39 protein-coding genes and 2 pseudogenes are annotated in these 41,160 nt (G+C 71.0%); 20 read left to right on the plus strand and 21 right to left on the minus strand.

The features are described from left to right. Positions 1-1,855 precede the first annotated feature (1,855 nt). Positions 1,856-2,224: a hypothetical protein gene (locus MKK84_RS34615; RefSeq protein WP_243927477.1), complete on the plus strand. Its 369-nt coding sequence runs from the start codon at positions 1,856-1,858 to the stop codon at positions 2,222-2,224. Between the two features lie 22 nt (positions 2,225-2,246). On the opposite strand, the gene MKK84_RS34620 is transcribed toward MKK84_RS34615, so the two are convergent. From MKK84_RS34620 to MKK84_RS34630, 3 genes are all read right to left on the minus strand, one after another. Next, positions 2,247-2,459, minus strand: a complete 213-nt coding sequence (locus MKK84_RS34620; protein WP_243927549.1) for a hypothetical protein — start codon at positions 2,457-2,459, stop codon at positions 2,247-2,249. 237 nt (positions 2,460-2,696) lie between these two features. Continuing rightward, positions 2,697-3,377 (minus strand): winged helix-turn-helix domain-containing protein, encoded by a 681-nt coding sequence (locus MKK84_RS34625; protein ID WP_243927479.1) that lies wholly within the window; start codon positions 3,375-3,377, stop codon positions 2,697-2,699. A gap of 115 nt (positions 3,378-3,492) precedes the next feature. Beyond that, complete coding sequence (locus tag MKK84_RS34630; protein ID WP_243927481.1) at positions 3,493-4,587, minus strand: replication protein RepA; 1,095 nt, start codon at positions 4,585-4,587, stop codon at positions 3,493-3,495. 742 nt (positions 4,588-5,329) lie between these two features. Between MKK84_RS34630 and MKK84_RS34635 the strand changes: the two genes are divergently transcribed. Beyond that, entirely contained in the window at positions 5,330-6,190 is an 861-nt protein-coding gene (locus MKK84_RS34635; protein WP_267356757.1) for a TrmH family RNA methyltransferase, read from the plus strand. 123 nt (positions 6,191-6,313) lie between these two features. Continuing rightward, positions 6,314-6,568, plus strand: a complete 255-nt coding sequence (locus tag MKK84_RS34640) for a hypothetical protein (protein WP_243927485.1) — start codon at positions 6,314-6,316, stop codon at positions 6,566-6,568. Positions 6,569-6,643: 75 nt separating this feature from the next. On the opposite strand, the gene MKK84_RS34645 is transcribed toward MKK84_RS34640, so the two are convergent. Both MKK84_RS34645 and argE read right to left on the minus strand, forming a co-directional pair. Then, a complete protein-coding gene (locus tag MKK84_RS34645; protein WP_243927487.1) occupies positions 6,644-7,522 on the minus strand; it encodes a polysaccharide deacetylase family protein in 879 nt (292 codons plus the stop codon). A gap of 209 nt (positions 7,523-7,731) precedes the next feature. Next, a complete protein-coding gene (gene argE / locus MKK84_RS34650; protein WP_243927489.1) occupies positions 7,732-8,931 on the minus strand; it encodes an acetylornithine deacetylase in 1,200 nt (399 codons plus the stop codon). Between the two features lie 125 nt (positions 8,932-9,056). On the opposite strand from argE, the gene MKK84_RS34655 reads away from it, so the two are divergent. The 3 genes from MKK84_RS34655 to MKK84_RS34665 all read left to right on the plus strand — a co-directional run bounded on the left by MKK84_RS34655 (position 9,057) and on the right by MKK84_RS34665 (position 11,832). After that, positions 9,057-9,356 carry a hypothetical protein gene (locus MKK84_RS34655; RefSeq protein ID WP_243927490.1) on the plus strand — a complete coding sequence of 100 codons (300 nt, stop codon included), beginning with the start codon at positions 9,057-9,059 and terminating at the stop codon, positions 9,354-9,356. 68 nt (positions 9,357-9,424) lie between these two features. After that, a complete protein-coding gene (locus MKK84_RS34660) occupies positions 9,425-10,306 on the plus strand; it encodes an alpha/beta hydrolase (protein ID WP_243927492.1) in 882 nt (293 codons plus the stop codon). Between the two features lie 848 nt (positions 10,307-11,154). Then, positions 11,155-11,832 carry a carbonic anhydrase gene (locus tag MKK84_RS34665; protein WP_243927551.1) on the plus strand — a complete coding sequence of 226 codons (678 nt, stop codon included), beginning with the start codon at positions 11,155-11,157 and terminating at the stop codon, positions 11,830-11,832. 383 nt (positions 11,833-12,215) lie between these two features. On the opposite strand, the gene katG is transcribed toward MKK84_RS34665, so the two are convergent. The 4 genes from katG to MKK84_RS34685 all read right to left on the minus strand — a co-directional run bounded on the left by katG (position 12,216) and on the right by MKK84_RS34685 (position 18,033). Beyond that, positions 12,216-14,537 (minus strand): catalase/peroxidase HPI, encoded by a 2,322-nt coding sequence (katG, locus tag MKK84_RS34670; protein WP_243927494.1) that lies wholly within the window; start codon positions 14,535-14,537, stop codon positions 12,216-12,218. Positions 14,538-14,781: 244 nt separating this feature from the next. Next, on the minus strand, positions 14,782-15,945 hold the full coding sequence (locus tag MKK84_RS34675) for a hypothetical protein (protein WP_243927496.1): 1,164 nt from the start codon (positions 15,943-15,945) through the stop codon (positions 14,782-14,784). 121 nt (positions 15,946-16,066) lie between these two features. Further along, entirely contained in the window at positions 16,067-16,432 is a 366-nt protein-coding gene (locus tag MKK84_RS34680; RefSeq protein WP_243927498.1) for a CCDC90 family protein, read from the minus strand. 362 nt (positions 16,433-16,794) lie between these two features. Then, the gene (locus MKK84_RS34685) at positions 16,795-18,033 is read right to left on the minus strand and encodes a sensor histidine kinase (protein ID WP_243927500.1); all 1,239 of its coding nucleotides are present in this window, start codon (positions 18,031-18,033) and stop codon (positions 16,795-16,797) included. Between the two features lie 170 nt (positions 18,034-18,203). On the opposite strand from MKK84_RS34685, the gene MKK84_RS34690 reads away from it, so the two are divergent. Then, complete coding sequence (locus tag MKK84_RS34690) at positions 18,204-18,467, plus strand: hypothetical protein (protein ID WP_243927503.1); 264 nt, start codon at positions 18,204-18,206, stop codon at positions 18,465-18,467. Between the two features lie 9 nt (positions 18,468-18,476). Here MKK84_RS34690 and MKK84_RS34695 read toward each other — a convergent pair whose 3' ends face one another. After that, positions 18,477-19,061 carry a DNA-3-methyladenine glycosylase 2 family protein gene (locus MKK84_RS34695; RefSeq protein ID WP_313899393.1) on the minus strand — a complete coding sequence of 195 codons (585 nt, stop codon included), beginning with the start codon at positions 19,059-19,061 and terminating at the stop codon, positions 18,477-18,479. A 251-nt stretch (positions 19,062-19,312) separates the two neighbouring features. Here MKK84_RS34695 and MKK84_RS34700 point away from each other — a divergent pair, with 251 nt between their 5' ends. From MKK84_RS34700 to MKK84_RS34710, 3 genes are all read left to right on the plus strand, one after another. Next, positions 19,313-19,870, plus strand: a complete 558-nt coding sequence (locus MKK84_RS34700) for a metallophosphoesterase (protein WP_243927507.1) — start codon at positions 19,313-19,315, stop codon at positions 19,868-19,870. 36 nt (positions 19,871-19,906) lie between these two features. Further along, positions 19,907-20,230, plus strand: a complete 324-nt coding sequence (locus MKK84_RS34705) for a hypothetical protein (RefSeq protein WP_243927509.1) — start codon at positions 19,907-19,909, stop codon at positions 20,228-20,230. An 86-nt stretch (positions 20,231-20,316) separates the two neighbouring features. Continuing rightward, positions 20,317-20,580, plus strand: coding sequence for a hypothetical protein (locus tag MKK84_RS34710; protein WP_243927510.1), 264 nt, complete (start codon positions 20,317-20,319; stop codon positions 20,578-20,580). Positions 20,581-20,911: 331 nt separating this feature from the next. On the opposite strand, the gene MKK84_RS34715 is transcribed toward MKK84_RS34710, so the two are convergent. After that, positions 20,912-21,745, minus strand: a complete 834-nt coding sequence (locus MKK84_RS34715; protein ID WP_243927512.1) for a sigma-70 family RNA polymerase sigma factor — start codon at positions 21,743-21,745, stop codon at positions 20,912-20,914. Positions 21,746-22,127: 382 nt separating this feature from the next. On the opposite strand from MKK84_RS34715, the gene MKK84_RS34720 reads away from it, so the two are divergent. From MKK84_RS34720 to MKK84_RS34745, 6 genes are all read left to right on the plus strand, one after another. Beyond that, a complete protein-coding gene (locus MKK84_RS34720) occupies positions 22,128-23,288 on the plus strand; it encodes a YihY/virulence factor BrkB family protein (RefSeq protein WP_243927514.1) in 1,161 nt (386 codons plus the stop codon). A 374-nt stretch (positions 23,289-23,662) separates the two neighbouring features. Continuing rightward, positions 23,663-24,373: a Crp/Fnr family transcriptional regulator gene (locus tag MKK84_RS34725; RefSeq protein WP_243927516.1), complete on the plus strand. Its 711-nt coding sequence runs from the start codon at positions 23,663-23,665 to the stop codon at positions 24,371-24,373. Positions 24,374-24,495: 122 nt separating this feature from the next. Beyond that, positions 24,496-25,755 carry a LarC family nickel insertion protein gene (locus MKK84_RS34730; RefSeq protein WP_243927553.1) on the plus strand — a complete coding sequence of 420 codons (1,260 nt, stop codon included), beginning with the start codon at positions 24,496-24,498 and terminating at the stop codon, positions 25,753-25,755. Continuing rightward, positions 25,752-26,576 (plus strand): adenine nucleotide alpha hydrolase, encoded by an 825-nt coding sequence (locus MKK84_RS34735; RefSeq protein ID WP_243927518.1) that lies wholly within the window; start codon positions 25,752-25,754, stop codon positions 26,574-26,576. The genes MKK84_RS34730 and MKK84_RS34735 overlap by 4 nt, the downstream gene beginning before the upstream one ends. Next, positions 26,573-27,313, plus strand: coding sequence for a nickel pincer cofactor biosynthesis protein LarB (larB, locus tag MKK84_RS34740; protein ID WP_243927520.1), 741 nt, complete (start codon positions 26,573-26,575; stop codon positions 27,311-27,313). Before MKK84_RS34735 ends, larB begins: the two co-directional genes overlap by 4 nt. A 55-nt stretch (positions 27,314-27,368) precedes the next feature. Further along, positions 27,369-28,493: an aldo/keto reductase gene (locus MKK84_RS34745; RefSeq protein ID WP_243927522.1), complete on the plus strand. Its 1,125-nt coding sequence runs from the start codon at positions 27,369-27,371 to the stop codon at positions 28,491-28,493. 62 nt (positions 28,494-28,555) lie between these two features. On the opposite strand, the gene MKK84_RS34750 is transcribed toward MKK84_RS34745, so the two are convergent. From MKK84_RS34750 to MKK84_RS34765, 4 genes are all read right to left on the minus strand, one after another. Beyond that, positions 28,556-30,832, minus strand: coding sequence for a xanthine dehydrogenase family protein molybdopterin-binding subunit (locus MKK84_RS34750; RefSeq protein WP_243927524.1), 2,277 nt, complete (start codon positions 30,830-30,832; stop codon positions 28,556-28,558). Between the two features lie 119 nt (positions 30,833-30,951). Continuing rightward, entirely contained in the window at positions 30,952-31,236 is a 285-nt protein-coding gene (locus tag MKK84_RS34755; RefSeq protein ID WP_243927526.1) for a BrnA antitoxin family protein, read from the minus strand. After that, positions 31,215-31,502 carry a BrnT family toxin gene (locus MKK84_RS34760; protein WP_313899392.1) on the minus strand — a complete coding sequence of 96 codons (288 nt, stop codon included), beginning with the start codon at positions 31,500-31,502 and terminating at the stop codon, positions 31,215-31,217. The genes MKK84_RS34755 and MKK84_RS34760 overlap by 22 nt, the downstream gene beginning before the upstream one ends. Before the next feature lie 128 nt (positions 31,503-31,630). Continuing rightward, the gene (locus MKK84_RS34765) at positions 31,631-32,200 is read right to left on the minus strand and encodes a PepSY domain-containing protein (protein ID WP_243927530.1); all 570 of its coding nucleotides are present in this window, start codon (positions 32,198-32,200) and stop codon (positions 31,631-31,633) included. 167 nt (positions 32,201-32,367) lie between these two features. Between MKK84_RS34765 and MKK84_RS34770 the strand changes: the two genes are divergently transcribed. Continuing rightward, positions 32,368-32,616: a hypothetical protein gene (locus tag MKK84_RS34770; protein WP_243927532.1), complete on the plus strand. Its 249-nt coding sequence runs from the start codon at positions 32,368-32,370 to the stop codon at positions 32,614-32,616. A gap of 77 nt (positions 32,617-32,693) precedes the next feature. On the opposite strand, the gene MKK84_RS34775 is transcribed toward MKK84_RS34770, so the two are convergent. Continuing rightward, positions 32,694-33,458, minus strand: a complete 765-nt coding sequence (locus MKK84_RS34775) for a 3-hydroxyacyl-CoA dehydrogenase (protein ID WP_243927534.1) — start codon at positions 33,456-33,458, stop codon at positions 32,694-32,696. A 431-nt stretch (positions 33,459-33,889) separates the two neighbouring features. Here MKK84_RS34775 and MKK84_RS34780 point away from each other — a divergent pair, with 431 nt between their 5' ends. Next, positions 33,890-34,660: an SGNH/GDSL hydrolase family protein gene (locus MKK84_RS34780; protein WP_243927536.1), complete on the plus strand. Its 771-nt coding sequence runs from the start codon at positions 33,890-33,892 to the stop codon at positions 34,658-34,660. A 136-nt stretch (positions 34,661-34,796) separates the two neighbouring features. Here MKK84_RS34780 and MKK84_RS34785 read toward each other — a convergent pair whose 3' ends face one another. Next, on the minus strand, positions 34,797-35,717 hold the full coding sequence (locus MKK84_RS34785) for a GNAT family N-acetyltransferase (RefSeq protein WP_243927538.1): 921 nt from the start codon (positions 35,715-35,717) through the stop codon (positions 34,797-34,799). A 330-nt stretch (positions 35,718-36,047) separates the two neighbouring features. On the opposite strand from MKK84_RS34785, the gene MKK84_RS34790 reads away from it, so the two are divergent. After that, positions 36,048-36,443 carry a DUF3307 domain-containing protein gene (locus MKK84_RS34790; protein ID WP_243927540.1) on the plus strand — a complete coding sequence of 132 codons (396 nt, stop codon included), beginning with the start codon at positions 36,048-36,050 and terminating at the stop codon, positions 36,441-36,443. Positions 36,444-36,575: 132 nt separating this feature from the next. Here MKK84_RS34790 and MKK84_RS34795 read toward each other — a convergent pair whose 3' ends face one another. From MKK84_RS34795 to MKK84_RS34805, 3 genes are all read right to left on the minus strand, one after another. Further along, the gene (locus MKK84_RS34795; RefSeq protein ID WP_243927542.1) at positions 36,576-37,451 is read right to left on the minus strand and encodes a flagellar motor protein MotB; all 876 of its coding nucleotides are present in this window, start codon (positions 37,449-37,451) and stop codon (positions 36,576-36,578) included. Positions 37,452-37,479: 28 nt separating this feature from the next. Next, entirely contained in the window at positions 37,480-38,451 is a 972-nt protein-coding gene (gene motA, locus MKK84_RS34800) for a flagellar motor stator protein MotA (RefSeq protein WP_243927544.1), read from the minus strand. A 154-nt stretch (positions 38,452-38,605) separates the two neighbouring features. Continuing rightward, on the minus strand, positions 38,606-39,472 hold the full coding sequence (locus MKK84_RS34805; RefSeq protein WP_243927546.1) for a cyclic nucleotide-binding domain-containing protein: 867 nt from the start codon (positions 39,470-39,472) through the stop codon (positions 38,606-38,608). Between the two features lie 176 nt (positions 39,473-39,648). Between MKK84_RS34805 and MKK84_RS34810 the strand changes: the two are divergent. Then, positions 39,649-40,802 (plus strand): annotated as a pseudogene (locus MKK84_RS34810) (tyrosine-type recombinase/integrase). Positions 40,803-41,033: 231 nt separating this feature from the next. Here the strand turns inward: MKK84_RS34810 and MKK84_RS34815 are convergent. After that, positions 41,034-41,160 (minus strand): annotated as a pseudogene (locus tag MKK84_RS34815) (IS630 family transposase); the annotation flags it as partial.

A 41,160-nucleotide genomic window follows, 5' to 3' on the forward strand; every position in this document is an offset into this window, starting at 1 on the left:
GGGGGCATTTCCTCCCCCCGCCGGGCAAACTGCCGCCCGGTCTCACGCCCGCATCCGAGGCACGCCCCGTACCGGTCCGCCGCCCGGGGCGATGGCGGCTGAGAGCCACCGACGCGGGCACCGCCCCGTCCCCGGACCCGCACGGTCAGCCACCGGGCGGGCCCCCGAAGGACGCCCCGGGATCGCTCCCAGGCCGCCGCGGACAGGTGGCGGCTAATGAGCACAAAATAGGAACATTGTCAAGTCAGGCGGGTGCGCGGATGGATTCCGCGTGGCATAGCGGACCGGCCGGAACCAGCGCCTGCATCGCTCATGCGGGCGGCCCGAAGCGATCCGATCGGCGTCGCGATCGTTGGCGTTGCCGACCCGGATCAGGTTGCTGCGCGGGATGACGAGGAGGCACCGCAACGCGAGCGGACGCTGGAACCCGAAGGGTTGGGACGGAAACCGGAGGATCCCGGCGCGGGGAGGGCGCTCAGACCGCCCTCACCCGGATCGCCCCGCCTCCGCCCGACGGGCGGCCGGTTCGGACGCGGCGGCACCGACGCGCAGGCCGCGTTGCCGCGACGCCGTTTTGGTGGCTTCGGTGTCGGCCCGGAAACGGTCCACGACGAACCCGTCCAAGATGCCCGGTCGGACGCCCGATTGGGCGTGCCGAATTGGCATGCCAAGCCCCCTCACCCCGTCGGCCCCACGGCTTACGTTCCATAATATATCTTATGCGAACGCTGGATGGTGTCTGCGGCGGGCTGGTGGGTCCCATCGTGCCGTGTCCGAGTCGGCGCTCGAACACGGCTGGCCGCCGTGCCGACGATCGTCCGGGGACACGCGGCCGGACCGTCCGCCGCAGGATCCCGCGGCAAGCCGGGACCCAATCCCCGGCGCTTGGCCGGGCGCGCTTGGCCGGGCGCGCTTGGCCGGGTGCGCTTGGGCGAGGGCGGTTCAGGCGCCCTCCCCGCGCCGCTGTCCTGCGCACGCGAGGCAGCGGAGCGCCGCCTGCAGCCGCGCTTTCGTGCGCGCCTCATGGTGGTGCGGGCGGGTTGGAGCCGTGCCCGATCGCGTTGCTCACGGCACACGACACTGCGCCGCGTTGAGGCAATCCCACCCAATCCCCTCATCCTGAGGTGACCGCGAAGCGGGCCTCGAAGGAGGGCTCCAGGGATCGCGACGCCGGCTGGAGCCCTCCCGTTCAAGACGTTCCGGCTGGTTGCAAGTATCGCAATGCGTGGCTCCAACATATTGAAAGAGAACCGCGTTTTCCCCTCCCCCTTGCGGGTAGGGGTCAGGGGTGGGGGTGGTTCAGGATCGAGCGTTCCGGTGCCTCCTGCACCACCCCCACGCGGGATCCGCGATCCCCAAACGCCTCCCCGCAAGCTCGAGCGATCCTGGGCAAGTCCAGGGTCGCCAGGGGAGGAGAGCGCGCTTGCCAGTGTCCCGGTGCTTCCGCAAACACCTTGAAAGGGCTGGCTCCAAGCCCGTGTTGTGACGCGCGCTCTTGCGCCGAACCGGTGCCCCTTCGCCGGAGAGCGCCCGCGCCTTCCGCGACACAGCCCCCGGCAGGCGACCGACCGGGGCCGGAGATCGGCCCGCCGGCACCGCGCGGATCACGCCCCCATCATCGCGCGAGCCTGTCCGCCGGATCCGGTAGCGGCGCAGCGCACGTCATTCGCGCGCTCTCGTCTCGGACGCCGATCGACATCGGCCAATGCAGTCCAGCATCCCGCAAAGAATGATAAAGACTTGTTAATCCTAAATCTTTTCCCGTCTTTAACTGGCTCCACCCTAGATTCGTCCGCCGGTCGGTCTCGTCATGGGGATTCGGGCGGCGGGATCGTTCGCACCAGGAGCTTCGTCGATGCTCAGGTTCCTCACGGCTCCGGCCGCCTGTTTGATCCTCTGCGGCGCCGCCGCCGCGCAGGATATGCCCGGACTCGCGTCGCTGGGCCCGCCCGATCTGGGGCAGCTGAGCGACCGGGTCCCCGAGCTGAAGGTCGAGACCGGCCATCCCGAGGCCGACCCGCCCGTCGCGCACGTGCTCGGGACCAGCGAGCGGCCCCCCGGTGACGGCGCCCCGCGCGGTGCCGAACCGGGCAGGAGCCAGGCCGTCGCCGATCTGAAGAGTGCACCCGGAAGCGCGCCCGGCCCGGCCCCCGGACCCGCCAAGCCCTGGTGTGCGCAGGAGCGCCGGATCGGAACCGGGGCCGGCTTCTGCATGATGAACTGACCCGGCCCGCCCGGATGCCGCCTCACGAGGCCGCGTAGACCGAGACTTCGTCGAAGGTTTCGTCGGCCCCCGGGGCGTAGGTGAGGGAGGCGGCCAGCAGCAGCAGCACGCTCGCCCCGATGAGCGCGGCGACCAGCAGCCGCGTGAGGCGTTCTGCGTGCGCCCGGGCGGCGTGGATCACCGCGCAGCCGAGCATGAAGACGCAGGCCTGCGCGGCCGGATTGGCGAGCGCCATCGTCACCGCCCCAATCCCGATGCGCGCCCAAATCCCGGCGCGCGCTCAAGGGTCCGATCCCCGTCGTGTCCGCCCATGACACCCCCTCCCCGACCCGAAGACCCCGTCCGCCGCACGGGCGCCGTGCCGCAACGCGACCAGTCCGATCAGGTTTCCCGGCGTTGCACGTCCCCGATATGAGGGACATCGGGCCCGATCGGGCTCAGCGTCGCGCATTCGTGACCGGCCGGCGGTCCGTCAGGGATGCGCGGGATCCGCAGCCCAATCCGCCGCCAGCCCGTAGGTGGCCTCGCCGACCCGCCGGAGGGGGCCGCCCGGGCCGGAGCGCTTCCACAACCGGGTGTTGAGGGCCGCCACGGGGTCGCGGCCCGGCAGGGTGAAGCCCTGCGCCGTCAGGACGTCCAGGATTTCCGCCGCGTGCAGCGGCCGACCGGCCCGCGCGAGGGCCGTGCAGGCGGCCTCGACCACGGCGCGGCCGTAGCGCCGGGCCCCCGCGACATCGTCCGTGAAGGCGACGGCCGGCGGGACGCCCTCCGGCGCTGCCCGGCCCCCGGACGGCCCCGGAGCGGGCGATCCGGGGGCCGCGGGCCCCTGGCCGGACGCGCGTGCCGCGCCCGGCCAGGGATCCGGCGCAAGATCCGGCGCAAGATCCGATGGACGAGCCCGGGGCCCGGCGGGGTGGGGGGCCAGGGTCGTGTCCCGCTCGAAGGCTTGATCGGGTACCGGGACGGGCCCGGTATCCGGGCTGGGCCCCTGCGCCCCAGCCCCCGCTCCTACCCCCGCCTCTGCCCTCACGGCCCCCAGGCGGCGACCGAGTTCCTGATAGAGGACGAGATCCGCGATCTCCCGGTCGAGCGCCTCCCGCTGGCGCCGCAGGGCCGCGAGCCGCATCTCGATCTCGGCATCCGACAAACCCATCGACCGTTCCCTCCCGACGGAAGGAACATAATGCCTATTCCGAGTGGTGGGAACTGGTTTCGGGAGGACGTCGTCGTTCCGTAGGGAATGAACGTTCATTCCATACGGAATTATTCTATTCCCTGGCGCGCAACCGCTTGCTCTTCGAGGCCGGCCGGGGCGGCACCAGCAGGGCACTGGGATCGGCCGGGTGCAGGGTCAGGCCGTTGTCGTCGAGCACGAGCGGCAGGCGCGGGAAGACCTCGCCCAGATGGGCGAGATCCGCCTTGAAGGCCTGCCGGAAGCTGCGGATCGAGGCGTTCTCGGCCCCGAACTGCGCGTGGAGGTTGGTCCAGGTCAGCCGCAGCGGGCGCTGGAGGGACCGCAGCCGGTAGCCGGTCCAGAACAGCAGATCGAGCTTGCGGGCCGAGCCCGAGAAGGCCCGGGCGGCCCGGATGTCGACCGGCAGGGCGTGCCGGATCAGGGTCTCGTAGAATTCCGGATCGAAGCGCACGGTGCGCTCCGCGGTCTCGTCCCCCTCGCCGGCCCGGGGGCGCCACAGCTCCAGGCTGCGGAAGGGCGGGACGTTGAGGGTGGTGGCGCTGTCGCGCCCGTCCCAGAGGCCGATCTGCATCGAGCAGGCGGCGAGCCGGTTCAGCTGTTCCTTGAACTGGCGGATGGTGCCGCGCTCGCCGCCGGTCACCGCAAAACCCATCTCGCGCATGAAGCCCGACAGGGTCTCGGCGACCTTCACGGTGGGGCTGCGCTGGCGCACCGCCTCGGTGCAGAGGTGGAGCAGCATCAGCCGGGCCTTCGGCCCGTAGGGCAGGCCCTGCGGCTCGAAGGCACCGGTCTCGGGATCCTTGATCCGCCCGGCGATCAGGCTCAGCGAGTTGCGCCCGTAGGTCCGGGAGAATTCGCGCACCGGCCCGGGATCGCGATAGGGCAGGCCGCACAGCGCCAGCACCGAGTGGATGTGCTGCAGGTTCGACGGGAGCGCCGGCTCGCTCTCGATCACCAGCCGCACGGCATCGCGGCGGCGCTGGTCGCGGGACAGGCCGGACCGGCGCCGCTCCTCCTCACCGAGCAGGGCGGTCTGCGCGTCGCGCTCGCGCTGGCGATGCAGGACGTGCTCGACGATCTGCGCGAACAGGAAGCCGCCCCGCGCCGCCTCGATCTCGGCCCGCAGGTCCGGATCGTGGATTGCGGCGATCTTCTCCTCGATGGTCATCGCCCCTCGGCCCGAATTGCACGGACGCCCCTCCCCTGTGGGCGGGAAGGCGGCCCGATCCTGCCATGCCACGATTCGGCCGCCGGGGCGCGGATCCGATCCGGCTTGTCCCGGCAATCCACGCTTCCCCGCGCCCTGCATCGCCTGCGATCGGGCGCGGGCTTACGCAGAGTCGCATACGGGCCGATCCGACCGTCCCGCACCACGCAGAGTTCGATACGCCCCGGTCCGGGCATTCCGTCCCCGTTATCCACCGCGCCGGCCGTGAATCCGCGCCGAATCCGATACGCGGATGCGCAGACTCCGATACGCCACCCCGCCGATACGGCGCAGATTCCGATACGGCCGCACGCAGAGTTCGATGCGGCATCGCGCAGAGTCGGATGCGCAAACTACCCTCAAGCCATTGGTCAGGATCGTGAATTTGGCACTCCATATAGTCTGCTGAACTGACTCTCTGAGAGATTCTTCTAGATACTTTTCCTACTTCGCTGGAGCGCGTTCGTTTTGGAGAACGGCCGGGTTGGGATTGGAATTTCACAGGGGCAGAAGGGAATATGCGCGACTTGTCCACATTCCGTGCCGATCCCGCATCCCGGGAGGCCCCCTGCCCCACCGAGCGGGAGCCGGCTTGACGCGAACGACGGCGACCGGTTTCTCGGTCCCTCAAGAAGGCCATGCCCAAAAAAGGCCATGTCTCAGGAAAGGCCATGCCGATGTCCCGCTCACCCGTCGCCGCCCCATGACGGACCGCCACAACGACGATCGCCCCCCCGGAAGCCGCTTTGCCAAGGGCCGGCCGCCGGGAGGTCGTCCGCCCGGCCAATGGCGGTCCGGTCCCCGGCCCGGGTCCCGCCCGCCGGCCCCCGGCCCCCGGCTCGGGCCCGATGGTGAGGAAGCCACCGTGCTCTACGGCTGGCATCCGGTGGTCCAGGCGCTGGGCAACGAGGCCCGCGGCCTGCACCGGCTGCTCGCCACCGAGAACGCCACCGCGCGGCTGGAGGCCGAGTTCGGCGAGGGCCTGCGGATCACCCCCGAACTGGTGCGGCCGAGCGAGATCGGCCGGCTGCTCGGGCCCGACGCGGTCCACCAGGGCCTGTATCTCGAAGCGGAGCCCCTGCCCGCCCCCGGGCTCGACGACCTGCCGGCCGACGCCCTGATCCTGGCGCTGGATCAGATCACCGATCCGCACAATGTCGGGGCGATCGTGCGCACCGCCGCGGCCTTCGGGGTGGCGGGGATCGTCACCACGGCGCGCCACGCGCCGGGGGCCACCGGGGTCCTGGCGAAATCCGCCTCCGGCGGGCTGGAGCACGTGCCGTTCGTGACCGTGCGCAACCTCGCCGAGGCGCTGATCGCCTTAGGGGAACGGGGTTTCACGCGCGTCGGGCTCGATTCCGACGCGCCGGAGAGCCTCGACGCGCTGACGGTGACCCGGCCGCTGGTGATCGTGCTCGGCGCCGAGGGCAAGGGCCTGCGCGAGCGGACCCGGACCTGCTGCGACGTGCTGGCCCGGATCCCGTTCTCGGGGGCGATCCGCAGCCTCAACGTCTCGAACGCCGCCGCCATCACCCTCTACGCCCTGGGCCGGAGCCCGACGTGAGCGAAGCCCGGATACATTCGGCAACACGGTATTGGCTCGGTGTGGTGCCGTTTCATCTAGGCGGTGATGGCAACCTGCCGTAGGATGCGCGGCGAGGGGGGCGTAGCCTTGAGGCGGCGCCGGATGCTGGACGATGCGTTTACCTACGGGGGCTGGGCCTGCAGCCTGGTCGCCGTCGGCGTGTGGCTGTGGCTCGCCCGGCGGGCCTTCCCGAGCTTCGACGCCTTCGTGAAGGGTTTTGACGACGAATTGCAGCTGGGCGCGAGCTGCGAGGAGCGCGCGCGGACCGCGCGCTGGCATCAGGTCCGCCAGGCGGCCGTGGCGCTGACCGCCGTAGCGGCCCTGTGCCTGTCGATCGGCTTCGCGATTCCGGATTGATCATCGGGCGAGACTTGACCGTCGGGGCGCTGCCCCGACACCCCGCCAAAGGGCTTGCCCTTTGGGATCCCCGGATCACCCTGCTTCCGTGTAGACCTGCGCGGCGATCGCCCCTGCGGTGGTGAGCCAGATCCGGTCCCGGTGGGCCGCGATATGGGCGAGCGCCGCCCGCAAGGGCCGCAGCCGGTGGGGCTGCCCGACGATGTAGGGATGGAGCGCGATCCCCATCACCAGGGGTGCCGACGCAGACTGGTCCAGCATCTCGTCGAAGGCATCGACGATCGCGTCGGCGAACTGGCGGCCCGTCTCCTTGCGGGCGACGATCGCCGGGATGTCGTTCAGCTCCTGGGGGTAGGGGACGGCGAGGATCCGCCCGCCGCCGCGTGTCGCCATCCAGGTCGGCTGGTCATCGTGGCACCAGTCGAGCAGGTAGCGGTAGCCGGCCTCGGCCAGCAGGTCGGGCGTGACTTGGGATTGCGAGATCCATGGGCCCAGCCAGCCCGCGGGTGCCCGCCCCTCCTCCCGGGTGAGGATCGCGGTGGCCTCCGCGATCAGGGCGCGCTCCTCCGCCTCCGGGAGCGTCCCCTGCCGCTCGGCATTGGTGCGGCCGTGGCCGACGATCTCGTCGCCGCGCGCCCGGAAGGCCTCGATCAGGCCGGGGCAATCCCGATAGAGCCGGCTGTTCACCAGCACGCTCGCCGGCAGGGCCAGGGCATCCAGGGTGTCGCGCAGCCGCCATGCCCCGACCCGGTTGCCCCAATCCCGCCAAGCATAGTTCAGCACGTCCGGCTGCGGCCCCCCGGGGGCGAGCTCGGCGCCGAGGCCCGTGCCGAAATCGAAGGTCTCGAGGTTGAGCCCGACATAGACCGCGAGCCGCCGCCCGCCGGGCCAGTCGTAGACCGGCCGATCGGGAAGGGCGCTGTAGGCGTAGCGGCCGTGCCGGGCATCATCCATCGCAGTGTCCAGGGTTCCAGGGAATCCCCGCGAGATAGGGCGGCGCACCGGCCAACGTCATGGGATTCCAAAGGACGAGTCCTTTGGCGGGTGCAGGGCAGAGCCCTGCTGTACGGATCCCGGACCCCGAGAGGGGGTCCGGGATCCGTATATGTCGGGGTTTCACCCCGACGCCCCACCAAAGGGCACGCCCTTTGGGATCCCCGATTTCAGTCCCGGCAGGCCGCGATCAGGCGGCGCACGAAGCCCGCGCAGGCGTCGAGCTCGGCCCGGGTCACGTACTCGTCGGCCCGGTGGGCGCGGGCGATGGAGCCGGGGCCGAGCACCACGGCGGGCACGCCGCCGAGCCGGTCGAACAGCCCGCCCTCCGTGCCGTACGAGACCTTGGCGTGGCCGTTCCGGCCGGCGAGCCGCTTGGCCAGGGTCACGACCGGCGCATCCGGGTCGGTGTCGAGGCCCGGATAGTCGATCAGCGGCTCGATCGCGACGCCGCAGGCCGGATCGACCGCCCGCATCAGCGGCACCAACGTGTCGGTGGCATACGCGATGGCCGAGGCCGCCAGCGCCCCGGCATCGTCGGCCCCGATCGCCCGGTACTCGAAGCTGACGCTGCAGCTGTCGGGCACGATGTTGAGCGCCGCGCCGCCCTGCACCACGCTCGACAGGCCGGTGGTGTGGGGCACGTCGTAGAGCGGATCGCGCGCCCCGTCCCGGGCGAGCGCCTCCGCGGACAGCCGGACATGCTCGATGAACCGGGCGGCGTATTCCACCGCGTTGACGCCCTGGGGCGCCAGGGCCGAATGGCTGGCCCGGCCCCGGAAGGTGAGGCGGGCGGCGGCCTTGCCCTTGTGGCCGACCACGACCTCCATGCCGGTGGGTTCGCCCACGAAGCAGCCGAGCGGCTTTGGGCCGCGCTCCAGCATCCGGGCGATCAGCGGGCGCACCCCGAGGCAGCCGACCTCCTCGTCGTACGAGATCGCCAGGTGGAGCGGGGTGGCCAGATCCGCCGCCGCCATCTCGGGCAGGAGCGCGAGGCAGACCGCCAAAAACCCCTTCATGTCGGAGGTGCCCCGCCCGTAGAGCCGGCCCCCCTCCTCCCGCAGGACGAACGGGTCCGACGACCAGGGCTGGCCCACCACCGGCACCACGTCGCTGTGGCCCGACAGCACGTAGCCGGGGCGGGTCTCGAACGGGCCGAGGCTCACCAGCAGCGCCGCCTTCCGGCCGGTCTCGTCCGGCACCCGCTCGACCGCGGCGCCGTGGCGGCGGCAATAGGCCTCCGCCCAGTCGATCAGCGGCAGGTTCGAGCGGTCGCTCACCGTGTCGAAGCCGACAAGGGTCGCCAGCAACGCCACCGGATCGGGCGCGTCGGCGGGCGGCGGGGCGGCGTACGGATCGGATTCTGGCATGAAGCGCGCGACTCGTTCCGGGGAAGACCCCTGTGTACGGGGTTTTCGGGCCGCCGGGGATCCCGGAACCGAAGACGCCTCCGCGGCGTAGCTGCCGCAGGCCCCTCCCCCGCCGAGCCCGATCCATGCGCTTCAAGCCGCGCGCGATTGCCGCGTCCCTGCCCCTGTTCGCCCTGCTGCCGGCGCTGCTGGCCGCCCCGGCCGAGGCCCGCCCGCACCGGCACCCTCCGGGCCACGCGACCGACACCGGCCGCACGCTCGCCCGGATGGCCGCCCGCGACCGGCTTCGGGACTGGCGCGCGTGGCAGGAGCCCCGGCCGCTCGCCCGGATCTTCGCCCCGGCCACGCGGGAGCGGGTCGCGGCCCCGCCCTTCACGGGCTGGGGCTACGGCGGAACGATCCCCGGAGCGCTCCCCGGTTTCTGAACCCACCTCGACCCGGATCCCGGACCCTGCCATGGTGCGTGAGCCGGGGCCGCCAGAGACAACCCACAATGGTTCAAGCGACCGGGGATCACGCGTTTCGCCTGGAGGATCCGACCCCAGCGGATCCGCGCCGCCGCTGGACCTCCCTCGATCCCGACGCGCGCGATGCCTGCTACGACAACACCCGCGCGGTGGCCGACAGCGCGCGGCAGGTCGCCGCCCGGGACGCCGCCTCGGCCGCCTACCGGGCCGCACATCCGGGCGGCCTCGACCGGCCCTACGGCCCGGGGGCCCGCAACGCGATCGATCTCTATCCGGCCCGGGATGCCGGTGCGCCCTGCCTGGTCTTCCTCCACGGGGGCTACTGGCAGCGGGGCGCCCGGGAGCTGTTCGCCTGCTTCGCGCAAGGCCCGAACGCCGCCGGCTGGTCGGTGGCAATGGTCGGCTACACCCTCGCCCCGGAGGCGAGCCTCACCCGGATCGCGGCCGAGATCGGCACGGCCCTCGACTGGCTGGCCGCGCAGGGTCCGGGGCACGGGATCCGCGGCGCCCTGGTCCTGGCGGGCTGGTCGGCGGGCGGGCTGCTCACCGCGCTGCATCTCGGCCATCCGGCCGTGGCTGCGGGGCTCGCCATCTCGGGCGTCTACGACCTCGCGCCGATCCGCCAGACCAGTCTTAACGACAAGCTCCATCTCACCGACGCGGAGATCGAGGCGCTCTCGCCGCTGCGCCTGCCGGTGGTGGAAAAACCCCTGTGCCTCGCCTACGGCACGCATGAGCTGCCGGCGCTGATTCACGACGCCCGCAACCTGCACGCCCTGCGGGCGGCGGCCCACGCCCCCGGCCCCCTGCTGCCGGTGCCCGGCGCCGAGCATTTCTCGGTGCTCGACGCCCTGCGCCGGCCGGACGGGATCCTGGTCCGGGCGGCCCACGCCCTGCTGGGTGGCTGACGAAGTGTTCGGGATGAAGATCCTGGTTTCAAACGGTCCGTGACCTTTTGCGGGTGCAGGGCAGGGCCCTGCAGTCGCGCTTCGCTCGTTCGTCGGGCGAAGCCCGCGCGGGCGGCGCCGCCCCGACACCCCGCCAAGGGCCTGCCCTTTGGAATCCGCGGATCGCCCTTCGCGGGCCCGGTACGCCGCGAAGGCGGCCGCCCTGGGGCAAGCGAATCGCGTTCAGATCGTAATCCCGCCGCCGGAGTCAGACGATGCGTCGGCGTGCGCCCACGCACACAGTCAATCCCGCGCAGGGGATTAAATTTTCTAGTGTTCTACTGTGTCGGGACGCACATCGATCTCGTCTGATCATGGCTATGTTCAGGACATCGGCGAAGACGCAGTGTTCTTCGCAGAACGAGAACAGACGAGGAGACACGACGATGCACGCACGCCCCCTCTCGATCCTCCGTCCGACCCTCGGCCTCGCCGTCCTGGCCGCCGCCGCCGCACCCCTGCTGATGCCCCTGGCCGCCGAGGCCGGTGAGGGCGGCGGCGGGAGCCGCCAGGTCGCCGGTGGTGGCCATATGAGCTCCTACATCAGCGATCCCCACCACGACCCGCGCTCGCTCCACGCGCAGCGCATGGGCACCGGCCAGATCCTCGGCGCGCCGATGCTTCACGAGCGGGCCGGGGCCGCGCTGGTCCGCCGCCCGGTCGAGTCCCACTGGGCATCCGGGACCGCCCAAAAACCGCCGGCCGCTGCGCTGACGATCAGGCGCCGCCATCAACCCGCCGCCGGGCTCCGGCCCGGCCGGCCCTCCCCGCTTCCGTCACCGCTTCCGCCCCGTGTCAGGGATCCGTTCATGAACAGCCTCATCCAGGGCATTGCCGCCTTCCAGGGCCACGTCTTCCCCGGCCAGCGCGCGATGTACCAGCAGCTCGTGCGTGACGGTCAGCACCCGAGCGCGCTGATCATTGCTTGCGCGGATTCCCGGGTCTCGCCGGAGCACATCACCCAGGCGGGGCCGGGCGAGCTGTTCGTCTGCCGCAACGCCGGCAACATCGTGCCCCCGGCCTCCGACGTGATCGGCGGCGTCTCCTCGGCGATCGAGTACGCCGTGGTGGCGCTCAAGGTGCGCGACATCGTCATCTGCGGCCATTCCGATTGCGGCGCGATGCACGGGCTGATGCACCGGGACGCGCTGGCGCGGATGCCCGCCGTGGCGGCCTGGCTGCGCCACGCCGAAGCCGCCGAGCGGATCGTCTGCGAGGCCTATCCGGAGGACATGGACGAGACGGCCCGCCACCACGCCCTCGCGCTGGAGAACGTGGTGGTGCAGCTCGCCAACCTGCGCACGCATCCGAGCGTCGCGGCCGCCCTCGCCAAGGGGACGCTGCGCCTGCACGGCTGGTTCTTCGAGATCGAGACCGGCGCCCTGCTGGCGTATGACGGCGCGGAGGGACACTTCCGGCCGATCGCGGAGGCCGACATGCCGGTGGCCCAGGCTTCTGCCGCCGGCGGGCGTCGGCGGGCGGCCTGAGGGACCCGCGCGGGACAAGCAGCCCCGACCTTCGGCCCGTCCGGCAACGGTGGTTCGCCTCGGCTACGCCCCCTCCCCCGCAGAGGCTTGGAGATTCGCGGATCGTCGTCGGATAGGGCGATCGATGGCCGCGCATCCCCCCTCGCCCCGCGTGCGGGAAGCGGAGGCGCAGCCGCAGCGGCGGTGAGGGGGCGGATCCGGACGAAGCTCATCCGTTCGAGCCCCCTCACCCTCGGCTGCCGCCTTGCCGCGCTCCCCAACGAGGGGGAGACGCGGCCCTCTCCGCGCACGCGGGGCGAGGGAATCCCCGCCCCCCGCGCTGCCGTGCAAATGGCGTGACCCTCGCCCCGTCCGACGACGGGGCGAGGGGCGGTCAGGTCGTATCAGGCCGCCATGGGCGCGTAGCGCTTGTGGCCCTTCACGTCGTAGCGGTCGAGCATCATGACCTTGTCCCAGACCCGGACGAAGTCCCTGACGAACCGCGCCTCCCCGTCGCGACCCGCATAGGCGTCGGCGATATTGCGCAGCTGCGCGTTCGACCCGAACACGAGGTCGCTGCGCGTGGCCGCATACTTCGGCTGCCCCGTCGCCCGGTCCTTGAGCGTGAAGGTCATGGCCTCCGCGTCGGCCTTCTCCCAGACGAGGTCGGTGTCGGTCACCGCCCGGAAGAAGTCCGTGCTCAGCACACCGACCCGGTCGGTGAAGACGCCGTGCTGCCCGCCATCGTGGTTGGCATTCAGCGCCCGCAGGCCGGCGGTCAGGACCGCCCATTCCGGGGCCGTCAGGGTCATCAGGTTGGCCTTGTCGAGGAACAGCTCCTCCGGCGAGACATTGCGGGCCACCTGGCCGAACCCGTCGGCGACGTAATTGCGAAAGCCGTCCGCCACGGGCTTGAGCCACTCGAACATCTCGATGTCGGTGAGCTCCTGCGTGGTGTCGACCCGGCCCGGGGTGAACGGCACCGGGATTGCGGCGCCGGCCTCCGAAGCGGCCTTCTCCACGGCGACGCAGCCGCCCAGCACGATCAGGTCGGCGAGCGAGACCCGCTTGCCGTCGCTCCGGCGATCGTTGAACGCCTCCATCACGCCGCGCAGGGCCTCGACCACCGGGGCGGCCCTGCGGTTGACCGCCCAGTCCTTCTGGGGCGCCAGCGCCAGCCGCCCGCCATTGGCACCGCCGCGCTTGTCGCTGTCGCGGTAGGTCGCGGCCGCCGAGAAGGCCGTGAAGGCGAGGTCCGAGACCGACAGGCCCTTGTCGAGGATCGCCTGCTTGAGCGCGGCGATCTCGGGCTCGCCGACCGGCGCGTAGGCGGCGTCGGGCAGCGGGTCCTGCCACAGCAGCCCGTCCTCGATCGTCACCTCCGGGCCGAGGTAGCGGTGCTTGGGGCCCATGTCGCGGTGGGTGAGCTTGTACCACGCCTTGGAGAAGGCCTGCGTGAAGGCGTCGAAATCGCCCAAGAACTTCTCGCAGACCTTGCGGTACTCCGGATCGACCTTGAGGGCGATGTCGGAGGTCATCATCATCAGCGGATGCATCTGGCCTTCGACATGCGCGTCGGGGGTCTTTGGCGCATCCGGGTCCTTCGGGGTCCATTGCAGGGCGCCGGCCGGGCTCTTGGTCTGCTCCCAGTCGAACCTGAAGAGATTCTCCAGGTAGGCGTTGTCCCACTGGGTCGGATCGGGGGTCCAGCTGCCCTCGATGCCGTTGGTCATCGTGTCCTTGCCGGAGCCCGCGCCCTTCGGGTTGTGCCAGCCCAGGCCCATCGCCTCCATGGGCGCCATCTCGGGGGGCGGCCCGATCTCCTTGGCGGGGGTCATGCCGTGGCTCTTGCCGAAGGCGTGGCCGCCCGCGATCAGCGCCACGGTCTCCTCGTTGTTCATCGCCATGCGGGTGAAGGTGACGCGGATGTCGTTGGCCGAGCCCTGCGGGTCGCCATTCGCGTAGGGGCCCTCCGGGTTCACGTAGATCAGCGACTGGTGGGAGGCGGCGAGCGGGTTCTCCAGGTCGTAATCCGCGTCGCCGTTCTGACCGCGCCAGCGCTTGTCGCGGTTCACCATGTCGTCGAAGCTCGACACGCTGCCCATGTCGACCACCTCGGGACCCCAATAGGTGGCGTTGTCGGCCTCCCAGGCGTCGAGCCGGCCGCCGGCGAAGCCGTAGGTCGGCAGGCCCATGATCTCCAGGGCGCAATTGCCGGTGAGCACCATCAGGTCGGCCCACGACAGGGCGTTGCCGTATTTGTGCTTGATCGGCTGCAGGAGGCGGCGCGACTTGTCGGTGTTGCCGTTGTCCCACCAGCTGGAGATCGGCGCGAAGCGCTGCATGCCGGTGCCGGCGCCGCCGCGCCCGTCCGCGATCCGGTAGGTGCCGGCCGAGTGCCAGGCCATGCGGATCATCTGCGGGCCGTAATTGCCGTAATCGGACGGCCACCACGCGACCGACGAGGTCAGGAACTGCTTGATGTCGTCCTTGAGCGCGTCGAGGTCGATCTTGGCGAACTCGGCGGCATAGTCGAAATCCGGGCCGAGGGGATCGGCGGCGAGCCCGTTCTGGTGCAGCAGCTCGACCCGCAGGCGATGGGGATACCAGTTCTCCAGGGCGGGCCGGTCGCCGAAGGCCCCGCCGATCCGATCACCGCCGAACGGACACTTGCCCTGCATCTCGAACGTCGTGGTGTCGGTCTTGTCGAGTCTCATGTCGTCCATCGGGAATCCCCCCTGTGTCGCGGAACCGACGCGGCCGGCCTCGCCCCGTCGTCCGCAGACCCCGACGGCCCGGCGCGCGGGCGGCGCCACGGCCATCGGTCACTGTGCGCTTTCAGACCGAGAGCGAAATCAGGCCGCAGCCCCCAAAATCAAGGGCTCGCGGCTTGGCTGTTGGACGCAGCGGCGTCGGCCGCCCTCACGTTCCGGCGACCGAGCCGGTGCGCAGCGGCATTTTGCCTGAGGCCTACAGGGATCGCGGCCTCAGCCGGGCGAGGAGATCCTGCCCCGGGAACCGGGCCGGCGGCATCGGCCCAGCGGGCGGCGGCGCGTCCCCCGGGATCGGACCTTCGGCAAAGCGCGCCCCGGCCGACCAGAAGCCGTCGCGGCGGGCTCCGACCATCCCGAGGCCGATCGGCTCGCGCGCGACCTCGGGGCGCAGCCGTCCCGAAGCCCAGACCCGCTGCCAGCACCCGCGCCGCGACAGGTCGGCGTCCCGCCAGCCGAGCCGGGCGTAGCCGGCCGCCGCGAAGACGCGCGTCCCGGTAAAATCCTCCGGGATCCACACCCAGCTCGAGAACACGTGGATCGCGTCCCGGTCGAACCCGGCCGGATCGACCGTCCGGGTGAAGGCGGTGAACCCCGGCTCCCGGTGCCGCCCGACATGCCGGCGCAGCCGGCCCGACAGTGCCAGCGCCTCCGGAAAGGCGTCAGCCTCCAGGCGGGTCGGGCCTGAGCCGTGAACCAGCGCATAGGCCCCGTCCACGAGGTGCATCCAGGGCTCCAGATCGACCTCCCAGGCCTGCTCCGCCGGCGCGAAGCGGCGCACCCGCCCCTCGATCAGGTGATCGGCGATGCGCCGGACGGGCTCCGGCCACCAGGCCGGCCCGGCCTCGGTGACGCGCAGCAGCGTCGCGGGCCCGTGCGCCCGGACCGCCTCGGCGAGCCGCGCGAAGCCGGAATCCGGCGCGTCGCGGCCGGCCTTGCGCACCAGGATCTTCGAGCCCTCGGCGAGCTCGTCGAGGAACTTGCGCTTGAGATGGGCGAGCCGGCCGTATTCGCGCTCCAGCAGCGCCTCCGGGGCGATCGAGCCCTCCGGGTGTCCGGTATTGGCCCAGATGTTGTACGCGAGGCTGTGGCAATAGTAGGTGCCGCCCGCGCTCACCGACAGGCGCAGGTCGCCCGGGACACCGAAATCCGAGAACCCGCAGTGCAGGCCGCGGATCAAATCCTCCAGCGGCGTGTAGGAGAAGCGCAGCAGGCCGGACGGCTCGACCCCGCCGTAGCGCTGCACGAACCCGAACTCGCAATTGTCGCCCAGGCTTCGGAAGGCGTGCAGCCGCCGCGTGAGGGTCTTGGACGCCCCCTCCCCGATCCCGGTCTCCGCCCCTGTCGTGTCTCGCCGCGCCATCACGCCAGATCGCGGCGGCACGGGGCGTTTGTCCAGCCCTGCGGCCCCATCCCGGAAGCCGGGCGCTGCCTTTCGTGACGATCCGCGCGCCGGAGCCGAGAGCCCGGCGGGCGCGTATGGCTCAGTGCAAGCCCCGCGTGAGGGCCACGACCGCGCCGACGATCACCAACGCCTGAAACCCGATCGAGCCGATCGTCCACTTGATGATCTCGGCCTTGATGGCCTCGATCCTGGCCTCCAGGCGCAGCTCCGCCTCGCGCAGGTCGGCCTTCGTGGAGAGCCGCAGCGCTTCATTGTCGGTCTTCGTTGAAAGCCGCAACGCCTCGATATCCGTCCGGACCATAGCGATATCGGTCTTGGTCGCCAGATCGCTCTGGATCGCCTCCGCGACGGCATCGGCCAGGCCCTCTGCCTGCTCCGACGACATCTTCGCCTTCTCGCGGAGCGTGCGGACGAAGCGGAGCGTATCGAAGGCGACGGCGGTCATGCGTCGATACCCGGCCCGTGACCGGGCCTCAGCTCCATCACCTGCGGCTCGGGGGCGGTCATCGTGGTCGGCCAGCGCGGAGGTTCGGATGCGATGACCGGGAGCATATCGAAGCGCGCATCGCGTGCAAGTGCATCATCCTGAACGATGAGGTCCGGATTTCGCAAAAAGAGGATGCGGACGCAAAGCCTCACTGCAAAATTTCAGTGCCTTGCCACAACTCCGATGCTTTGGGCGATGTTGACCGTGATCGGATCCGGGCGATGGATTCTCAGGAGCGATCGTGATTCCGGTCGGCGATGATCGTCCGCTGCCGCGATCGTACTCTGCCCCGATCTTGCGGCCCGGGCGCCGCGCGCGTCTCAGGGCGTCAGCGGCACCTCCAGCCGGAAGCAGGCGCCCCGCGGCGTCGTCGGTGTCGTGAGCTGGCCGCCGAGCTGGCGGGTGAGGCTGCCGACGACCCGCATGCCGAGGCTCTTCGAGGCGCGCCCGACCTCGAAGCCCGGCGGCAGCCCGACCCCGTCATCGGCCACCTCGACCACGAGCATGTCGGGCCGGGGTTCCGCCCGGACCCGGATCTCGCCGCCCTCCGGGTGCGTCCCGAGGGGGTAGGCGTATTTGAGCGCGTTGGTGACGAGTTCGTTGACCAGCAGCCCGATCGGGATCGCCCGATCGGCCGAGATCCGGAACGGCGCGGCCGCGCAGGCGAGCCTCTGGTCCGGACGCCCGCCCGCGAGGTTGGCCACCAGGGTTTCGAGGAACGGCGCGAGGTCGAGCTCGCCCGGAACCCCCTCCCCGTTCCCGTCTCCGCCCCCGTCGCCTTGCCGCCAGAGCTGGTCGTGGACCCCCGCGATCGCCTCGACCCGGCTGCGCGCATCCGTCAGGGCCGCGTGCACGGCGGGCTCGGCCTCGGCGGCGCGGGCCTGGAGGGCGAGCAGGCTCGCCACGATCGCGAGGCTGTTCTTGACCCGGTGGCTCATCTCGCGGGCGAGCAGGTCCTGGCGGGCCAGGGCCGCCCGCAGCAGGCTCTCGGTGCGCTGGCGCTCGATCGCGCCGCCGAGCAGGTTGGCGAAGCCCTGCATGAAGGCGATGTCGGCCTCCGCGAACATGCCCTCGCGGGTATCGTCCACCTCCAGCACCCCGAAGGCGCCCTCCCGGTTCTCGATCAGCACGTTGATCGCCCGGCGGACGCCGTGCTCGGCCATGAGCTGGGGCGTGCGGAACCGGGTCTCGGCGGCGAGGTGGTTCGAGATCACCGGCCGCCCGGTCTTCAGGGCGAAACCCGCCGGCGAGGCGAAGTCGGCGCCGACCCGCGCCTTGCCGATCACGTCGGGTCCCCAGCCGACGCCCGCCCGCACCAGCAGCGTGTCGGCGCCGGGCCGGTATTCCAGGGCCTTGCAGAACTCGGCCCCCATGCCCTGCGCGCACAGCTCCGTGGCCCGCTGCAGCAGGTGATCGACATCGGTGCCGCGCAGGGCCTCGACGCCGAACTCCGACAGGATCGCCTGCTGGCGCAGGCGATAGTCGAGATCGGGGCGCGAGGCGTCCTGCGGCGCGTTCGGGCTGGGTTCCACTTCGGTCAGGTCGGTCTTTATGGTCATGAAGACAGCAGAGTACGCGGACTTGCGCGGACAGGCCAACGCTTCGTCCGCGCAAGTCCGTGGCCGGATGCAGGTTTCCGCCGCACCCGTCGTCGCACCCCCGCCGATCACCGGAGCCGCCGGCCCCGTGCGGCGTTCGTCCGTCAACCCCGACGCGAGGAGCGCACAGCATGGCCGACGACGTGAACGGACTCTCCGACAAGGCGCTCTCGATCTTCGCCTTCGCGGCCTATCACCGCCTCGTCAGCGGCGAGCGGGTCACCTCGGTGATCCGCAAGGACGGCGCCGGACACGAGGCCGACCCGCAGGGCGTGAAGGAGCTGGAGGCGCGCGGCCTCGTCACCGCCGGCGAGACCGATATCGCCCTGGGCGAGGCGGCGCAGCAGGCGGTCGAGACGATGGTCGCGGCCCTGCGCCAGGCGGTCGGGCGCTGAGGCGATGCGTCATGCGGGCGCCGCGGCGGCCATGTCCTTGATGCGCCAGAGGTAGCGCGCGAGGATCGAGCGGTACGGCGCGAAGGCCGCCGCCACGGCGCGCGTGTCGGCCTGGCCGGTCAGCCGACGCAGGCACCCGACCGCCGCAACGTCGCCCTCCGGCCAGATGTCCGGGTCGTGGAAATGGAAGATGCCGACCATGTCGGCCGTCCAGGGGCCGACGCCGCGGATACCGCACAGGATCGCCGCGCGCTCCGGATGCGGCAGCCCGGCCAGCTCGGGACCGAGCAGGCCCGCCGCCTCGGCCGCGACGATCGCCTGCAGGGCCCGGACCTTGTTGCCCGAGAGGCCGCAGGCCCGCAGGAGGTCCGGGTCTCCGGCCGCGAACAGGGCGCGCGGCGTGCCGGCGGCCGCGGCGGCGGCCGCCTCGATCCGCCCCCAGATCGCCGCGGCGGCCCGGGTGGAGAGCTGCTGGTTGACCACCTCGACGAACAGGCGCTCGGCGACGCAGGAATGCGCCGCCGGCTCGATCCGGATCGGGCCGGTCCGCTCCAGGGCGTCCCGCAGGGCCGGATATGGGCCGGCCGCCGGCAGGAGATGGGTGTGCAAAAGATCCAGGGTTTCCAAAGGGCTACGCCCTTTGGCGGGGTGCCGGGGCGAAGCCCTGGCGCATCGGGCGAAGCCCGACAGCAGGGCGCTGCCCTGCAGCCGCAAAAGGTCGCGGACCTTCTGAAACCCGGACCTTCAGGACGAACGACATGATGGGAAACGCGGATGGTGCGGGCATTCGATAACAGGCTCCTGGCGATGCGGCGATCGACGGGACGACCGCTCTGGCGGGCGTCATGACCCTCTTCTTCACCGCGGACACGCATTTCGGCGATCCGCACATCCTCCGGCACCAACGGGCCCGATTCGCTACGATCGAGGCCCATGACGAGACCCTGATCGCCCGGTGGAACGCCGTCGTCGGCCCCGGGGACAGCGTCTGGCACCTCGGCGACTTCGCCGCCCATGCGAGCCGCGCGCATTGTGCGGCGGTCTTCGCCCGGCTCAACGGGACGAAGCGCCTCGTCCGGGGCAACCACGATTCGAACCGCGTGCTGGACCTGCCCTGGGCCGAGCCGCCCGTGGACAGTGTCCGCCTGTCGATTCCGGACGCCGAGGGCCGGGAACACCGGCTGTTCCTGTCGCACTACGCCCACCGGGCGTGGCCGGGCCTCTGGCGGGCGACGCGCCATCTCTACGGCCACAGCCACGGCTGGCTCGCCGACACGACCCGGTCCTGCGACGTCGGCGTCGATGCCTGGGACGCGCGCCCGGTCACCCTCGACGCGATCCTGGCGCGTCAGGCGGCGGCCGCTCTCGTGCCGGAGGAACTCGCCACCCAGGGTCTGCGCTGATTCCCATACGGGATTCCCTCAGGAGGCCGCACCGCCATGACCGACACGCCCGCACCACCGCCCGGCTGGGCCGAGGCCGCCGTCCGGGCCGCGACCGAACTCGGGCTCGGGACCGCCTTCGCGGAGATGGCCCGGACGGACAGGGACCGGGTCCTCCGCCGCGCCGGGCAGATCCTCGCCGGACAGGGGCAGGCCCTGCCGCCCGGCTGGGAGCGCGCGCTGGCGCGGCTGCTCGGGGGCGATGATCCGGGTCGCGCCGACGAGACCGGCCGCCCGGCCGACGCCGCGTTGGCGCGCGACACGGCCGACACGGTACTCGCCGAGAAGGGCGAGGTGTTCGCACCCGAAGACGACGCCTGAAACGCCGGTGTGCACCGTCGGTCTCCTGGAAAACTCTGTGGCGTCCGGCGGTTGCCGTCGCCCGGGCCGGGGCCGATGTAGGGGGCATGCCCCAATCCGAATATCAGCGCGCCGCCCCGAGACCCATCAACACGCGATCCGCCGCACGGACTGGTCCCGACGGGGCGCCGGCCGCCCTGCGGGTGGTTCCGATTGCGGGCCGTCCGGTCCTCGACGCGCAGACGCGCGTCCGCCTCGGCCACGAGCTGCGCGCGCTGTACGATCCGGTGATCGACGAGGCTCTGGATCCCCGGCTGGCGGAGCTGCTGCTGCAGCTCGACGCGGACCGGGCGGGGAAGGCTTCGCGCTGAGGATCCTGTCGGACGCGTCCGCGCGTGCAGCCGAGAAGGGGGCTCCCATCGGCGGATCGGGGGGATGTCGCACCGATGGGAGCCGAGCCGAGCCGACGGATCGACCCAACCCGCTTCATGTCGCCCAAGTCTGCACCCGGGCGCTTTCACCTAAGTCAAATTTCCTGCTGAATACACGCGGATAAGCGACGAATTTGCGTATTCAGGGTTGAAGCTCTGCCGGGCAAGCCGGTCGGGAGCCGCATCCCGACAGGCGGCCTCCAGCTCTCGAACACGGATGACGCTCGGACGGGCCCAGGCCTCGGCCCGGTTTTCTTGGCCGCGGCGATCTTCAGGCGGTGGTGCCGGTCACCGACAGCATCACGCCGTCGTTGCCGATCTCGGCCCCGCTGTAGCCGAGCATCCGGGCGAGCTGCTCCCGGGCGCGCCAGACCCGGCTCTTCACGGTGCCGATCCGGCAGTTCATCACGGCGGCGGCTTCCTCGTAGCTCAGGTTCTCGATCGCCACGAGGACCAGCGCCTCCCGCATCATCGGTGCGAGCCGGTCGAGGGCGGCGCGCACGTCCTGCAGGTCGAGGTGCCCCCCCTGCTCGGGGATGCTGGTCAGCCGTTCGGCGTGGTTGCCGTCGGAATCCGCGATCTCGCGGCCCTGCTTGCGGTGCTGGCTGTAGAAGACGTTGCGCAGGATCGTGAACAGCCACGCTTCCAGGTTGGTGCCGGGGGTGAAGCCGCCCCGGCCGCGCCAGCCGCGCAGCAGCGTGTCCTGCACGAGGTCGTCGGCCGCCGCCGGGTCGCGGGTCAGCGAGACCGCGAAGCGGTGCAGCGCCGGCACCACCTCCAGCAGGCCGGCGCGGAACGTCGCCTCCCGCGCGCCCTCGGCCCGGGTAAGGGCGGTCTCGAGGCGGGCCAGGAGTTCGGCGAAGCGGTGCGAGGTGGCCCCCGGCGCCGGGCCGATCCGGTCGTAGGCATGGCCGAGCAGGGTGCCCAGATGGGCACGCACGGCCTCCGGCAGGCCGTGGCGGATGTCGTCGCGCGTATCCTCGGCAGATTCATCGGCGACATCCGCGACGCGATCCTCCAGCGAATCGGCCAAGGGGTCGGCCAGGGGGGCGCCCAAGGGATCGACAACGCGATCGAGGAGGGATGAGCCTTCGGGTGCGGGCATTCAGGTCCGGTCGTCGGCGATCGGGCCGGTCGTGCCCGCACGCGGTTGTCGCGCGCCGAGCCCGCCCATGCCGCAACATGGGTTAGCGGTTTGCCCGAACGCCCATCGGCCACGGGATTCCCATGGCTCGGTCTGCCCCCCAGCCCCCCGGCACCGGCGCCGCGCGAGCGCGGACCCGGATCGGCCCGGTCGAGGGCGCGGCCGGCCAGCGGGTTCTCCGCGCCGGGTTTCAACGGCGATGTTGCAACCGAAAGGCGAACCGTTGCCTGCGATAGGGCGTTCCCTGGACAAGTGCGGCCCTCGATCGCGTCCCCGGGCGCCTCGGAACCTCCGCTCAGCAGCCGTCCCAGAACGCGTCCCACAACCCCGCCCGGAATCCGCGATGCCCGTTCCCGAACCCGCCCGCTCCGAGGCCGCCGGTCCGCAGGGCCACGCATCGACGGTCTGGACGCTGGCGCTGGCCACCGCGCTGATCGGCCTCGTGGCCCTCCCGCGCCGGCCGGGCCGGCCGGCCCCGGACCAGAGCTCGGATCAGGATGGCGCCCGCCGGCCCTCCCCCTCGCATGAAGGCGGCGCGGCGCATGCCGTCGCCCGGACCGAGGCCGATCGCGGGCGCGGCGCCGCCACGCCCGCCGAGATCCCCGCCAAGGGCTGGAAGGACATCGCGCTGCGCACCTATCGCGCCATCGGCGAGAACCGGCTGTCGCTGATCGCGGCCGGCGTCACCTTCTTCACCCTGCTGGCGATCTTCCCCGCGGTGGCGGCCCTGGTCTCGTGCTACGGCCTCGTGGCCGACGCCTCGACCATCAACGCGCAGCTCGCCAGCCTCCAGGGTATCCTGCCCCAGGGCGCGCTGGAGATCGTCGGCGATCAGGTCAAGCGCCTGAACGAGCAGGGCGACACCACCCTGGGGTTCAGCCTGGTCTTCGGCATCGTCCTGTCGGTCTGGAGCGCCAATGGCGGCGTGAAGCACGTCTTCGACGCGCTCAACCTCGTCTACAACGAGCGCGAGCGTCGCAATTTCGTCGTGCTCAACCTCGTCTCCCTCGGCTTCACCGCGGGGGCGCTGCTGTTCCTGATCCTGGCGCTGTCCGCGGTGGTGGTGCTGCCGCTGGTGCTCACCTATGTCGGGCTCGGGGCCGACGCGTGGTGGCTGACGCTCCTGCGCTGGCCGGCTTTGTTCGTGGCGGTCCTGCTCGGGCTCGCCCTGCTCTATCGCTACGGCCCCAGCCGGGACGCGCCGCGCTGGCGCTGGGTCACGCCGGGGAGCGCGCTGGCGGCTTTGCTGTGGATCGCCGCGTCGCTGCTGTTCTCATGGTACGTCGCCCATTTCGGCAGCTACAACAAGACCTACGGCTCGCTCGGCGCGGCCATCGGCTTCATGACCTGGATCTGGCTCTCGACCATGATCGTGCTGGCCGGCGCCCAGCTGAACGCCGAGATGGAGCACCAGACCGCCGAGGACACCACCGTCGGCACGCCGCAGCCGCTCGGCACCCGCCGGGCGCGCATGGCCGATACGGTGGGCGCCGCCGCGGAGTAGCGCGCCGGCCCGTGGGGCCGGTGATCCGCCGGCTCAACCCCGGCAGGCGCAAGCAATGGCGGGTTCCGGGGCCGGCCCGGGTGAGGATTCGCGGGGCCTTGAGCCCGGCGTGACCGTCCCGGTTGGGTAAACTAACACAGGTTGGCGCGCGGTTCTCCGGTCCGGGCACAAGCGGATCAGGAACATCCGGATTTCGCGATCCGGAAGACCTTTTGCCGTCCGCCGATCGAAATATCCGTGCCTGACAACTTGATCGATACCTTCGACGGCACCGTCGCGTGCGCCGACCCGGCCGCGACGCTCCGGATGGTCGCCGGACCGGCGGCATGAGGCCGGTCCGCACCCGCCCCGCCGCGACCTGACCGGAGGCGGGCGTGGAGAATCCGTTCGTCCGGAAATTGGAGCGGCATGTCCGCCTCGCGCCCGAGGATCGCGCGACCCTCGTGGGGCTCGCGCGCCAGAACATCCGCCACGTCGCGGGCCGCCAGGACATCGAGGGGCCGCACAGCGATCCGTACCACACGCACCTGATCCTCGACGGCTGGGCCTGCCGCTACAAGCAGTTCCCGGATGGGCGGCGGGCGATCGTCGCCCTGCTCCTGCCGGGCGACCTGTGCGATCCGTTCGCGTTCCGCCGGGCGCGCATGGACCACGCCATCGGGGCGCTGACCCCCGTCACGGTCGCGCGGATCACCCCCGAGCAGATCGCCGACGCGGTCCGCGGCCGACCCGCCATCGAGGAGGGCCTGTGGCGGGAGACGCTCGCCACCACGGCGATCCACCGCGAGTGGATCGCCAGCGTCGGGCGCCGCTCGGCGATCGAGCGGCTGGCGCACCTGTTCTGCGAGCTGCACCTGCGGCTCACCTGGGCGGGTCTGGCGGACGGGACCAGCCTGCCGATGCCGGTGACCCAGCCGGACCTCGCCGACGCCCTCGGCCAGACCAGCGTGCACATCAACCGCACCCTCAAGGAGCTGCGCAGCAGCGGCCTCGTCGTCCTGCGCAGCCGGCGCCTGACGATCCGCGACCTCGACGGCCTGCGGGAGCGGGGGCTGTTCGACCCGGCCTACCTGCTGCCGGCTTGAACGGCGCGGGCGATACGCCGCGGCACCGGTCGGCCGTGCGTCCCGCGGCAAACCTTGCCTTGGGGCCGATGCGGCCGATCTCAGCGGTTGGGCCCGATCCGTGGCAGGCCGACCGGCAGACGATGCACATTCATCTCGACGCACTCGGCGGCGTGGCCGGCGACATGTTCGCCGCCGCCCTGCTGGACGCCTTCCCCGAGCATCAGGACGGCGTGGGCGCGAGCATCCGGGCGGTCGATGCCCGCATCGCCTGCGCGCTGCACCCGCACAACGACGGCATCCTGCGCGGCGCGCGCTTTTCCGTCTCGGGACCCGGCGACGCGCCCGAACACCGGCCCGATCATGGCCACCATCATCACCCGCACCACGGCCACGATCACGGCCATGCGCACGATCACGGCCACCGGCCCTGGTCGGAGATCCGCGCCGCGCTGACGGAAGCGGATCTCGCGCCCGCGGTCCGGGCGCAGGCGCTCGGCATTTTCGGGCACCTCGCCGACGCGGAGGCCCGGGTGCACGGCATCGCGGTCGACGCGGTGGCGTTCCACGAGGTCGGGGCCTTCGATTCGATCGCCGACATCGTGGCCGCCGCCCACCTGATCGCCGCGCTGGAGGTCCGGAGCTGGAGCGTCTCGGCCCTGCCGCTCGGCTCCGGCCGGGTGAGGACCCAGCACGGCCCCCTCCCCGTCCCGGCGCCGGCTACCACGCTGCTGCTCGACGGCTTCTCCACCCTCGACGACGGCGTCCCCGGCGAGCGCGTCACGCCCACCGGCGCGGCGATCCTGCGCCATCTCTGCGGCGACGACCCTGTCCGGGGCCGGCCCCGGGGCATCCTCGGGCGCACCGGCATCGGCTTCGGCACGAAGGTGCTGCCGGGCCTGAGCAACTGCCTGCGCGCCCTGGTGCTGGAGGACGGCACCGCCGCCGCGCCGGGCCGGCGGGATCTGGCGGTGATCGCCTTCGAGATCGACGACCAGTCCGGCGAGGATCTCGCCATGGGTCTCGACTGCTTGCGCGCCGAGCCCGGGATCCTCGACGTCGTGCAGGCCCCGGTCCTCGGCAAGAAGGGCCGGATGATGGCCCATATCCAGGCCCTGGTGCGGCCGGAGAGCCTGGAGGCGGCAATCGCGGCCTGCTTCCGGGAGACCACCACGATCGGCCTGCGTTACCACCGGGTGGAGGGCGCGGTGCTGGATCGGGAATCCCATACGGTCGAACAGGCGGGCCGGCCGGTCCGGGTGAAGGTCGTGGACCGGCCGGGTGGGCGCACCGCCAAGGCCGAGGCCGACGACGCTCGCGACCACGCGGGCCACGCGGCCCGGGCGAGCCTGCGCCGCGAGGCCGAGCGCCTCGCCTTGAAGCAGGAGCAGGAGGAGCGGTGACGCGTCAGAAGAATCTCGAAGCGGTCCTCGCCGGGCTTGGGCCCGTGGCGGTGGCGGTGAGCGGCGGGGTCGACAGCCTGACGCTCGCCACCCTCGCCCACCGGGTGGCGCCGGGGGCGGCCCTGATGGTCCACGCGGTCTCGCCGGCGGTGCCCGGGGAGGCGACCGCCCGCGTGCGCGCCGAAGGCGCCCGCGAGGGCTGGGATCTGCGGGTGATCGAGGCCGGCGAGTTCGCCGACCCGGCCTATCGGGCGAACCCGGTCAACCGCTGCTTCTTCTGCAAGACCAATCTCTACGGTGCGGTCCGGGCCGTCACCGACCGGCAGATCCTGTCGGGCGCCAACCGCGACGACCTCGGCGAGTACCGCCCCGGCCTCGACGCCGCCCGGGAGCACGGCGTCCGCCATCCCTACGTGGAGGCCGGGTTCGACAAGGCCGCCGTCCGGGCGCTCGCCCGCGACCTCGGCCTCGGCGCGGTGGCGGAGCTGCCGGCGGCGCCCTGCCTGTCGAGCCGGGTCGAGACCGGCATCCCGATCGAGCCGGAGATTTTGGGATTTATCCATTCCGTCGAGCAGTTGGTCGGCGGGGTGCTGGATACGGGTACGGATGCCAAGCGCGCGGTCCGCTGCCGGGTGCGCGCCGAGGGGGTGGTGGTGGAACTCGATCCCGGGAGCCTCGCGGCCCTCGACGCCGCAGGGCGCGAAACGCTCGGGGCCGGCATCCGGGCGCTCGCGCCGCCGCGTCTCGCCGGCCTTGTCCGCTTCGCCCCCTACCGGGTTGGCAGCGCCTTCCTGGTGCAGCAGGGAGAGGCCCGGTCGTGAGCGTCACGGAAGAATTCACCCTCGATTTCGCCCGGTCCGAGCGGATCGGGCTGGAGGAGGCGATCTTCTGCGCCGGCAAGAGCCCGGAGCAGATCGACGCGATCCTGGAGGCCGCCCGGGGGCGGGGCGCCTCGCTGCTCCTCACCCGCCTCGATCCGGAGAAGCGGGACCGGCTCAAAGCGCTCTCCGCCGAAGTGGACGCCGGTTCGGCGCAAGAGCGCGCATCACAACAGAGGTCTGCGGCCGCACGGCTCGACTATTGCCCAGTCTCGCGCACGGCCGTGTTCGGCGATGCGCCGCGGGTCACCGGCCCGGCCCGGGTCGCCGTGGTGGCAGCCGGCACCTCGGATGTGCCTGTCGCCCGCGAGGCCCTGCGGGTGTTGGCCTATGCCGGGCGGGCGGCCTCGCTCTTCGCCGATGTCGGCGTCGCCGGCCTGTGGCGGCTGACCACGCGGATCGAGGAGATCCGGGCACATCCGGTGGTGATCGTCGCCGCCGGGATGGATGCGGCGCTGCCGAGCGTCGTCGGCGGCCTCGTGGCGGGGGCGGTGATCGCGGTCCCGACCTCCGTGGGCTACGGCGTCGCGGCCGGCGGGCGCGCCGCCCTCGATGCCGTGCTGGCGAGCTGCGCGCCCGGCATCACGGTGGTCAACATCGACAACGGCTACGGCGCCGCCTGCGCCGCCCTGCGCCTGCTCCACGCGGCAGGACGCCTCGCCGCGGAGACCGAACGATGACCCGGCCCGACGCATTACCTCCCCTCACCCCGACATTCGCGAACGGAGACAGCCGATGGAACGCCGCAGCTTTCTACAGGGCGCCGTGCTCGGCGCAGGTCTTTCGGGCGCAAGCCTCGCGGGCGCCGGCAGCGCAGGTGCGGCCGTGAACGCCCCCGTTCTCCCCGGTAACCGCCCGCAGGACCCGGCCGACCTGCCCTTCGTCACCGATCCCGGCGAGCGCCGGGGCGAGATGCTCTATCGGACCTTCGGGAAGACGTCGGAAAAGATCTCCGCGATCGGCATGGGTGGGTTCCACCTCGGCAAGAGCGCCGTGACGGACGACGAGGCCACGCGGCTGATCCATGCCGGGATCGACCGCGGCATCACCTTCATGGACAATTGCTGGGACTACAACGACGGGCGCTCCGAGCTGCGCATGGGCGCGGCCCTGGCCCAGGGCGGCTACCGCGACAAAGTCTTCCTGATGTCCAAGATGGACGGGCGGACCAAGGAAGAGGCGATCAAGCAGATCGACCAGTCGCTCCTGCGCCTGCGCACCGACCGGATCGACCTCGTCCAGCACCACGAGATCCTGCGCTACGACGATCCCGACCGGGTCTTCGCCGAGGGCGGCGCCATGGAGGGGTTCCTGGAGGCCAAGAAGGCCGGCAAGCTGCGCTACATCGGCTTCACCGGCCACAAGGACCCGCGCATCCATCTGCAGATGCTGGAGGTGGCGGCCGAGCGCGGCTTCCACTTCGATTCCGTGCAGATGCCCGTCAACGTGATGGACGCGCATTTCCGCTCGTTCAGCCACCTCGTGCTGCCGTATCTGGTGCAGAACGGCATCGCGCCGCTCGCCATGAAGACGTTTGGCGACGGGGTGATCCTGAAGGCGGACGCGCCGATCAAGCCGATCGAGTACCTGCACTTCTCGCTGAACCTGCCGGTCTCGGTGGTGATCACCGGCATTCAGAATCAGCGCGACCTCGACCAGGCCTTCGAGGCGGTGAAGACCTTCAAGCCGATGGACAAGGCCACGGTCGCCGAGCTGCTGTCGCGGTCGAAGCCCTACGCGTTGGAGGGCAAGTACGAGCTGTTCAAGACGAGCGCGACCTTCGACGGCACCGCCAAGAACGCGGCGTGGCTGGGCGAGGACGTGCAGGGCGTGAAGAAGCTCGCGCCGACGATGGAGTAAGATGATTTCAGAACAGCGCGCTCTCCCTCCCCCGCAGTGGGGGGAGGGAGAGGTGTTGCATCTCACACCACATCCTCCAGCCGGATCGGCAGACTGCGGATCCGGCGGCCGGTGGCGTGGTGGACGGCGTTGGCGATGGCCGCGTTCACCCCGATGATGCCGAGCTCGCCCAGGCCCTTCAGGCCCAGCGCATCGACCTGATCGTCGGGATCGGGCACCAGCAGCGCCTCCATCTCCGGCGCGTCGGCCGCGGTGGGGACGAGGTACTCGGCCAAATCCGGGTTGCGATAGGCGGCGCCGTCCACCACCGTCTCTTCGAGCAAAGCCGAGCCGAGCCCCCAGATCATCCCGCCCATGAGCTGGCTCTTGGCGGTCAGCGGGTTGAGGATGCGGCCCGCCGCGAAGGCGCCGGTCAGCCGCGCCACCCGGATCTCCCCGGTCTCGGCATGGATATGAACCTCGGCGAACTGCGCGCCGAAGCCCCAGGACACGGCCTTGCCGCCCCCGCCGAGGGTGAGCCCGATATGGCCGCCGCGCAGGCCCTGGAGCGCCTTCTCCCGGTCGCCCCCTGCGGGCACGAAGTCCGCGACGGTTTCGACGCCCGCGGGGCCGACCGCCTCGGCAAGCGCGATCCCGCGCCCGTCCGGGCTGACGAGACGACCGCCCGCGAGGCGAAGGCTGCCCGGATCCCGGCCGGCAAGGCCCCCACCCTGCCCGGTCGCGGCCTGCGCCAGGGTCTCGCGGATCTGCCCGCAGCCGAGCGCCAGGGCGTTCATCAGGCTGGTGGTCGTGCTCGACCCGCCCGAGATGCCGGCCGCCGGCAGGTCCGTGTCGCCGAGCCGGACCGTCACCCGCTCGACCGGCACGCCGAGCCCGTCCGCCGCGCCCATGGCAAGCAGCGTGGTGATGCCGTTGCCGATCTCGTGGTGCGCGCAGGCCACCTCCGCCGACCCGTCCGGGCCGAGCCGGACCCGCATGGTCGCGGCGGCGATTTTTACGGGTCGCACCGAGGTCGCGCAGCCGAGGCCGACCAGCCAGGGACCGTCGCGCATCGCGCCGGGGCGGGCTACCCGGCGCGCCCAGCCGAAGGCCTCTGCCCCGGCCTCGAAGCAGGCCATCAGCGGCCGGGTCGAGAACGGCTTTCCCGAGACCGGATCGACCGCCGTGTCGTTGCGCCGGCGCAGTTCGATCGGATCCATGTTCAACGCGACCGCCATCTCGTCGACGGCGCTCTCCAGGGCGAACAGGAACGGCACCTCCGGCGGCGCCCGCATCGGCCCCGGCGTGTTGCGGTCGACCCGCACGGCCCGCTCCTCGGTGCGGATGTTCGGGCAGGCGTAGAGGCTCGCGGTCACTTCCGCGCCCTCCATGACGAAGGGATCGAAGCGCGACGTCACGGTCTCGGCTTCGTGGACCAGGGCGGTGAACCGGCCCGACCTGTCGGCGCCGAGCCGGATCCTGTGGCGCGATTCCGGCCGGTAATTGGCGATGGTGAAGCAGTGCCGCCGGCTCGGCACCAGGGAGACCGGCCGGCCGAGGCGCCGGGCCGCCAGGGCGACCAGCGCGGTGTGCTGCGACAGCGCGAATTTCGAGCCGAAATGGCCGCCGATCAGGCCCGCCACCACCCGCACCTGCGCGGGATCGAGGCCGAGCTGCGCCGCGAGCCCGTGCTGGACGGCGCCGACATAGCGGGTCGGCTCGTGGACGGTGAGCCGGTCGCCGTCCCAGGCGGCCCGGGTGGTGAACAGCTCGATCGGGTTGTGGTGCTGGACCGGGGTCTCGTAGCGCGCCTCGACGCGGATAGCCGCCTCCGCCAAGCCGGCCTCGGCGTCGCCCCGTTCGATGTCCTCGTGCTGGGCTTTCAGGTCGGCGAGGCGCACGGTCTCGGCGCCGGGGGCGTCGAAGCCGCCGGCGGCGGGCTCCTCGGCGTAGAAGACCCGGACCGCACCGGCCGCCGCCTCGGCGGCCTCCAGGGTCTCGGCGACGACCAGCGCCACGATCTGGCCGGCATACGCCACCGTGTCGGAGTCGAGGGGCCGGTGCGAGCTGTTGGCGTAGCCGCCGGCCATCAGGTGCTTCACCGGGGCCACCGCGCCGGAAAACTCCCGGTGGGTGAAGAGGGCGAGCAGGCCCGGCACAGCGCGCGCGGCGTCGCAGTCGAACCCGGTGATCCGGCCCCGGGCGATGGTGCTGGTGACCAGGGCGGCGTGGGCGGTGTTCGTCTCCGGGCCGATGCGGTCGGAGCTGTAGAGGGCCCGGCCGGTGACCTTGTCGGGTCCCTCGACCCGGGTATGCGGCCGGCCGAGATGGCCGTCGGTGTCCAGCGCGCCCGAATGCATGCCGCCCTCCCCATCCGCGGCCGTCGGGCCACCTGCAGGGAGGGAAGCGCCCCGGGGGCGGTTCGGCTCCCCGGGTGGGCCCGGGGGCGACAGGATGCAGCGGCCGCGCGACGGCGGGTCTACCCGTCGTGCCGGCCCGCCTTCACGGCCTCGGTCAGGATCGTGTTCATCCGGGTCTGCCAGCCTCGCCCCGTCGCCTTGAACGCATCCACCGTTGTGGGATCGAGCCGGATCGTCACCGGCACCTTCGGGGTGGCGGCGGCGGGGCGTCCTGCCTTGCGGACGGAGGAGACGGCGGCGAATTCATCCGCAGTCAGAACGTCGCGCGCCGGGCGCATCTCCCGAAGCTCGGCCTCCGTCAGGACGGGGGCGTCCGAGTCGGTCAGGGGCGGCTTGCGAGCCATAGCGCGCGTTCCTTGCGGTGGGCGGGACGGAGGGAGATCACGCGGAAGCCGTCCGCAGTCGGCGTGAACACCAGCATGACGGTGCGGCGGTTGATCAGGCCGATCGCCTGGAATCGACGTTCCGGATAGGGAAACCGCGTATCCTGGCGGACCAACGCCGTGTCGAAATCGAAGCCCTCGGCCATCTCGAAGGGCATGCCGCGCTCGTCGGCGTTCCTTTGGCTCTTCGCCGGGTCGAAGGTGATCGGCACACGGCCTTGATACACGCGCGCCGTACAGCCAGCAATAACTGTACGTACGAAAATTCACCGAAGAGTGGCGTCGGACCGATCGGCCTTTGCCTGTCGCGTGGTGTCAGCCGCGCTGATGACCCACCAGCGCGGCCGGGATCAGCTCAGTTCAAGACCTTCCCGTCCGGGCCGACCTTGACCTCCTGCTCCTTGTCGGTGCCGGCGACCTTGATCTCGTACTGGACCGCGGAACCGTCCTTCTCGACCTCGGCCTCGTAGGCCTTGCCGCCGCCGGCCTTCTGCTCGGCGATGGCGAGCGCGTCCTTCAGCGAGGTCTTGGCGTTCTGGAAGTCGGCGGCCTTCAGCCGGGTGAAGTAGCGCTCGAACGGCTGGTTCTCGGTCTTGTAGAGCGCGCCCGTGTCGGCATTGATGCCGTACTCGACGAGCTTGCCGCTCGGGTAGACGACCTTGATCGAGAAGTGGGCCGGATCCTTGCTGTCGGCCTTCTCGAAATCGGCGTCGATGGCGCGGCCGCCCTTCTCGTCGCCCTGCGCCTCGGCGGTTGTCAGCGCCTGGGCGAGGCCGACCTTGGCGAGCTTTGCGACCTGCCACTCCTTCAGGTTGCTGTCGGCCTTGGAGGCCGGCTCGGCGGGGGTGGAGGTGGCAGTCTGGGCCAGCGTGAGGCTCGTGGAGAGCGCGAGCAGGCCGGCGGCGGCGGCGAGACGGGTGATCATGGCGGGTGTCCCTTTTGCGGGTTCGTTCACGGGAGCGTGAAACGCCGGGGCCGCAAGTCCGGTTGCCCGGGACGGGAAAAAAAGCCGCCCGGGGTCGGGGTGGTGCCGCCCCGCCCCCCGCCTGTATGAGGAGCGGCCCATGAGGACCTGCTTATGAGGACTTGCCTATGACCGGACACGAACCCGAGCCGCTGGACGAGTTCACGCGCCTGCACGCCAAGCTCTCCGCCCTGGAGATCGTGCTGGGCGTCCTGATCGGGCGCCTGTCGGAGGAGAATCCCGAGATCCGCGAGGACGTGAAGCGCGATGTGGCGGCGATCCTGTCCGACATGCCGATCGACGGCCCGAGCGAGGAGATGATCGCCGAGGAGGTCCGCCGGGCCGCCGGGGTGCTCACCAGCGTCTCGATCGGCTGAACCCCGGTCGGTGGATCCCAAAGGGCAAGCCCTTTGGCGGGGTGTCGGGGCAGCGCCCCGACGCTGGGTCCTCGCCTTCAGCGCGGCGGCATCCGCAGCGCCCCGTCGAGGCGGATCGTCTCGCCGTTGAGCATCGGGTTCTCGCAGATGTGCCGGACCAGGGCGGCGTATTCGGCCGGCCGGCCGAGCCGCGGCGGGAACGGCACGCTTTGCCCGAGCGTGTCCTGCACCTCCTGCGGCAGCCCGGCCATCATGGGCGTCTCGAAGATGCCGGGCGCGATCGTCACCACCCGGATGCCGTGCCGGGCGAGTTCCCGGGCGATCGGCAGGGTCATCGCGGCCACCCCGCCCTTCGAGGCCGCGTAGGCGGCCTGCCCGATCTGGCCGTCGAAGGCCGCGATCGAGGCGGTGTTGACGATCACGCCCCGGGCGCCGGTCTCGTCCGGCGCCTCCCGGGCGATCGCGTCGGCGGCCAGCCGGATCATGTTGAAGGTGCCCACGAGGTTGACCGTGACCGCCCGGGCGAAGCTGTCGAGCCGGTGCGGCCCGTCGCGGCCGACCACCCTCTCGCCCGGCGCGATCCCGGCGCAGTTCACCAGCCCGTGCAGGTGCCCGAACGCGTCGAGCGCCGTCCGGACCGCCGCCGCGCCATCGTCCTCGCGGGTGACATCGGTCTCGGCGAAGCGCGCCGCCGTGCCGAGTTCCGCCGCGACCCGAGCGCCGGATTCCCGGGCGATGTCGGCCAGCACCACCCGGGCGCCCGCCGTCACGAGGCCGCGTGCCGTCGCCTCCCCCAGGCCCGAGCCCGCCCCGGTGACGATGAAGACGCGATCCTGAATCATTCCGGCCTCCCCCAATGGTCCCGGCCGCCCCGCGCGCACCGCGCCCGGCCCTGACGGACCCGACCTAAAGCCCTGCCCGATCGCGTTGCAATCGGGCGTGGCTCTCAGCCCGTGTCGTGGCGCGCGCTGTTGCGCCGAACCGGTGTCCCCGTCGTCGGAGCAGGCTCTGACGGGGGCCGAAAGCCGCCCACGCCGACGCCGGAACATCGGCGCGACAGTTGACGTGTGAAAAATTCCCACATAAAAGTCCGACCGATCGCAGCGCTGTATTGGTTTGTATTTCCGTCTGTTTCCAGCGCGTCGATACAGACTCGAAAAATACTCCGGCCCGTGTTTTCGGTCGAAGATCGTCGACCCGCCGCACCGAAAGCCCAGCCCTCCGCCCCGACCTGCCGGGCGGCCGATGCCTCACGCCTTGCACAGGACAGCCCATGCGCGCCCCCTGGTTCGAGACCGTCGCCCGCCGCTGGTGTCATCGCCGGCTCGTCGGGCGGCACCGGGCGGCGCGGTCTGCGGGGATCCGCGCCGCCCTGCGCGCCGCCACGCCGGACAGCGTGCTTCTGGTGGGCAATTCCCACGCGGAATCCATCGGGACCCCGGATCTCGGCGGCCGGCCCAGCCTCAACATCGCGGTCGGCGGCAGCACCGCGGCCGATTGCGCCCGGCAGCTCACGGATCTGCACCGGACGGTCTTGCACCGGGCGGACCTGCGCGTGCCGGTTCGCTGCGCAGCCTCCGTGCTAATCATCGGCACCAACGACATCCTGCGCTGGCGCCATCCGGAGCGGGCCCGGAGCGCCGATCGGTTCGCCGCGGAGGTCCGGCGCATCCTGGGCTTCCTGGAGGCGTGGTCGGGGCAGGTCTTCGTCGCCGCCGTCCCGCCGGTCGGCGCCTGGGCGACCGGTCGGGATCCGGCGGCCGTCGCGATCGTCTCGGACCGGCTCGCGGCGCTCTGTGCCGAGCGGGGCCACGCCTTCTTCGACCCGTTCGCCGCCCTGCGCGACGGCCCCGGGGGACGCGCCGGATCGGGCCTCTACCGGGACGGCGTGCACATGGCCGATTACACCCGCCTGGCCGCCGAAATCGCCCGGCTGGCGGTGATCGATCCGCTGCCGGCCGCTCCGCCCGCCCGCCGCCCGGCCGGGCCCAGCCCGGTGGCCAATCTCCGGGTCCTCCGCGCGGCCTGGACCGGCCGTCCGTGAGGGGCCTTGCGGGGATTGTCGCCTGCCTGCGCTCCTCCGGACCGTCCGCGGCGGGGTAGGGCCGGGCCGGCTCCTGCGGCGCTGGAGGCGGGCTTCACGGCGGGCAGCACTATCCCCACCGTGTGAGACGCCCGCCTCACGGCGGGCTCGTGCCCAGCAGGATCGGCGCGCAGACCGCCCGGAAGCCCGCCCGGGTCGCGAGCGCCGCGAGGGCGCCACCGGCCGGGCCATGCGGGAAGACGTGCAGGAACACCCGGGTTGCCCCGCGCGCCCGCGCCGCGTGTAAAGCCGCGCGGGTCACGGCGGTGCCCAGGCCCCGGCCTTGCCGATCGACCCGGGTGCCGAGGTTGTACAGCCCGGCCATGTCGCCGCGCAGGTAGAGGCTCGCGCAAGCCGCCGGGCCGGCGGCGTCGCGCAGGACGAGGTGGAGCGGCGCGAGGCCGGGCCGCGCCTTGGCCGCCCGCAGGGCCGGCAGGTAGGTGCGGCGCAGATGCGTCCGCACGGCCGGGTCGTCCGACAGGTTGGCGAAGACGCCCTCGAAATCCGGTCCCGGCGCGGGGGTGGCCTGGAGGGTGACCGCGCCGTCCGCCGGGGATGGCGCTGGCGGCGGCCGCGCCACCATCCAGCGCGCCGGGCGGAGGATCGCGGGCTCGAACAGAGCGCGCAGCAGGGCGACCTCCTCGGCATCCCGGGCCAGGAAGGCCGGCGCCCGGTCGCGTCCCAGGGCCGCCGCCCCCGCCCAGGCGAACTGGTCGGGCCGGCGCACCCCGTAGGCGAAGTTCAGGGTCGGGTCCGGAATGCTCCGCGACCAGACGTAGCCGGCGCCCCCGGGTCCGTGCGCGACGCCGTCGATCAGGGATCCCGTGAGGGCCGCCACATGGGCGTCGCGCAGGGCCTCGAAGGCCGGATCGCCATCCCGCATGGTCAGGCGGCCGGTCCGCCACGGGCCTGCGCCGGGCGATCGAGCCGGCCCCGGGAGCGCTGCGGCGGCATCCCCGCCCGCGGCCCGATGGCCGAACCCGGTGCCCGCGCCGCCCGCGTCTTGCTCAGGTTGCAATCCCGGATCGTCAATCCCGCCCTCGTGGTGCTCGTGATGAAGCCGGGGCTATCATGCACAGCGCTGGCGCAACAACGTTTATCTTCCAGAATTGGAATGGTTAAAATGTGAGATCTTTTGTAATACACGATCAGACATCAGCACAGATACTGATTTTATGGCCTGCAGGTGTGAGCGAGATCTGATGTCGAACCGCCGGCCGGCGCCGCGCAGGTCGGTCCACGGCGCGCCAGGAGGCGGGCGGCCGTGTATGCTGAAGCTCCGCGATTCGGGGCGGGCTGCGCGTGCGGACCGTCAGCCTGCGCGCGTGACAGGAGAACCCGTGCGGCGATGCCGTCCTTCGACACGCCCGTTTCGGTCGGAGCCTTCGCGCTGCTGGTCTTCGCCTTCGCGGTGAAGCAACTCGGGGCGGATTTCCTGCTCCAGAACACCTGGATGGCGCACGGCAAGGACCGGGCCTCGGCCTGGCTCCTCCCGCTCTGTGCCCATACCGGCCTTCACGGCCTGGGCACGCTGCTGATCACGCTGCCGGTCAAGCCGGCCCTGTGGTGGCTGGCGCTGGTGGATTTCGCCGTGCACACGGCCATCGACCGCGGCAAGGGCCTGATCGGCCAGCGCACGCACTTCCCGCCCGGCGACACCTGGTTCTGGTGGCTGATCGGCATCGACCAGTTCCTGCATCAGGTGACCCATATCGGGCTGGCGGCGATCCTGGCCGTGGCCTGAGCCGCGGGGCGGCCTCGACCGCGCTGTGCCCGTCGTCGTCGCGCGCGCTCCCAGTCGGAGCGGATACCGGTTCGGCGCGAGAGCGCGCGTCACGACCTGGGCACGACTCCAGGGCGGCGCAGCGCCGTGTCGTCAGCGGAAGAGGTTCGCGGGCACCGGCGGGCTCGCATTGAGCAGCGTGATCGTCACCCGTCGGTTCGGCGCGATGTAGGGATTGTCGGGGAAGACCGGCTCGGTGTCGGCGCGGCCCACCACGGAGACGAAGTTGTCGTTGGGCACCCCGGCGCCCGCCAGGATCTCGCGCACGGCGAGCGCACGCCCGGCCGTGAGGGTCCAGGGTTCGCCGGCCCGCGCCGAGCCCGGACGCGCGGCGGCCGTGTGGCCGGTGACCGTCAGGCGGTTGGGCAGCCGGCGCAGGGTGGGCGCGAGCGCCTCCAGCACGCGACGGGTGCGCTCGTAGGGGTCGACGGCGCCCTCGCGGAACATGGAGCGGCCGTCCTGGTCCACGAGGGACACGTCCACGCCGTCCTTGGTCGGCTCGATCACGATGTTCTTCGACAGCTCGGCGATGTCGGGCATGTCCTGAAGGGCCTGCCGGAGGCTGGCGATGGCGCTGTAATTGGCCTGCGCGTCGGCGGCCGCACGGCTGGCCTCGCGATCGCTGGCGCGGCCCGGACTGTTCGGGCGCGCCTTGTCCTCCTGCTCGGCGGAGCCCCGCTCCGCGTCGCGGGGCGTGGACGCCTTGTTGCCCGACGTGTCCAGGGCTCTGCCATACATGATTCCGCCCGCGCCGCTGGTGGCCGGGCTCAAAGCCGCCGGTGCGAAGTATTCCGCCAGACCGACCTTCTGCTCCTGCGTCGTCATGCTGATCAGCCACATCAGCAGAAAGAACGCCATCATGGCGGTCACGAAGTCCGCATAGGCGATCTTCCAGGCCCCGCCGTGATGGGCATGGGCGGCCTTCTTGACCTTCTTGATGATGATGATCGGCGGGGTGGGCGTGGCCATCAAGTCCCTGCTGGAGACGGAGTCAGGTCTAGGCGGGCAGAGCGGCGGTGGCCGCTTCCACTTCGTTGAAGGTCGGGCGGACGTCGCTCATCAGGGACTTGCGGGCGAATTCGACCGCCATCACCGGCGGCTGGCCGCCGATATGGGCGAGAAGACCCGCCTTGAGTGAAATGTAGTATTTGGATTCGGCCTCGAAGAGGCCCTTGAGCGACTGCGCCATGGGCCCGAAGAAGCCATAGGCGACGAAGACGCCGAAGAAGGTGCCGACCAGCGCGCCGCCGATCAGATGCCCCAGCACCTCCGGCGGCTCCTTGATCGCCCCCATCGTCTTGATCACGCCGAGCACGGCGGCCACGATGCCGAGCGCCGGTGTTCCGTCGGCGAGCGCCTGCATGGCCGAAACGACACGCTCCTGCTCCTGGTGGTGGGTCTCCAGTTCCTCATCCATGAGGGCGTCGATCTCGTGGACGTTGTTGGCGCCCAGCGTCACCATGCGCATGTAGTCGCAGACGAACTCGACCGCGTGATGGTTCGCCGCGAAGGTCGGGAAGGCGTTGAACAGCGTCGACTCGCCCGGATCCTCGATGTGCGGCTCGAGCGCCATCGCACCCTTCGACTTCGCAAGCTTGAACAACGAATACTGCATTCCCAGCAGTTCGACATAGGATTGCTGCGTGTATTTGGGGCCCTTGACCAGCGTGCCCAGCATGGCGGGCACGGCCTTGAGCACCGGCCCGGTGTTGCCGATGATGAAGGCACCGATCGCTGCACCGAGGATGATGACGAACTCGAACGGCTGCCACAGGACGGCCAGGTGGCCGCCCATCGCCGCGTAGCTGCCGAAGACGCAGGCGAAGACGATCAATGTGCCGACGATCAGCCGCATGAAGTGCCATCCTTGCGCAGCGGCCGTTATAGCCGGCGCGAAGTTACCAAGATCTGGCAAATCACTGATTTTGGTTAACGGCGCGTTTAGAGCCTGTTCGGCCCGGGTTTCCAAAGGACCTCGCCCTTTGCAGGATGCTCAGGGCAGACCCCTGAGAGCTTGGCCTTGAGACGTCGACCCGGGCTCTGCCCTGGACCCGCGAAAGGTCTCGACTGTTCGGAACCAGAACTGGAGCGCGGCGGCCCGGACACCGAAACCGGGACGCGGCTCAGTGCAGCTCGACCTCGAGCAGCCGGTTCGTGTCGGTGAGCTTGCCGGCCAGTTCGAGGATCAGGAAGCGCTGGACGCGCAGCGCGAGGTCGGGGCGCTCCCGCTCCATGCGGGCGAGGCCGTCCCGGTCGATGCCGACGACCCGGCAGGGGGTCTCGGCCACCGCCGTGGCGGTCCGCTGGCCGCCCCGCACCAGCGCGACCTCGCCGATCACCGTGCCGGCCGCCGTGGTGCGCAGGCGCATATGCGGGCGCCCCGGCACCGCGATCTCGATCGAGATGAGGCCCTGTTCGAGGAAGTACAGGGCGTCGGCCGCCTCGCCCTGGCGCATCAGCGTCGCGCCGGTCTCGAGGTCGCGGACGGTCAGGTAGGGCGCCAGCTCCCCGGGCTCGATCGTGCAGCCCAGCTGATCCGACAGGTGCCGGGCGAAAGGCGCGCCCGCGCCGGCCTCGGGGATCCCCGCCTCCGCCAGCAGGATCGCCTCCGCGTCCCGCAGGGCCTCGTCGAGGGTCGGCAGAGTGCGGATCCGCGGCCCGGCCGTGAGGCCGTTGCGCGCGAACTGCCGGAGCATCGTCGGCCCGAGATGGGCCAGGAGCACGTCGAAGCCGCGCGCCTCGGCGCGCTGCCCGATCTTGCGGAACGCCACGAGGGCCGAGCTGTCCAGCCCGACGCAGTCCCGGAAGTCCAGGATCAGCACCCGCAGGGTCGGGGCCTCCGCGGCGACCCGCCGGTGGATCGCCTGGCCGTTGAGGAAGAACAGGAAGCCCTGCAGCGTGTAGATCCGCGTGCGGCTTCCGGCCTCGCGCAGCCGGGCGGCGGTCTCCGGCGCGCGGATGATGCTTCCGCGGAAAGAGTATCCAAACAAGTCCACGTTTGTCAATTAAGTCACTGATAAACTGAAATCTTCCCGAATCGTTTGTCCAAAGGCGTCCGCCAGCGTTTGGACAAATCCGCGCTTCTGATGTGGGTAGAAGAGTGGGTTGGAATGCTGTGCTGGGTAAGCTGACGGCCCTTGGTGGTACCAAGCTCAAGACCCTTGGCATGTACGGGGATGGAGGTTGCCTGTGGCTTCAAATTAACGGCAACGGTGCCGAGAGTTGGATCTTCCGGTTCATGCCAACCGGTAAATCGCGTGAGGTGGGCCTGGCTCGACTGGCACGTTCTCGTTGGCCGAAGCATGTGACAAAGCTCTGACGTGCCGCAAGCTCTGCCACGAGGGAATCGACCCGATCGAAACTCGCCGTCAGCAGCGCCAAGCGGCGGCCCTCGAATCAGCGCGTGCCATGACCTTTCGGCAATGCGCCTCAGCCTACATCGAATCACACAAGGCGGGTTGGCGAAACAAGAAACACGGCGCTCAATGGCTCGCCACCCTCGAAGCTTACGTGCATCCCATCTTCGGTGATTTGTCGGTTCAGGCGATCGACACCGGTCTCGTGATTAAGGCGATCGAGCCGATCTGGGCCACGAAGCCAGAAACCGCCGTCCGCGTGCGTGGTCGAATTGAGTCGATCCTCGATTGAGCAAAGGCCCGGGGTTTCCGAGCTGGTGAAAACCCGGCGCGTTGGCGAGGGCATCTTCAGAACCTCCTGCCCCGCAAAACCAAAATTCAGCGCGTCACCCGCCACCCTGCCCTCCCCTTCGCTGAGGTGCCGGACTTCCTGCGACGCGTTGCCGAGCAACCGGGCATCGCAGCACGACTCCTGATGTTCACGGTCCTAACCGCTGCGCGCACCGGCGAGGCACTCGGCGCCCGATGGTGCGAGTTCGACCTAGCGGCCGGAACCTGGACTGTGCCGGCCGAACGGATGAAGGGCGGTGTTGAGCATCGAGTGCCTCTCTCTGCCGCCACGCAAGCGATCCTCGCTGAAATGGCCGTGGTGCGTACCAGCGAATTCGTCTTTCCTGGCGGCCGGTATGATCGTCCACTAAGCAATATGGCGATGTTGGTGCTGTTGCGGCGCATGGACCGTGGTGACTTGACCGTTCACGGCTTTCGATCCTCATTTCGAGATTGGGCTAGCGAAACCACGCACTACCCATCCGAAGTCGTAGAGATGGCGCTGGCGCATGTCGTTGAATCGAAGGTTGAACGGGCTTATAGACGGGGTGACTTGTTCAAGAAGCGACGTAAATTGATGGGCGATTGGGCTAGTTTTTGTGAATTTTTATCAAAAAATAGTTTGAGTTTTTAAAAGCAGAATTTTGTCAATTCGGTGCTTGCCTTAGTTTTTGTTCGGCAGCACGCCAATTCATACCGACGAAGCGCCGCACCTAACCCAAGGCGCGGCCATTCGCACGATATGGATCCAGGCTATGTTCAACGACACGGTCCCGACCTTTCGGTTAAACCGACCTCGGCCCCCCTCCCCTTCAGCACTGCCGCTGCGACGCACCGAGCCGGCGAAGGCGCCTAGTGCACTGACTCAGACGGATGGTTCAGGGGATCGGCTGACGGCGGCTAGGATGTCGGTGGCGGGTTTGGTCCAGACGAAAGGTCTGGCGCGCCGGTTGTGCTCGGCGATGTAGCGTTTGATCGCCGCCTGAAGGTCG

Source organism: Methylobacterium sp. E-065, from assembly GCF_022829605.1.
In the GTDB taxonomy this organism is placed as follows: Bacteria; Pseudomonadota; Alphaproteobacteria; order Rhizobiales; family Beijerinckiaceae; genus Methylobacterium.

Coding starts and splice junctions, on each gene's coding strand:
- MKK84_RS34775 (WP_243927534.1), bottom strand. CDS start 33,458: ATGATTCAGGATCGCGTCTTCATCGTCACCGGGGCGGGCTCGGGCCTG.
- MKK84_RS34615 (WP_243927477.1), top strand. CDS start 1,856: ATGCTCAGGTTCCTCACGGCTCCGGCCGCCTGTTTGATCCTCTGCGGC.
- MKK84_RS34635 (WP_267356757.1), top strand. CDS start 5,330: ATGACGGACCGCCACAACGACGATCGCCCCCCCGGAAGCCGCTTTGCC.
- MKK84_RS34685 (WP_243927500.1), bottom strand. CDS start 18,033: ATGACCATAAAGACCGACCTGACCGAAGTGGAACCCAGCCCGAACGCG.
- MKK84_RS34780 (WP_243927536.1), top strand. CDS start 33,890: ATGCGCGCCCCCTGGTTCGAGACCGTCGCCCGCCGCTGGTGTCATCGC.
- MKK84_RS34700 (WP_243927507.1), top strand. CDS start 19,313: ATGACCCTCTTCTTCACCGCGGACACGCATTTCGGCGATCCGCACATC.
- MKK84_RS34640 (WP_243927485.1), top strand. CDS start 6,314: ATGCTGGACGATGCGTTTACCTACGGGGGCTGGGCCTGCAGCCTGGTC.
- MKK84_RS34765 (WP_243927530.1), bottom strand. CDS start 32,200: ATGATCACCCGTCTCGCCGCCGCCGCCGGCCTGCTCGCGCTCTCCACG.
- MKK84_RS34715 (WP_243927512.1), bottom strand. CDS start 21,745: ATGCCCGCACCCGAAGGCTCATCCCTCCTCGATCGCGTTGTCGATCCC.
- MKK84_RS34755 (WP_243927526.1), bottom strand. CDS start 31,236: ATGGCTCGCAAGCCGCCCCTGACCGACTCGGACGCCCCCGTCCTGACG.
- MKK84_RS34620 (WP_243927549.1), bottom strand. CDS start 2,459: ATGGCGCTCGCCAATCCGGCCGCGCAGGCCTGCGTCTTCATGCTCGGC.
- MKK84_RS34710 (WP_243927510.1), top strand. CDS start 20,317: ATGCCCCAATCCGAATATCAGCGCGCCGCCCCGAGACCCATCAACACG.
- MKK84_RS34705 (WP_243927509.1), top strand. CDS start 19,907: ATGACCGACACGCCCGCACCACCGCCCGGCTGGGCCGAGGCCGCCGTC.
- MKK84_RS34730 (WP_243927553.1), top strand. CDS start 24,496: ATGCACATTCATCTCGACGCACTCGGCGGCGTGGCCGGCGACATGTTC.
- MKK84_RS34745 (WP_243927522.1), top strand. CDS start 27,369: ATGGAACGCCGCAGCTTTCTACAGGGCGCCGTGCTCGGCGCAGGTCTT.
- MKK84_RS34770 (WP_243927532.1), top strand. CDS start 32,368: ATGACCGGACACGAACCCGAGCCGCTGGACGAGTTCACGCGCCTGCAC.
- MKK84_RS34655 (WP_243927490.1), top strand. CDS start 9,057: ATGCGCTTCAAGCCGCGCGCGATTGCCGCGTCCCTGCCCCTGTTCGCC.
- MKK84_RS34790 (WP_243927540.1), top strand. CDS start 36,048: ATGCCGTCCTTCGACACGCCCGTTTCGGTCGGAGCCTTCGCGCTGCTG.
- MKK84_RS34720 (WP_243927514.1), top strand. CDS start 22,128: ATGCCCGTTCCCGAACCCGCCCGCTCCGAGGCCGCCGGTCCGCAGGGC.
- katG (WP_243927494.1), bottom strand. CDS start 14,537: ATGGACGACATGAGACTCGACAAGACCGACACCACGACGTTCGAGATG.
- MKK84_RS34645 (WP_243927487.1), bottom strand. CDS start 7,522: ATGGATGATGCCCGGCACGGCCGCTACGCCTACAGCGCCCTTCCCGAT.
- MKK84_RS34660 (WP_243927492.1), top strand. CDS start 9,425: ATGGTTCAAGCGACCGGGGATCACGCGTTTCGCCTGGAGGATCCGACC.
- MKK84_RS34675 (WP_243927496.1), bottom strand. CDS start 15,945: ATGGCGCGGCGAGACACGACAGGGGCGGAGACCGGGATCGGGGAGGGG.
- MKK84_RS34630 (WP_243927481.1), bottom strand. CDS start 4,587: ATGACCATCGAGGAGAAGATCGCCGCAATCCACGATCCGGACCTGCGG.
- MKK84_RS34680 (WP_243927498.1), bottom strand. CDS start 16,432: ATGACCGCCGTCGCCTTCGATACGCTCCGCTTCGTCCGCACGCTCCGC.
- MKK84_RS34795 (WP_243927542.1), bottom strand. CDS start 37,451: ATGGCCACGCCCACCCCGCCGATCATCATCATCAAGAAGGTCAAGAAG.
- MKK84_RS34665 (WP_243927551.1), top strand. CDS start 11,155: ATGAACAGCCTCATCCAGGGCATTGCCGCCTTCCAGGGCCACGTCTTC.
- MKK84_RS34750 (WP_243927524.1), bottom strand. CDS start 30,832: ATGCATTCGGGCGCGCTGGACACCGACGGCCATCTCGGCCGGCCGCAT.
- MKK84_RS34625 (WP_243927479.1), bottom strand. CDS start 3,377: ATGGGTTTGTCGGATGCCGAGATCGAGATGCGGCTCGCGGCCCTGCGG.
- argE (WP_243927489.1), bottom strand. CDS start 8,931: ATGCCAGAATCCGATCCGTACGCCGCCCCGCCGCCCGCCGACGCGCCC.
- MKK84_RS34690 (WP_243927503.1), top strand. CDS start 18,204: ATGGCCGACGACGTGAACGGACTCTCCGACAAGGCGCTCTCGATCTTC.